At 57.3% G+C, this 57671-nt stretch carries 49 protein-coding genes, 1 tRNA gene and 1 pseudogene; 20 read left to right on the forward strand and 31 right to left on the reverse strand.

The window, feature by feature from the left end; genetic code table 11:
* Positions 1 to 319 precede the first annotated feature (319 nt).
* The 3 genes from KDX30_RS13880 (at position 320) to KDX30_RS13890 (ending at position 2322) form a co-directional block, all read left to right on the forward strand.
* Positions 320 to 1453, forward strand: a complete 1134-nt coding sequence (locus KDX30_RS13880) for a PepSY-associated TM helix domain-containing protein (RefSeq protein WP_099268496.1) — start codon at positions 320 to 322, stop codon at positions 1451 to 1453.
* Positions 1450 to 1626 carry a hypothetical protein gene (locus KDX30_RS13885; RefSeq protein ID WP_049826841.1) on the forward strand — a complete coding sequence of 59 codons (177 nt, stop codon included), beginning with the start codon at positions 1450 to 1452 and terminating at the stop codon, positions 1624 to 1626. Before KDX30_RS13880 ends, KDX30_RS13885 begins: the two co-directional genes overlap by 4 nt.
* A 66-nt stretch (positions 1627 to 1692) precedes the next feature.
* Entirely contained in the window at positions 1693 to 2322 is a 630-nt protein-coding gene (locus KDX30_RS13890) for a glutathione S-transferase (RefSeq protein WP_027899486.1), read from the forward strand.
* Positions 2323 to 2440: 118 nt separating this feature from the next.
* Here KDX30_RS13890 and KDX30_RS13895 read toward each other — a convergent pair whose 3' ends face one another.
* The 10 genes from KDX30_RS13895 to KDX30_RS13940 all read right to left on the reverse strand — a co-directional run bounded on the left by KDX30_RS13895 (position 2441) and on the right by KDX30_RS13940 (position 13576).
* Positions 2441 to 4288 carry an alpha/beta hydrolase family protein gene (locus KDX30_RS13895; protein ID WP_231676353.1) on the reverse strand — a complete coding sequence of 616 codons (1848 nt, stop codon included), beginning with the start codon at positions 4286 to 4288 and terminating at the stop codon, positions 2441 to 2443.
* Entirely contained in the window at positions 4254 to 5441 is a 1188-nt protein-coding gene (gene pqqE, locus KDX30_RS13900) for a pyrroloquinoline quinone biosynthesis protein PqqE (RefSeq protein ID WP_164581574.1), read from the reverse strand. Before pqqE ends, KDX30_RS13895 begins: the two co-directional genes overlap by 35 nt.
* Complete coding sequence (gene pqqD, locus KDX30_RS13905) at positions 5413 to 5688, reverse strand: pyrroloquinoline quinone biosynthesis peptide chaperone PqqD (RefSeq protein WP_027899483.1); 276 nt, start codon at positions 5686 to 5688, stop codon at positions 5413 to 5415. The genes pqqE and pqqD overlap by 29 nt, the downstream gene beginning before the upstream one ends.
* Positions 5685 to 6440, reverse strand: a complete 756-nt coding sequence (pqqC, locus tag KDX30_RS13910) for a pyrroloquinoline-quinone synthase PqqC (protein ID WP_099268493.1) — start codon at positions 6438 to 6440, stop codon at positions 5685 to 5687. The genes pqqD and pqqC overlap by 4 nt, the downstream gene beginning before the upstream one ends.
* A 195-nt stretch (positions 6441 to 6635) precedes the next feature.
* Positions 6636 to 7547 carry a pyrroloquinoline quinone biosynthesis protein PqqB gene (gene pqqB, locus KDX30_RS13915; RefSeq protein WP_231676356.1) on the reverse strand — a complete coding sequence of 304 codons (912 nt, stop codon included), beginning with the start codon at positions 7545 to 7547 and terminating at the stop codon, positions 6636 to 6638.
* Between the two features lie 100 nt (positions 7548 to 7647).
* Positions 7648 to 7719: a pyrroloquinoline quinone precursor peptide PqqA gene (pqqA, locus tag KDX30_RS13920; protein WP_008365141.1), complete on the reverse strand. Its 72-nt coding sequence runs from the start codon at positions 7717 to 7719 to the stop codon at positions 7648 to 7650.
* Between the two features lie 92 nt (positions 7720 to 7811).
* Complete coding sequence (pqqF, locus tag KDX30_RS13925; RefSeq protein WP_231676358.1) at positions 7812 to 10160, reverse strand: pyrroloquinoline quinone biosynthesis protein PqqF; 2349 nt, start codon at positions 10158 to 10160, stop codon at positions 7812 to 7814.
* 204 nt (positions 10161 to 10364) lie between these two features.
* Positions 10365 to 11165 carry a carbon-nitrogen hydrolase family protein gene (locus KDX30_RS13930; protein ID WP_231676360.1) on the reverse strand — a complete coding sequence of 267 codons (801 nt, stop codon included), beginning with the start codon at positions 11163 to 11165 and terminating at the stop codon, positions 10365 to 10367.
* 15 nt (positions 11166 to 11180) lie between these two features.
* Positions 11181 to 12860, reverse strand: coding sequence for a flavin monoamine oxidase family protein (locus tag KDX30_RS13935; RefSeq protein ID WP_027899480.1), 1680 nt, complete (start codon positions 12858 to 12860; stop codon positions 11181 to 11183).
* 254 nt (positions 12861 to 13114) lie between these two features.
* Positions 13115 to 13576 (reverse strand): Lrp/AsnC family transcriptional regulator, encoded by a 462-nt coding sequence (locus KDX30_RS13940; protein ID WP_027899479.1) that lies wholly within the window; start codon positions 13574 to 13576, stop codon positions 13115 to 13117.
* A 411-nt stretch (positions 13577 to 13987) separates the two neighbouring features.
* Between KDX30_RS13940 and oxlT the strand changes: the two genes are divergently transcribed.
* Positions 13988 to 15280, forward strand: a complete 1293-nt coding sequence (gene oxlT / locus KDX30_RS13945; RefSeq protein ID WP_049826839.1) for an oxalate/formate MFS antiporter — start codon at positions 13988 to 13990, stop codon at positions 15278 to 15280.
* Entirely contained in the window at positions 15281 to 16870 is a 1590-nt protein-coding gene (locus KDX30_RS13950) for a gamma-glutamyltransferase family protein (protein WP_231676363.1), read from the forward strand.
* Positions 16871 to 17007: 137 nt separating this feature from the next.
* Here the strand turns inward: KDX30_RS13950 and KDX30_RS29490 are convergent, their stop codons facing one another.
* Both KDX30_RS29490 and KDX30_RS13960 read right to left on the reverse strand, forming a co-directional pair.
* The gene (locus KDX30_RS29490; protein ID WP_263269123.1) at positions 17008 to 18051 is read right to left on the reverse strand and encodes a methyl-accepting chemotaxis protein; all 1044 of its coding nucleotides are present in this window, start codon (positions 18049 to 18051) and stop codon (positions 17008 to 17010) included.
* Between the two features lie 369 nt (positions 18052 to 18420).
* The gene (locus KDX30_RS13960) at positions 18421 to 19494 is read right to left on the reverse strand and encodes an FUSC family protein (RefSeq protein ID WP_099268486.1); all 1074 of its coding nucleotides are present in this window, start codon (positions 19492 to 19494) and stop codon (positions 18421 to 18423) included.
* 167 nt (positions 19495 to 19661) lie between these two features.
* On the opposite strand from KDX30_RS13960, the gene KDX30_RS13965 reads away from it, so the two are divergent.
* From KDX30_RS13965 to KDX30_RS13995, 7 genes are all read left to right on the forward strand, one after another.
* Positions 19662 to 20282, forward strand: coding sequence for a YjfI family protein (locus tag KDX30_RS13965; RefSeq protein WP_027899474.1), 621 nt, complete (start codon positions 19662 to 19664; stop codon positions 20280 to 20282).
* 15 nt (positions 20283 to 20297) lie between these two features.
* Positions 20298 to 21005, forward strand: coding sequence for a PspA/IM30 family protein (locus KDX30_RS13970; RefSeq protein WP_027899473.1), 708 nt, complete (start codon positions 20298 to 20300; stop codon positions 21003 to 21005).
* Positions 21006 to 21097: 92 nt separating this feature from the next.
* Entirely contained in the window at positions 21098 to 21658 is a 561-nt protein-coding gene (locus KDX30_RS13975) for a rhomboid family intramembrane serine protease (protein WP_099268485.1), read from the forward strand.
* Positions 21659 to 21707: 49 nt separating this feature from the next.
* The gene (locus tag KDX30_RS13980; protein ID WP_231676366.1) at positions 21708 to 22376 is read left to right on the forward strand and encodes a DUF2491 family protein; all 669 of its coding nucleotides are present in this window, start codon (positions 21708 to 21710) and stop codon (positions 22374 to 22376) included.
* A gap of 12 nt (positions 22377 to 22388) precedes the next feature.
* Positions 22389 to 22814: a DUF350 domain-containing protein gene (locus KDX30_RS13985; protein WP_027899470.1), complete on the forward strand. Its 426-nt coding sequence runs from the start codon at positions 22389 to 22391 to the stop codon at positions 22812 to 22814.
* 26 nt (positions 22815 to 22840) lie between these two features.
* A complete protein-coding gene (locus tag KDX30_RS13990; protein WP_027899469.1) occupies positions 22841 to 23557 on the forward strand; it encodes a DUF1190 domain-containing protein in 717 nt (238 codons plus the stop codon).
* Between the two features lie 14 nt (positions 23558 to 23571).
* Entirely contained in the window at positions 23572 to 24729 is a 1158-nt protein-coding gene (locus KDX30_RS13995) for a glutathionylspermidine synthase family protein (protein WP_231676369.1), read from the forward strand.
* Between the two features lie 167 nt (positions 24730 to 24896).
* Here the strand turns inward: KDX30_RS13995 and KDX30_RS14000 are convergent, their stop codons facing one another.
* From KDX30_RS14000 to rpsU, 6 genes and pseudogenes are all read right to left on the reverse strand, one after another.
* Positions 24897 to 25220 carry a helix-turn-helix domain-containing protein gene (locus tag KDX30_RS14000; RefSeq protein WP_231676372.1) on the reverse strand — a complete coding sequence of 108 codons (324 nt, stop codon included), beginning with the start codon at positions 25218 to 25220 and terminating at the stop codon, positions 24897 to 24899.
* A 235-nt stretch (positions 25221 to 25455) separates the two neighbouring features.
* Positions 25456 to 25532, reverse strand: a tRNA-Ile gene (locus KDX30_RS14005).
* A gap of 15 nt (positions 25533 to 25547) precedes the next feature.
* Positions 25548 to 28490: pseudogene (locus KDX30_RS14010) on the reverse strand (sensor domain-containing protein); the annotation flags it as partial.
* A gap of 413 nt (positions 28491 to 28903) precedes the next feature.
* Positions 28904 to 30754 (reverse strand): RNA polymerase sigma factor RpoD, encoded by a 1851-nt coding sequence (gene rpoD / locus KDX30_RS14015; RefSeq protein WP_027899464.1) that lies wholly within the window; start codon positions 30752 to 30754, stop codon positions 28904 to 28906.
* 67 nt (positions 30755 to 30821) lie between these two features.
* Positions 30822 to 32780: a DNA primase gene (gene dnaG, locus KDX30_RS14020; RefSeq protein WP_027899463.1), complete on the reverse strand. Its 1959-nt coding sequence runs from the start codon at positions 32778 to 32780 to the stop codon at positions 30822 to 30824.
* Positions 32781 to 33300: 520 nt separating this feature from the next.
* Positions 33301 to 33516 carry a 30S ribosomal protein S21 gene (gene rpsU, locus KDX30_RS14025; protein ID WP_002551877.1) on the reverse strand — a complete coding sequence of 72 codons (216 nt, stop codon included), beginning with the start codon at positions 33514 to 33516 and terminating at the stop codon, positions 33301 to 33303.
* 198 nt (positions 33517 to 33714) lie between these two features.
* Here rpsU and tsaD point away from each other — a divergent pair, with 198 nt between their 5' ends.
* Positions 33715 to 34740 carry a tRNA (adenosine(37)-N6)-threonylcarbamoyltransferase complex transferase subunit TsaD gene (tsaD, locus tag KDX30_RS14030; RefSeq protein ID WP_027899462.1) on the forward strand — a complete coding sequence of 342 codons (1026 nt, stop codon included), beginning with the start codon at positions 33715 to 33717 and terminating at the stop codon, positions 34738 to 34740.
* A gap of 47 nt (positions 34741 to 34787) precedes the next feature.
* Here tsaD and plsY read toward each other — a convergent pair whose 3' ends face one another.
* Positions 34788 to 35357: a glycerol-3-phosphate 1-O-acyltransferase PlsY gene (gene plsY, locus KDX30_RS14035; RefSeq protein WP_122706839.1), complete on the reverse strand. Its 570-nt coding sequence runs from the start codon at positions 35355 to 35357 to the stop codon at positions 34788 to 34790.
* Positions 35358 to 35431: 74 nt separating this feature from the next.
* On the opposite strand from plsY, the gene folB reads away from it, so the two are divergent.
* Together folB and folK are read left to right on the forward strand one after the other, a co-directional pair.
* Positions 35432 to 35785, forward strand: a complete 354-nt coding sequence (gene folB, locus KDX30_RS14040; protein ID WP_027899460.1) for a dihydroneopterin aldolase — start codon at positions 35432 to 35434, stop codon at positions 35783 to 35785.
* Positions 35776 to 36303, forward strand: a complete 528-nt coding sequence (gene folK / locus KDX30_RS14045) for a 2-amino-4-hydroxy-6-hydroxymethyldihydropteridine diphosphokinase (RefSeq protein WP_231676378.1) — start codon at positions 35776 to 35778, stop codon at positions 36301 to 36303. The genes folB and folK overlap by 10 nt, the downstream gene beginning before the upstream one ends.
* A 322-nt stretch (positions 36304 to 36625) precedes the next feature.
* Here folK and KDX30_RS14050 read toward each other — a convergent pair whose 3' ends face one another.
* The 11 genes from KDX30_RS14050 to KDX30_RS14100 form a co-directional block, all read right to left on the reverse strand.
* The gene (locus KDX30_RS14050; RefSeq protein ID WP_122706835.1) at positions 36626 to 37855 is read right to left on the reverse strand and encodes a multifunctional CCA addition/repair protein; all 1230 of its coding nucleotides are present in this window, start codon (positions 37853 to 37855) and stop codon (positions 36626 to 36628) included.
* A gap of 121 nt (positions 37856 to 37976) precedes the next feature.
* Complete coding sequence (locus tag KDX30_RS14055) at positions 37977 to 39539, reverse strand: SpoVR family protein (RefSeq protein WP_099268474.1); 1563 nt, start codon at positions 39537 to 39539, stop codon at positions 37977 to 37979.
* Positions 39536 to 40807: a YeaH/YhbH family protein gene (locus tag KDX30_RS14060; protein ID WP_027899457.1), complete on the reverse strand. Its 1272-nt coding sequence runs from the start codon at positions 40805 to 40807 to the stop codon at positions 39536 to 39538. Before KDX30_RS14060 ends, KDX30_RS14055 begins: the two co-directional genes overlap by 4 nt.
* A 118-nt stretch (positions 40808 to 40925) precedes the next feature.
* Positions 40926 to 42848: a PrkA family serine protein kinase gene (locus KDX30_RS14065; RefSeq protein ID WP_027899456.1), complete on the reverse strand. Its 1923-nt coding sequence runs from the start codon at positions 42846 to 42848 to the stop codon at positions 40926 to 40928.
* Between the two features lie 286 nt (positions 42849 to 43134).
* The gene (gene glpE / locus KDX30_RS14070) at positions 43135 to 43455 is read right to left on the reverse strand and encodes a thiosulfate sulfurtransferase GlpE (protein ID WP_231676380.1); all 321 of its coding nucleotides are present in this window, start codon (positions 43453 to 43455) and stop codon (positions 43135 to 43137) included.
* A gap of 311 nt (positions 43456 to 43766) precedes the next feature.
* Positions 43767 to 44648, reverse strand: coding sequence for a symmetrical bis(5'-nucleosyl)-tetraphosphatase (locus KDX30_RS14075; protein ID WP_027899454.1), 882 nt, complete (start codon positions 44646 to 44648; stop codon positions 43767 to 43769).
* Positions 44648 to 45028, reverse strand: a complete 381-nt coding sequence (apaG, locus tag KDX30_RS14080) for a Co2+/Mg2+ efflux protein ApaG (protein WP_027899453.1) — start codon at positions 45026 to 45028, stop codon at positions 44648 to 44650. The genes KDX30_RS14075 and apaG overlap by 1 nt, the downstream gene beginning before the upstream one ends.
* Positions 45029 to 45142: 114 nt before the next feature.
* Positions 45143 to 45949, reverse strand: a complete 807-nt coding sequence (gene rsmA / locus KDX30_RS14085; RefSeq protein WP_231676383.1) for a 16S rRNA (adenine(1518)-N(6)/adenine(1519)-N(6))-dimethyltransferase RsmA — start codon at positions 45947 to 45949, stop codon at positions 45143 to 45145.
* Positions 45946 to 46935 carry a 4-hydroxythreonine-4-phosphate dehydrogenase PdxA gene (pdxA, locus tag KDX30_RS14090; protein ID WP_231676386.1) on the reverse strand — a complete coding sequence of 330 codons (990 nt, stop codon included), beginning with the start codon at positions 46933 to 46935 and terminating at the stop codon, positions 45946 to 45948. The genes rsmA and pdxA overlap by 4 nt, the downstream gene beginning before the upstream one ends.
* Positions 46932 to 48254 (reverse strand): peptidylprolyl isomerase, encoded by a 1323-nt coding sequence (locus KDX30_RS14095; protein ID WP_231676389.1) that lies wholly within the window; start codon positions 48252 to 48254, stop codon positions 46932 to 46934. Before KDX30_RS14095 ends, pdxA begins: the two co-directional genes overlap by 4 nt.
* On the reverse strand, positions 48235 to 51009 hold the full coding sequence (locus KDX30_RS14100; RefSeq protein ID WP_231676392.1) for an LPS-assembly protein LptD: 2775 nt from the start codon (positions 51007 to 51009) through the stop codon (positions 48235 to 48237). Before KDX30_RS14100 ends, KDX30_RS14095 begins: the two co-directional genes overlap by 20 nt.
* A 129-nt stretch (positions 51010 to 51138) precedes the next feature.
* Between KDX30_RS14100 and KDX30_RS14105 the strand changes: the two genes are divergently transcribed.
* From KDX30_RS14105 to KDX30_RS14115, 3 genes are all read left to right on the forward strand, one after another.
* Positions 51139 to 52164, forward strand: a complete 1026-nt coding sequence (locus KDX30_RS14105; protein ID WP_231676394.1) for an aminoglycoside phosphotransferase family protein — start codon at positions 51139 to 51141, stop codon at positions 52162 to 52164.
* 63 nt (positions 52165 to 52227) lie between these two features.
* Positions 52228 to 52899 (forward strand): N-acetylmuramate alpha-1-phosphate uridylyltransferase MurU, encoded by a 672-nt coding sequence (gene murU, locus KDX30_RS14110; RefSeq protein WP_231676397.1) that lies wholly within the window; start codon positions 52228 to 52230, stop codon positions 52897 to 52899.
* Positions 52899 to 53663, forward strand: coding sequence for a DnaJ domain-containing protein (locus KDX30_RS14115; protein ID WP_231676413.1), 765 nt, complete (start codon positions 52899 to 52901; stop codon positions 53661 to 53663). The genes murU and KDX30_RS14115 overlap by 1 nt, the downstream gene beginning before the upstream one ends.
* Before the next feature lie 61 nt (positions 53664 to 53724).
* Here the strand turns inward: KDX30_RS14115 and KDX30_RS14120 are convergent, their stop codons facing one another.
* On the reverse strand, positions 53725 to 54702 hold the full coding sequence (locus KDX30_RS14120; protein WP_231676416.1) for an alpha/beta hydrolase family protein: 978 nt from the start codon (positions 54700 to 54702) through the stop codon (positions 53725 to 53727).
* Positions 54703 to 54824: 122 nt separating this feature from the next.
* Between KDX30_RS14120 and KDX30_RS14125 the strand changes: the two genes are divergently transcribed.
* The gene (locus tag KDX30_RS14125; RefSeq protein ID WP_231676419.1) at positions 54825 to 56834 is read left to right on the forward strand and encodes a PAS domain-containing sensor histidine kinase; all 2010 of its coding nucleotides are present in this window, start codon (positions 54825 to 54827) and stop codon (positions 56832 to 56834) included.
* Positions 56831 to 57460 carry a response regulator gene (locus KDX30_RS14130; protein WP_027899443.1) on the forward strand — a complete coding sequence of 210 codons (630 nt, stop codon included), beginning with the start codon at positions 56831 to 56833 and terminating at the stop codon, positions 57458 to 57460. Before KDX30_RS14125 ends, KDX30_RS14130 begins: the two co-directional genes overlap by 4 nt.
* The last annotated feature ends 211 nt before the right edge of the window (positions 57461 to 57671 follow it).

Raw genomic sequence — 57671 nt, forward strand, 5'->3', positions numbered from 1 at the left:
CTCTGGGCATGCATGCGCTCGGGAGAGGATTTTGATACGGCCAAGCTATTCAGCGAAAAACACTTCGTGAAAGCTTGACCGGCAACAGAGTATCTACAGGTTTGCAGATTCCCGGACTCAGGCCACGAATTGCATCACCTACACGGCATACCCTCCTGACAAAGTTTCGCCAAAGGATTTCATCCGACAGCCAGCATTTGCCAGTAATCATTGGCTCTGACACAATCGCGAATCGTTCTTGTTATTTCATGTTGTACTGAAGGGCCGCTGCTAATCAGCGGCCTTTTTGTTTTGGATAAAGGTTTTCGAGAAGAACAGCATGAAAAGCCAAACCGTGCGCCGCTGGTCCTTCGTTCATACCTGGACGAGCTTGATCTGTACCCTGTTTTTGTTGATGCTGGCGCTGACCGGGTTGCCACTGGTGTTCAGTCACGAAATTGATCACCTGCTGGGCAATTCACCTGAGTTCAAGGAAATGCCAGCCGACACGCCGCACTTGAACCTGCAACAACTGGTCGAAGCTGCCGAGGCTCATCGTCCCGGCGAGGTCATGCAGTACTTCGGCTGGGAGGACGACGAGCCGAACGGTGTATGGGCGATCATGGCCAAAACAGCGGGCACCGAACCCAACGATTCACACTCTTTCATGCTCGACTCGCGCACGGGGGAAGCCATGGAAACGCCGTCTGCCAATGGCGGTTTCATGATGGTCATGTTGCGCCTGCATGTGGATATGTATGCAGGGCTGCCGGGGAAGTTGCTGCTGGCATTCATGGGCCTGATGTTCGTGCTGGCGATTATTTCCGGGACAGTGCTGTACGCACCGTTCATGCGCAAACTTAAATTCGCCACCGTGCGCGCCGACAAATCAACGCGCATGCGTTGGCTTGATCTGCACAACCTGATTGGCGTCGTCACCCTGACCTGGGCATTGGTGGTGGGCGTGACCGGAGTGATCAGCGCCTGCGCCGACCTGTTGATCGCCTCGTGGCGCAACGACACGCTAGCCGAGATGATCGAACCTTATCGCGGTGCGCCGCCGCTGACTCAACTTGCCCCCGCAACGCGTCTGGTGGAGATCGCCGAATCCGCCGCGCCGGGCATGCAGATCGACTTCGTGGCTTTCCCCGGAACGCGCTTCTCCAGCGAACACCATTACGGGGTGTTCATGAAAGGTAATACGCATTTAACGGCGCACCTCATGACACCGGTGCTGATTGATGCGCAAACCCTGGATGTCACGGCGGTGGTCGAACGGCCCTGGTACATGGATGCGCTGGGCATGTCTCAGCCGCTGCATTTTGGGGATTACGGCGGCATGCCAATGAAAGTGCTGTGGGCGGCGCTTGATGTGCTGACGATTATTGTCCTGAGCAGCGGGCTGTATTTGTGGTGGGTGCGCAGAAAGGTTGCACGTCCAATCCATGTGTCGCCACAAGAGACGCTGCAATGAAGCGTTCCACATTCTGGAAGACCTTTGCCGCGCCGGGAGTGATTGCCTTGCTGACCGGGCTGGGGCTTTTCGCTGCGTTGTTGGGCGATGGCTGGTGGGATGCACTGGCCTGGCTGGGCATGGGCGTCGCAGCAGTGTTCAGCATCAGAGGCTTGCTGGCTCGCAAGTCCTGAAAGCAAATATTGCGGACCACCGTGGCGCTGGCTAGTCTGAGGGACTGTCTTATTCGAGGAACCTCCATGTCTGCGCCGACCATGACGTTGTACTACAACGCGGCTTCACCGTTTGCCCGCAAGGTGATGCTGGTACTGCATGAAACGGGACAGCTGGACCGGGTGACACTTCAACCCACCACGCTTTCGCCTGTCGCCCCGGTTGAAGAACTGAACAACGATAACCCCGCTGGCAAGCTTCCCGCGCTACGGTTGGCGGATGGCAACGTGATTCACGACAGCCGGGTCATCCTCGATTATCTCGATCACCAGCATGTCGGTATTGCGCTGATTCCGCGCGAAGGCTCGGCGCGCTGGAGGCGTTTGACCCTGGCTTCGCTGGCCGACGCTTTGCTGGATGCGGCGTTGCTGATTCGATACGAGCAAGCACTACGCCCGGCGGAAAAGCACTGGGACACCTGGCTCGATAATCAGCAGGAAAAGGTCGAGCGCAGCCTGGCTTACTTCGAGCAGGAAGCGATCACCGAGCTCAGCTCGGCGTTTGATGTGGCCTCGATTAGCGTCGCTGCAGCGTTGGGCTACCTCGACTTCCGCCAGCCGGACCTGGCCTGGCGCAACCGCTATCCGCGTCTGGCGAACTGGTATTTCGAGGTCAGTCAGAGACCGTCAATGCAGGCGACTCAGCCTTCGGTTTGACGCATCGCCAACTCTGTTGGAGCGAGGCTCGCCCGCGAATGAGACACCGCGGTGGAGCAGGCATACCGCATGATCGTTCTTCGCGGGCAAGCCTCGCTCCAACAAGTCCCCCGATTGATCAAACCTGATCAATCACCTTGCGATAAAACGCCCACTCCTTCGTCAACGCATCTGCCTGGTTGACCGCCTTGCGGAAGCCGTGGTGTTCGTCGGTGTAAAAATGCCCTTCAGCCACAACACCTCGGGATTTCAAGGCCATCAGCATTGCGCGAGTCTGTTCGGGGACGACCACTGCGTCGAGCTCGCCCTGAAAGAAAATCACCGGCACCTGGATCTCGGCAGCGTGGAGCAGTGGTGTACGGGCGTGATAGCGGTCGATGTCCTCTTCAGGATCGCCAATCAGCCAGTCCAGATAATCGCTCTCGAATTTATGCGTGGCTTTGGCCAGTGCCAGTGGGTCGCTGACGCCGTACAAGCTTGCACCGGCGCGGAAGACTTTCTTGAAGGCCAGTGCGCACAGGGTTGTATAGCCCCCGGCACTGCCGCCACGAATAAACGCCTGATCCGGATTGATCAGCCCGCGTCCCGCCAGGTGCGCAACGACTGCACAGGCGTCCTCCACATCGGCCACGCCCCAGTTCAGGTGCAGGCTCTGGCGATACTCCCGGCCGTAACCGGTGCTGCCGCGATAGTTAAGGTCGGCCACGGCAAAACCGCGTTGGGTCCAGTACTGGATTTTCGGGTCTAGCACCGGGTAGCAGGCCGAGGTTGGCCCCCCGTGGACGAATACCACCAGCGGTGGCGTGCCGACGGCGTTCATGGCCGGATAGAAATAACCGTGCGCTTCGCCATCGCCGCTTTTGTAGCGCAGGGTTTCTGGACGGCTGATTTGCTCAGGCGGCAGGGGCGCGACGCCTCCGGCCAGGACCTGAACGCTGTGATCTTCGCGACTGATCGCGAGCACCGCCGAAGGGCAGGTGGCTGAAGCCGCGACGCAATAAACGTATTGATCGTCGAGCGCCAGGCTGCGGAAGCGGCTGTACTCGCCACTGAAGTCTTGCAGCGTGCCGTGGGAATCACGCATCCCCAACACGCCTGTCCCGTTTTCCGACCAGGTGCCGAGGTAAGCGCCGTGAGGTAACGGCAACCAACTGCGCCCGCCCAATTGCCAAGGCGCTGGCGCATGATCGGCATCGGATGCCTTGAGATGGGTCAGGCCGAATGAGCCTTCTACGCAAGGCTGCCAGAAACCGCCCTGATCGCTCAGGCAATACAAACGCCCCGTGGCGTCGAAACGCGCTTGCTGAATGGACTCTTCATCACGGTCGCCCGCCAGGCAGCGCGGCTCGGACCAACCGCCTGCAGCCTGACGTTTGCTGCTCATCAACAATGTGCTGGTCCAGGGCTGGTGCGGCTTTTGCCATTCAATCCAGGCCAGGCGCTGACCGTCAGGACTGAGGGTAGGAGACGCATAGAAATCCGCCCCGCGCGCCAGCACCAGACGCTTGCCACTGGCGACGTCAATGCTGACCAGTTGATGGAATTCTTTATCTTCTTCAACGGCCAGAATCTGCCCGTTGGCAAATACCAGATCGCCGTAGCGTTTTTTGCCGGTGGTGATGGCTTCGGGCAGACCTTCACCCTCGAACTCATCAAACACCAGTGGCTGGCGATAGAGCTGCTGATCGCTTTCGTTGACGAACACCAGGCCATCGTCGGTCAGGCAGAAAGAACCGCCGCCGTACTCATAGACCCGGCTGCGCACGCTGAAGCCATCGGGGGTCAGGCAGGTCGTGTTGCCTTCAAACCAGCGCCAGATACGGCACGCGCCATCCTCAGGCCGGTATTCATTCCAGAACAGCCCCAACGGGCTGACAGCCAACTCGGCGAAATCAACGCCGGCGGCGACCGCCTGGGCTGCAGTAAACGTTTCAGGATTTGGCGATGAGGCGCGAGTTTCTGTCATTGCGAAAGGCCAACTGCTCAATGGTTTGAGTCGCATATTCGGCTTCTTTTCGAGCCTGCACAATCATCCCGTGATGAGGTGATTTACTGCACACCGGATCGGCATTGGCAGCATCACCGGTGAGCATGAATGCCTGGCAACGACAGCCGCCGAAATCTTTCTCTTTTTCGTCGCATGAGCGGCACGGTTCGGGCATCCAGTCGTAACCACGGAAGCGGTTGAAACCGAATGAGTCGTACCAGATGTGTTGCATCGTATGGTCGCGAACGTTGGGGAACTGCACCGGCATTTGCCGTGCCCCGTGACAGGGTAGGGCGGTGCCATCCGGAGTCACGGTGAGGAAGATATTGCCCCATCCGTTCATGCAGGCTTTCGGGCGTTCTTCGTAGTAATCCGGGGTGACGAAGATCAACTTGCACGGATGATTTTCGGCAGCCAGCTTGTCGCGGTATTCATTAGTGACCCGCTCGGCGCGAACCAGCTGATCCTTGGTGGGCAGCAAGCCTTGGCGGTTCAGGTGCGCCCAGCCGTAGAACTGACACGTCGCCAGCTCGACGAAATCTGCTTCGAGGGCGATACACAACTCGATGATTTTATCGATCTTGTCGATGTTGTGCCGGTGAGTCACGAAGTTAAGCACCATCGGATAGCCGTGCTTCTTGACCGCACGGGCCATCTCCAGCTTCTGCGCGAAGGCTTTTTTCGAGCCTGCGAGCATGTTGTTCACTTGCTCGTCACTGGCCTGGAAACTGATCTGAATGTGATCGAGCCCAGCTTCCTTGAAATCGATGATTTTTTGCTCGGTGAGACCGATGCCCGATGTAATCAGATTGGTGTAATAACCCAGACGACGGGCTTCGCGGATCAGCTCCGCCAGATCCTGACGCACCAGCGGTTCGCCGCCGGAGAATCCAATCTGCGCCGCGCCCATCTCCCGCGCTTCGGCCATGACCTTGAACCACTGCTCGGTGGTCAACTCCTGGCCTTGTTTGGCAAAGTCCAACGGGTTCGAGCAATACGGACATTGCAGCGGGCAGCGATACGTCAGCTCGGCCAGCAGCCAAAGCGGCAAACCGACTGCGGGCTTGGGCGGAATCTTGATGGCTGACTCGACCGGGGTCGACTCAGGCAAGTTCGATCCAGTGTTCGCCACGGGCGACCTCCATGAATTGCTCGACATCGCTGCCGAGCTCGGGAAAGCCCGGGAACTGCTCGTTCAGGGCTTCAATGATCGCCGCCACGCTGCGCTGGCCATCGATCAGGCCACCAATCGCGCTGGCGCTTTCATTGAGTTTGATCATGCCTTCCGGGTAGAGCAGCACGTGGCCGTTCTGCGCCGGTTCAAACTGGTAGCGGTAGCCCCGGCGCCAGCTCGGGACTTGTTGTCGATCAAAGCTCATAGGGCAATCCCCTTATGCCAGACCCGTTGGTCGGTCACGCTGTGATAAGGCGGGCGGTTCAGCTCGTAAGCCATGCTCATGGCGTCCAGCATGCTCCACAAAATGTCGAGTTTGAACTGCAGGATTTCCAGCATGCGCTGCTGGCCTTCATAAGTCGTGTAGTGCTGCAGGGTGATCGTCAGGCCGTGCTCTACATCTCGACGTGCCTGACCCAGTCGGGTCCGGAAATACTCGTAGCCTGCTGGATCGATCCACGGGTAATGCTGTGGCCAGCTGTCCAGACGCGACTGGTGGATCTGCGGGGCGAACAGCTCTGTCAGCGAGCTGCTGGCCGCTTCCTGCCAGTTGGCGCGGCGGGCAAAGTTGACGTAGGCGTCCACGGCGAAGCGCACGCCTGGCAGAACCAGTTCCTGTGAGCGCAGTTGATCCGGATCCAGACCAACGGCTTGGCCCAAACGCAGCCAGGCTTCAATACCGCCGTCTTCGCCGGGTGCACCGTCGTGATCCAGCAGGCGCTGAATCCACTCACGACGAATTTCACGATCCGGGCAGTTGGCCAGAATGGCAGCATCCTTGAGCGGGATGTTCACTTGATAGTAGAACCGGTTGGCGACCCAGCCCTGAATCTGTTCGCGGGTCGCACGGCCTTCGTACATCGCCACGTGGTACGGGTGATGAATGTGGTAATACGCGCCTTTGGCACGCAAAGCCTGTTCGAATTCAGCGGGGGACAGCGGCGTTGCTTCGCTCATGTCAGTCATTTCCTTGTTGTCCGGAGCGGTCTTCGCGGGCAAGCACCTGTGGGACCGAATTCATTCGGGAAGACTGATTGCCAGACGCTGAATATGTATGGTCTGTACCGGCCCCTTCGCGAATGAATTCGCTCCCACGGTAGTCGTGTTTGCAGGCCAACATAGAATCTCCCACAGGTCGGCCGTCATCACTGCTTACAACTCAATACTCATCCCATCAAACGCCACTTCGACATTACGGCGAGCAAGCTCAGCGCGTTCGGGCGAGTCTTCGTCGAGGATCGGGTTGGTGTTGTTGATGTGGATAAGCACCTTGCGCTGTTTCGGCAGGCGTTCCAGCACTTCGAGCATGCCGCCAGGGCCGTTTTGTGCCAAGTGACCCATTTCCGTTCCGGTCCGTGTGCCTACCCCACGACGCTGCATCTCATCGTCGTCCCACATCGTGCCGTCCACCAGCAGGCAATCGGCGGCGACCATTTTTTCCATCAGCGCATCATCGACCTTGCCCAGCCCCGGCGCGTAGAACAGCTTGCCGCCGGTCTTCACGTCTTCAACCATCAGGCCAATGTTGTCGCCCGGGTGCGGATCGAAGCGATGCGGCGAATAAGGCGGGGCCGCGCTGCGCAGCGGGAATGGCGTGAAGCGCAGGTTCGGGCAGGCAGGAATCACAAAGCTACCTTCAAGCTCGATCCGGTTCCAGACCAGGCCGCCGTTCCAGTGCTTGAGCATGTTGAACAACGGGAAGCCGGTGCTCAGGTCTTCATGAACCATGTCGGTACACCAGACCTGATGCGGACAGCCTTCGCGCAAGCTGAGCAAGCCGGTGGTGTGGTCGATCTGGCTGTCCATCAGGATGATCGCGCTGATCCCGGTGTCGCGCAGGGAGCGGCCTGGTTGCATAGGGCCGAAACCGGCCAGCTGTGCGCGAATGTCCGGAGAGGCGTTGCACAGCACCCAGTTGATGCCATCGTCGGAGAGCGCGATGGACGATTGGGTCCGGGCATGGGCCCGCAGGCTGCCCTCGCGGAAACCGGCGCAGTTCGCGCAATTACAGTTCCACTGTGGAAAGCCGCCGCCAGCAGCGGAGCCTAGAATCTGGATGTGCATGTCAGCTCCCTGGGGCGAGGCATGAAAAGAGGATCTAAAAGAAAAAAGAACTTACCAATAAAAAAGCCCCGGCGAACCGAGGCTTTGCACCGCGTTGTCATCAACGGCTTGCGAAGTACATCGTGACTTCGAAACCGATACGCAGATCAGTGTAAGCAGGTTTAGTCCACATAAAAGACTCCTTCTGGGTGATTGCAGCGGTGGGTGGTAAATCGTTAGTACACCTGCAAAGGCATACGTTCGATGATTAGGAAGCTATGTTACTTAATTTAACAAATTCTGGCTGTCGGATTCGTGAACAAAGCTTTTGCAGCTTTGGTAACGATCAGATCCGCGCCATGGGGTTTGCTGACTATTGGTCAGGCAAAGCCAACCGCCCGTGGCTTTTTGAAGGCTAGCAGCGGCTTGCAACACAGTCTGCCGGTCGAGGTTTCGTAATGTTTCATGTAGCGCGGACACGAACCGTTCGTCGCGGCCCGCCAGATACGCCTGCCAGCGCAGGTCGGCTGCTTGCGCGGTTTCCATGGCATCTATATCCAGTTGCGCGACCAAGGCTTCAGTCTGGACTGTCAGGTCAGCGTCGTTGATCCAGTCAGGCAGATCGTTCAGAAACTGTTCTATGTGCTCTACCAGTTGTGGCACCGAGGCGTTAGGCGACTGGACACCGAAGAGTATTCCCGTTCGTCCGGCAATCTGCCGCAAACCGCTGAACACTGCGTAACCCAGTTGCAGCTCGACTCTCAGCCGTTGGTAGAACGGGCTTTGTGCCAGATGAGCCAGTAATCGCCATGCAGCTTCGTCGGCGATGGAGGAGGAGGGTGTGGGGCAGAACAGCAGCACGGCGCTCTCCGAGGATTGTGGTGCGGCGGACTGCCAGTGCTTACCGGCTGCCAGCGCTGGCGCTTGGAGTGTTTGCTTGTCCCGCTGGCCCGGCGTACTGCGTAAGACGCTGTTCAGCGTAGGGATCGTTTCCTTTGCAAAACCTGACGTGAAGCTGATCCACTGCGTGGCTGGCCAGAAGGCTTGAACTTCGGCGGTTTCACTGGCGGGTGCTGCGTTCAGATAGCAATCGGGCAGTGCTTTGAGCAACTGCCGGATTGGAATCAGGGCAGGTTCATCGCCGGGTTGGCCCAGGCTTGCATCGTCGGGGGCGCTCAGTTGTTGTAACGCATGCTTGAGGATTTCAGGCATCGGGGCGTCGAGGCCGCTGAGTTTGAGTTGCCAGTAATGGCCGTACGCACTGAACTCAAGGTTGACGCCTGCTTGCTTCGCATCCCGCGCCAAGGGCTTCAAGCTCTGCTCAAACATCCGCCACAGCGTGGGTTGCGGGGATGGCAGGCGCCAGCGCAGATAGAGTGCGCCTTCGTGGCCGTTACTCGGGACGTTCAGGAAAGGGTTTGGTTTCGGGAGTTGCCAGTGGATTTCTGAAGGTTGTGTGTTCGGTTGAATCTGTTCCAGCAAAGCGATCAGCGCTGTGCCGCCTTGCTCAGATAAGCCTTGGGGCAGGTTGCGGGCGTGGTGGTGGGCCAGTTCCAGAGCGGAGCTGACATCCAGTTGTCGTTGCTGAAGGCGGTTGTAGTCGTCGCGCAGGGATGGCCAATGGGTTTTGAGGTTTTGTGTCAGTGCCGACGCCATCGCGGGCAAGCGCGCTCCTACAGGAAAACGCGTTCCATCCGTAGGAGCGCGCTTGCCCGCGATAGCGATTTCTTTGACGCCGCTAACATCGACCTTGATCAAAATCTGACCAGCAAACTGATAAACCACTTCCGCCTTCAATGCTTCAACCACGCCCTGCGCTCGACTGCCATTCAGGCAATGACACAGAAACGCGGCAGCCTCATCCGCTCCGTCAGGCAAATCCTCACAGGCCAGAAGCAGTTGTTGATCGGCCCTCACAAGTATCCGATCCCCATCATCAACCAGCTTCGGAGGGGCGGCTTGCGCGACCTTTACGCCACTGGCCAGCCCTGCGCCATAATTCGTCGCCAGCTGTTTTAGCTCCTCCAGCGACTGAGGCCCCGCCAGGCACAAGGTCATTTGCCCGGCCTGATAAAACCGCTGATAAAAATCCTGCAACGCCTGCTGAAACGCCGGACGCTGCACCGGCAAGCTATAGCGATTGCCTGCATGAAAAGCGCGCAGTGGATGGCGAGCTGAAATACCTTCCAGCATCTGCATGTGCTGACGCGCCTTGGCGTCGCGAGACCAGGCGATGAACTCGGCATGCAGGACTTCCCGCTCGCGCAGTTGATCGGCCATGGTCATGCGCGGACGAGCGAGCATGTCGCAGAGACGCTCCAGCCCTTGCGCGAACGCCGTCAACGGCAGCTCGAAAAAGAAATCAGTGGTTCGCTCACGGGTACTCGCGTTGATCTGCCCGCCATTACGCTGGACGAAGGCCATCAGCTTTTCATCCCCGGCAAACCGTTCGGTGCCGAGGAAAAACAGGTGCTCCAGAAAATGCGCAAGCCCCGGCCATGCAGCGGACACATCATGGCTTCCCGCTGCCACCCGTAACGAAGCGGCGCAGCGCTTGAGCCGTGGCGCATGGCACAGCACGACGTTCAGGCCGTTGGCGAGGAGCAGGTGTTCGGTGGTGGGCGAGGCAGGCATGGGCGTTCCGGGAGACGTGATCGGGTCATGCTAGCGGAATTGGTTATTCATGGCACCGCGCGGTCTTGCAGAAAACACCAGATCTGTAGGAGCTGCCGAAGGCTGCGATGGAGGCGCTTCAGGATGAATCCTTCGCAGCCTTCGGCAGCTCCTACAGAGAGTGCGTTTCAATTCGGTAGTTTGTATGTTCGATAAGGCCTGCCGTTAATCCTTGCTCAGCCCTACATACAACCCCGGCCGTCGATCATTGAAGTAGGTATTGATCGACCGCGACTGCTCCATCAACTGTCGATCCAGGGTGCCCGAGATCAGTACCTCGCCCTGTTGAGCCACGGCCAGGCGGCTGCCGTCCGGGGCGCAGAGGCTACTCAGACCGCAGTAATGAATGTCGCCCTCGCTGCCGCAATAATTGGCGTAAACCACGTAGCACTGATTCTCGTAGGCCCGGGCACGAACGGTCACCTCGGCGACAAAATCATAAGGGGCCATATTAGCCGTTGGCACCAGAATCAACTCGGCACCTTCCAGCGCCAGACGTCGGGTGTTCTCCGGGAACTCAACGTCGTAGCAGATCAGAAAGCCCAGCCGCCAACCGTTCAACTCCACAATCGGAAAACGGTCCTCGCCGGGGCTGAACATCGCTTTGTCCAGGTCGCCGTACAGGTGTGTCTTGCGATAGTTGCAAAGGGTCTTGCCGTGGCCGTCGATCAACTGCACAGAGTTGTAAATCAGGTCGTCAGCGCCCAGCTCCGGATATCCATAAAGGATCGCAATATCGTAACCCTTGGCAATCGCCGCGATATCACCCGCAGCGAAGCCATCACTGGGTTGCGCCAAGGTACGCGCCGCCTCGGCACCGATGTTGTAGCCGGTGAGAAACATCTCAGGGCAAACCAGCAGCTTTGCACCGAGTGCTGCCGCCTCTCGCGCCTGATCATCCAGACGTTGCAGATTGCCGCCGATATCCAGCGGCAGCGGCGGGCATTGGTACAGGGCGATGTGCATGGTTCAGCCTTTTGTTCAATCGGTCAGGGCGATGGGACCAATCTCGTGGAACACATCACCGGGGCCTGGGTTGTCGGCGTGGGTCTTGCCGCCGAAATGGGTCATGATGCCCCACACCGCATTCAGTGAGGTCTGCACTGCGCCTTCCACCCACGCGGGAGTCCAGGATACGTCGTCTCCCGCGATAAACATGCCGCGCTGTTCGACAGGCATGTCCTGCTGCATGAAGTGCGCGTACATACGCTGGTTGTAACGGTAATGCCCCGGCAATGCACCTTTGAAAGCGCCAAGGAAGTGCGGGTCCGATTCCCAGGAAACGGTAATCGGGTCTCCGATGATCCGCGCGGCGATGTCGACTTTAGGGTAGATCTTCTTCAGCGCATCGAGCGCCAGTTTGACCCGTTTTTCGATGGGCTGCGGTAGCATCTTCAGCGCATCACTCATCCACGAGTAAGACAGGCAGATCACGCCTGGCTTGTCGTCACCGTTATCGAACAGGTAAGTGCCGCGGGTCAGACGGTCGGTGAGGGTCATGCTCATCAGGTCGCGGCCGGTTTCCGGATCTTTGTCCTTCCAGAAGGGACGATCGACCATCACGAATGTTTTTGACGATTGCATGTAACGGGTACGGTCCAGCGCCATCCACATTTTTTGCGAGAACAGTGATTCTTCGCATTCGATCTGGGTGGTCAGCAACCAACTCTGGCAGGTGGTCAGTACCGCCGCGTAGTGGCGGGTGTCACCCCAGTTATCAGTGACGGCCAGCAGACCGTCTTCGGCGCGGGCAATCCGCTTTACACCGGTACGTGGCGCGCCGTGATGCAGCGAAGCAAGGCTGGTGCCTTCCGGCCAGTGGGCGCAGCGCTCCGGTACATGGCGCCAGATGCCCAGCGGCACTTGCTCTACGCCACCCACGATCAGGTGCTGGTGATCGTCGCAGTTGGTCATGACCACGCGGAAGATTTCCAGCATCGAGTTGGGGAAGTCCGAGTCCCAGCCGCCGGTGCCGAAGCCGACCTGCCCGAAGACTTCACGGTGGTAGAACGACAGTTTGGCGAACGCTTTGGAGGTGGCGACGAAGTCATAGAACGTACGGTCATCCCACAATGGCACCAAGGTGTTCCACAGTTCTTTGAGGCGCGGCACATCACGGTCGCGGATGGCTTGCTGGATATCCTTGAAACCCGAACCTTCTTCCAGCGCATCAGCCCAGGCGTCGGCGACTTCCTGGAACATCGCGGGGAGATCCGAGAGTTTCTGCGCGTAATAGGTGACGCCTTCCAGATCGATAACGGTACTGCCCGAGGCGGCCGTCAGCGGGTTTGGGAAAGGCTTCGATTCCAGGCCAAGCTTGTCGACGTAGTGATAGAACGCCGTGGAAGACACCGGAAAACGCATACCGCCCAACTCCGCGATGATGCCTTCAGTGCCTTCGAAAGCCTGGGATCGCAGACGGCCGCCCATCTTCGATGCCTCGTAGACGACAGGCTTCAGACCCAGCTTCATCAGTTCATAGGCCGCCACCAGACCCGCGATGCCCGCGCCAACGATCGCCACTTCCTGACCGTGATTCTCGGCAGGAATACTGCCCAGCCCGGCGGGGTGCTCGATCCAGTCATCGAAGGCGAAAGGGAAGTCCGGGCCGAAAATAGTGATCGGCTTCTTACCGTCTGCGGGGTGGCGATTGTTTTTCATGACTGACCTGGCTGACACGCGAAAGCGACAGTTTAGACAAGCGCAGGGACGTAAATAAGACGCAAAATGTCGTCGTTATGGAGTGATTTTGTGCGATATGACGATGCTAGTGGTCAGTTAGACAATTTCCCTTTATCTACCCAAACCGTTTTGGATTGAAATGCATTTCTGTAGGAGCTGCCGAAGGCTGCGATGGCGGTGTGTCAGGATAAATGCATCGCAGCCTTCGGCAGCTCCTACAGGAGGGCGTTGCTCTAAACAGGCTGCCCGCGATCAATCTTGCTGCTGAGAATGATCGAGGTCGTGGTTTTTTCGACGCCATCAACGCTGCCGATCAAATCCAGCAACTGGTCCAGTTGCTCCGGCGAATCAGTGCGCAGCCAGGCTACGTAATCAAACTCACCACTCACAGCACACAGCTGCTGGACCTGAGCCAGGCTGCTCAAGCGGCGTAGCACTTCCTTGCCCGAGCGCGGTTGCACGGTGATCCCGACGTAGGCCTGCAACCCACCATCAACTACTCGTTGACTGAGGCGCACGCCATAGCCGGTGATCACCTTGGCGCTTTCAAGCCGTGCCAGCCGGGACGTCACGGTGGTCCGGGCGATACCCAGTTGCCGGGCAAGCATGGCAACACTTTCGCGAGCATTAATCTGCAGGGCTGCGATCAATTGGCGGTCGACTTCATCAAGGACGGGTTGGCGAGTGGTGGACAAAGAGTCTCTCCTTCAAGGCTGCGGGCATATTACCTGTGGCGGCCGCGGATGGGGGGCGTGCGGGCTAAAACGAAGCAGGCAGAATCATTCTGGTGCGCACAATGTGAGCTACCAAGTGAACAAAAAAGGCGATGTGTCCGTTAAGCGATGCCTTGTGTCTTGCCAGCGTTAGATGAGCCTGAAAGTTAGGCGTAAGGTAAAGGCCGTTAATAAGTAGTGTGTAAATGTAATCCGTAAACCATTAATGCGTGTATTTCGACTTTTGCTTCGGAAGTTATAAGTGCGGGCAATGGTTTTGTATTAGCTCTGACTGGACTTGTGAAGTTCTAGATTTTTACTGTTACTGCTTAAATATTATTGGCATGCCGCTTGCTGAACAGACGTATACCCACTTGGACAGTGAGATTCGTTATGGTCAGCAAGACGCTTACGCTAGAGCAGCCAGTCGTCGGGGCTTTCAGTTCGCGCTGGTATCAATTGGTTATCGGCATGGTTTGTATGATGGCCATTTCCAGTCCGCAATATGTGTGGACTTTATTTACCGGTCCGTTAACGCAGAAGCTGGGTGTTTCTCTGGCCCAGGTGCAGATAACCTTCTCGCTATTAATTATTCTGCAGACCTTCTTTTCACCGGCCCAAGGCTGGTTGATTGATCGTTTTGGCCTGCGCAAGTTGATCGCTACCGGGTGTGTACTGTCCGGGTTGAGTTGGATTCTCGCCAGCCAGGCAACCTCACTGACTTCGCTGTACCTGAGTTATGGCCTGCTGGGTGGTCTGGGGACCGGCATCGTGTATGTCGGGATCGTCGGCTTGATGGTTCGCTGGTTCCCGGATCGCCGTGGTCTGGCGGCGGGCGCGGTCGCTGCAGGTTATGGCATGGGCGCGATGCTCACGACCTTCCCGATCAGCAACAGCCTCAAGGATGTCGGCATGGAGTCGACGCTGATGACCTTCGGCCTGATCCTCGGCATCGTCGGGTTTGTCGCTTCGCAGTTCTTGCGGCAACCGCCCGCGCACCTCGCCGAACAGCCGGTGCCGATCGTGGGCCGAGTGGTTGCGGATGTGGCACCGCGACAGATGCTTAAAACACCGGTCTTCTGGCTGATGTTTGCGATGTTCACCATGATGTCCACGTCGGGCCTGATGGTCACCTCGCAGATGGCCAGTTTCGCCAAGGACTTCGGCATGACCAACGTGATGGTCATGGGCATGGCGGCCCTGCCACTGGCGTTGACCATCGACCGTATTTGCAACGGGCTGACGCGGCCTCTGTTTGGCTGGATCTCAGATCGCTGGGGGCGGGAAAATACCATGGCCTTCGCTTTCTTCTTTGAAGGCGTCGCGATGACGTTGTGGTTTCTGACCATCGATAACCCGGTCCTTTTCGTGTTGCTGTCAGGCGTGGTATTTCTCGGCTGGGGTGAGATTTTCTCGCTGTTCCCGTCGACGCTGACGGATACCTTCGGCAGCAAAAACGCGACGACCAACTACGGCTTTCTGTACATGGCACAAGGTATCGGCTCAATCTTCGGTGGTCCGGTGGCGGCCTTGCTGCACCAATACACCGACAGCTGGGTACCGGTGTTTGCCGTTGCGATCAGCTTCGACATCATTACCGCTGCGCTGGCTTTTTTCGTGCTCAAACGCATGCGCATCAACTGGCTGGCGAAGAACGCCCCGCAGCCCGTCAACCAAGGAGTCTGAATGCTTAATACAACGCTCGCAGCCCGGGGCATCGCCGTCGCGCCTCATAGCCTGGCTGCGCAATCGGCACTGGCTGTTTTGCGCGAGGGTGGCAACGCGATTGAGGCGATGGTCGCTGCTGCCGCGACGATTGCGGTGGTTTATCCACACATGAACAGCCTGGGGGGCGATGGTTTCTGGTTGATTGTGCCGCCCGAAGGAGATCCGGTAGCCATTGATGCCAGCGGCCCTGCCGGGAGCCTCGCGACCATGGAGCATTACGCGGGCATGACGCGTATTCCGGTTCGAGGCCCTGATGCTGCGCTGACGGTTGCCGGTACTGTCGGCGGTTGGCAAGAAGCGTTGCAGGTCAGCACCGAAAGGGGCGGTCGTCTGCCGCTGCCTCGACTGCTGGCCGATGCGATCTTTTATGCGGAATCCGGCATCCCGGTGACGCCGTCCCAGCACATAGCAACGGCAAGCAAGAAGGCTGAATTACAGGATATTCCAGGCTTCGCCGAAACCTTTTTGCACGACGGCCAAGCGCCTTTGGCAGGCAGTCTGTTCAAGCAAACGCGTCTCGCGACTACTTTGCGAACCCTGGCAGAAGAGGGGCTGGACAGTTTCTACCGCGGCTCGCTGGCGGACTCCATCGCCATGGATCTGGAGCGGGTAGGCGCGCCGGTCACTCGTAGCGACCTGGCCGGTTATCGCGCCAAACGTGTCCGGGCCTTGGCGCTCCAGCACAGCGCTGGCACCGTGTTCAACATGCCGCCGCCGAGTCAGGGGCTGGTGTCGCAATTGATCCTTGGCATCGCAGACCACGCTGGCCTGAGCCAGTGCACGGCTGAAAGCGCCGAGCATATCCACACCCTTGTGGAGGCCACCAAACTGGCCTTTGCAGTGCGCGATGAGCACATCACCGATCCCGAGCACATGACCATCGAGCCACAGGCCTGTCTTGAAGCTGACTACTTGCATGCTTTGGCTGAACGCATCGATCCACATCACGCGGCACTCTGGGGGGAAGGTAAGGGACCGGGCGATACGATCTGGATGGGCATCATCGACAGCAGTGGTTTGGCGGTGTCGTTTATCCAGAGTATCTATCACGAGTTTGGCAGTGGCGTGGTGCTGCCGGAAAGCGGCCTGAACTGGCAGAATCGGGGCGCTTCATTCAGCCTCGACCCTGATCACCTGCTGGCGCTGAAACCCGGCAAGAAGCCGTTCCACACATTGAACCCTGCGGCGGCGCGGTTGAGTGACGGCCGTACGCTGGTCTATGGAACCATGGGCGGAGATGGTCAGCCACAGACACAGGCTGCGGTGTTCAGCCGATACGCGGTGTTCGGCCAGCCACTGCAACAGGCTGTCACCGCGCCACGCTGGTTGCTGGGCAGAACCTGGGGCGACAGCAGCGATACGTTGAAGCTGGAGTCACGCGCCGCACCCGAGGTGATTGAGCAGTTGAAAGCGCTCGGTCATGAGGTCGAGATACTTGCGCCCTTTACCGAAACCATGGGGCATGCGGCAGCGGCGGTTCGTTTGCCGAATGGCTCTTTCGAGGGAGCGTTTGATCCGCGCAGTAATGGGGCTGCTGCGGGGTATTGAGTGTAATCACACATCAACACGGTCCCTGTAGGAGCTGCCGAAGGCTGCGAATGCGGTGTTTCAGGATAAATCCATCGCAGCCTTCGGCAGCTCCTACAGGAATGCATTTCAAACTATTTAGCTTGATCTACGCCGAGCTACCCCTCTATCGCGGGCAGCTGCTGCTCGATCACACCCAGCCAGCCCATGCCTGGATAGGTTTCGAATCCAGGTGTCATCGAGTAACCCTGAATGACGTTGTTAGCCTGAGCGCTGTAACCGCTGGCTTGTCCGGCTTTTAACTTCAGGTCAACGTTTTGGCCCAAGTGGCTTTGGGCGTCGGAGCTGGCAATGACCTTGTGATTGGCATCCACAAGCATCACCCGGCTGCGAGCGCGCTCTTCGTCGCTCAAGCGCACGCCGTTGATGATCGAATCCGCCTGATTTTTCCAGTCAAAGAAGATCCCGATCACGCCAATCACCGGTGTTTGCTTGCCGGCTTTGCTGCGTACAGCAGCACTGAACGCACAGGTTTGCGAGCCGTTAAGCAACGGCTCCACAGCCACTTCTCCGGCGAAATACTGATCGCCGGATGAATGCCGCACGGCTTGCTTGAACCACGGCGCCTCGGCCACGTTGGCACCGATAACCTTGCCAAAAGTATCCGGTCGACCCGAAGCGATGACGCGCCCTTTGGTGTCGGCGACCCAGATGTCCAGGTACACGGTGTAGCTGTCGAGAATGATCCCCAGCCGCCCGCTGGCGTGAGCACTGGTTTGCGGCGTGGTTGTGGTTAACGCATCGACCAGCGAGGCGTCGGTTGCCCACCAGCGCACATCGCACGTGCGCTCATAAAGGTTGCGGTCGATGATCTCGATCATGTTCAGCGACAGATCTGCCAGCCGCTGACCGCGCACGTCGAAGCACATGCCACGGCCCAGGTCAGTCAGTTCGTTGACTGATGCCTGCAAATCCTGGGTCAGCCCACTGGCGATTTTCGAAATCCGTTCGGAAATGTCTTTGACCTCCTCTGCCACCACCGAGAAACCCAGGCCGGCTTTACCCGCATGCGCCGCTTCAATCAGCGCGTTGATCGCCAATAATCGGGTTTGCCGCGTGATCATCTGTATGTCGCTGACACCTCGATTCGCTAACGCTTCCACTTCCCGGGAGAGAGTGACGATCCGTTCGGGTTCGATCATTTTCGTGTACTTCAAAGAGTGATTAGGCGGCAGCCTTCACATAAACATGTGCAAAGAAGGTATAGAAAAAGGGGCCGGTAATTTGCCCCTTTGAAATTCGGGAAGTGTGGACTTCCTCTTTGTTTTGTCGCTGATAGCAATGTGCGTTTGGGCAAGCTATAGCAGTTTTAAAGATATGTCATCTGTGAGGCTGATGAAGCCAGAATCTTGTCCGTTGTGTCGCTTTTAAAAGCGTTTTCGGTCGCGATCAGGATGTTTTTGCAGATGAAGCTATCTTCCCTTTGTGACAGCGCTATGACGAAGATTTGACTGGGGGGCCAAAAGGGCAGGTCGAAAAACGAAGCAGCCATTCAAGCAACTGCTTCATGCTCAAATTTTCCAGCGTCTGGATGTCTTTGCCAGCCTTTGCTGCAGGCCGTCGATGTTGCTCGCCAGTTGCAGCATCAACAGGTGATATCCGGTCAGTTGCACCGGTATCGGGTAACCCATGTCTGGCAGACTGGTTTCGGAGGTACGCTGCAGGCGCTCGGTAGCGCCTGTCTGCAGAGCGCGCGCCATGGCGATCAACTGGCGGCGGGTTTGACGAAACTCCGTGTCCAGACGTGCGCGCCACTCAGGGCCGGCCGCTTGATCAAGATCATCAGGCCGTATATTGGCGAGGATTTCCAGCGTGCTCAGGCACATACGGAAGTGCCCTTGAATGGCATCCAGTTCGACCATGGAAATTCGCACTTCCTTGGACACCGACGGCAACAGCGAGCGCAATTGCAGCATAGTGCTGTTCAGGCGAGCCACTAACTTCAAATGCTCATCAGCCGCTACCGGCTGGCCGTGGATGATTCGGCCATAGACCTTGGCGCAGTCACGCAAGCCGCTGGCCAGGTTGTAGCGCCAGGAGAAGACCGCATAAAGCGGCAGGGCGAAAGAGAACGCCAGCGCCAGTGCGATACCGATCAGGATGTCGACCGTGCGCCACAAGCCATCGCTAATCGGGTTGTAGCCATGGCCTGCGACGATGAACAGGGTAATAGCCGATAGCAGAGCGGTATAACCGCCTTTACCGATCGCGTGATACGCAAAGAATCCGCACATCACCGACATCATGGCGTAGGTCAGCAGCGGTATCTCCAGATAGCCTTGCTGCACAACGACCAGCAATCCAAGCCCCGCGCCAATCAACGTTCCGTAGGCTCGCTCGACTGATTTTTTGCGGATATTGCCATGATGCTGCAAGCCGCCAATCACGATCAGCATTGTCACCGATGCCCACTCGCCGTGAGGCAGGTTGAGCCCTGTGGTCAAGAGAATCGTCACCAGCAACCCGACCGCGATTCGCGCCGCGTGGATCAGGCGTGCGTGGCGGAAGCGGCGATAAGGATCCAGCAAAGGTCGCAAAACGCGACGCAGCCAGAAAGGCAAACGGAGAGAGCGGGAATTCGTCATGCGTAAAAGACCGCGCGGTTTGAGAATCGATCCCGGAGGAGACGCGGGATGGCACCAGTAAGCCACAGTCGCGATGAAATGTTTCATCACATGTGAGCTATTGCGTATCAGTTTTTTTGAGCGTAGCTTGCTGACCTATCACATGTGATGTCCTGGAAGGCGCTTGGATGGCTCGAAAAACTTCAACCGACTACATGCGTGAAATGCGTGCACGGCTGACGGCGGCCGGGTACGTTAAAAGAGAGCTGTATGTGCTTCCTGAAAACGCTGAAGTCTTGAGAAACGTCGAAAAAGTGTTACGCCAGCCCTATTTGGGTAACCGCATCAAACTGGAGGAATTCATGAGCGAAAATACCAACTGGACCATCGACACGCTGCACTCGGCGCTCGCTGAACTGGACGTGGTAAAGAGTAATGAAGTCGAGTTGACGCTGGTTCAGGGGGCCGAGCCAAGCTTGAGCGTGACGATGAACAACTTCGGCGGCCTGCCGATCATCATTGCAATTGCTGGCGATCAGATTCTTGTGGATTGCGTACTGGTTTACGCCTCCCAGGTAAAAGACGTCGCGGCTTTCAACGACACCGTTTTGCGCAGCCGGGACATCTTCCCGCTGTCGTCCATCGGTATCGAAACCATGCCGAACGGCGAGACCGTTTACAGCATGTTTGGCGCGCTGAGCGCGGCTTCTTCACTGACCGTCATTGTCCAGGAAGTGTTTACCCTGGCAGACAACGTGATCCGCGCCGCTGATGCCTACGAAGATTTTTTAACAGTTGACTCACAGTAATCGGGAGACAAATCAATGAGCCTTTGGAAGAAAATGGTTACCGCTATGCGTGGCGGCGCCTCCGAGGTCGGTGAGGCAATCGTCGACGCTCAGGCACTCCGAATTCTGGACCAGGAAATCCGTGACGCCGATGCCTCTATGCTCGCCGCTCGCAATCAACTGATCCAGATCAAAGCCAAACACAAGCTGTCCGTACAGCGTGTGGATGAACACGACAAGAACATCGCCAACTGGGAACAGAAAGCCATCGCCGCCATGAACAAGGGCGAAGAAGGCCTGGCTCTGGAATGTGCGGAAAAGGTTTCCGAACTGACTGCACTGCGCGATCAGGAAAAAGCCGCAGCTGACCAGTTCGGCATTCAGGTCACCAAGTTGACGGCTCAGGTCACCAAGGCCGAAAGCCAGATCAAAGGCCTGCGTCAGCAAGCCGACATGGCCAAGGCGCGTGACAGCGTGCAGAAAGCGCAGATCAACGCCGCGGCAGCCACGGGCGGTGCCAATGGTCGTCTGGAAACTGCAGTGGGTTCGCTGGCGCGCATCAAGCAGCGTCAGGACGAGCAGGATGCCAAGCTGGAAGCCGCAGAAGAGCTCGCGGACGCCGCCAATGGCGGTGATCTTGAGCGTCGTCTGCAGGACGCCGGTATCGGTGCGAAAACCGGTGGCGCTGCTGACGTGCTGGCTCGCCTCAAGGCGCAGAACCAAGGCGGCAACGCGGGTCAGTAACATCGTTGAAAGAGGGGCAGGCGGATACCCGTTTGCCCCTTTTTTCTGTTTGCTTTTCTCGATAGCCTTCGTCTGATTCGAACGGTGCCTACATGAATGTCGGAAACGGGCTACGGGTTATTCTTGGCCTTGCCGCTGTGATGATTGCAGTTCAGGTGATTAACTCGCTGACCGCAAACAGCCTCCTGAATCATGGTCTGGTTCCCAGGACCTGGTCGGGGCTGCAAGGCATTATTTTTTCTCCTTTTCTGCACGGCTCTGTTCGTCATTTGCTGAGTAATCTGCTGCCCTTTATCGTGCTGAGCTGGTTGGTGGCAACTGAAGGCTTGCAGCGTTATGTTCGTGTGGTTTTGCTGGTAACGCTGTTAGGCGGCCTGTTGGTCTGGATGGTGGGTCGGCCGACGATTCATGTCGGGGCCAGCGGATTGATCTTTGGGTTGTGGGCTTATCTGTTGGCGCGCGCGTGGTTTCAGCGCAGTCTGGTCAGCTTCGCCGTCGCATTGATCACGTTAGTGGGTTACAGCGGACTGATCCTGGGCTTCATACCGGTGCCGGGCGTCTCGTTTGAATCACACATTGCGGGCGCGCTTGCAGGTATTGTCGTGGCCTGGCTGATGCACGCAAAAGGGCTGGTGGAAAAACCATCAGTTTGAGCAATTTCGCGCTGAGCATCGCTCTGGCGTCAATGAAAGGAAACGCATTATGAGTTGGATCAAACGAGCTTTGGGCCTGGCACCGCCAAAGCCATCCGCCGCGACCGCGCCGTTGAATGGCGCTGCGTTGCTCGCGCCGTTTGGCCTGGCAACCGGGCGCATGCTGGATCTTGATGACTCCCTCAAGCTGCTGCTTGATGGGCATTCGGAACTGGTCGTACCCAACGAAGAGGTGGTCTGGTCTGTGGGCCATGTTGACCTCGGACAGTCCATCCGGCTGTTGCGCTTCTATTTCGAAGATGAAGACTACTGGATGCAGGTCATGATGAATGGCCCTGCGGCTGAAGACGTTCAGGACGTTATCCTGTTCGGCTACAGCAGTGTCGTGACCATCAACAGCGAGTCTGAATTGAAGCGTCTGGTGGGCCCTGAATCGAAAATCGGTTTGCCAGTGTATGAGCATGACGGCTGGGAGTACGAGCGCCAGTGGGGTACTGAACAAGGACAGACTGAGCTGACGCCGATGACTGAACATGTTGCCAACCCGGATGGCAGCTACCGTATCGAGCATTTGAGTATGCTGTACGCCCGCGACACGGGCTTGATTGATCGACGCGAGTTTTTGCTGCTGTCTGTCGAAGAGGATGAAGAGGGCGTGGTCTCGCTCACAACCTCGGTTGGCGTCACGCTGCAATCCACTGATTTCACCGTCCTCTAAAAGGAAGTAAAAATGCTTGATGCGCTTAGTTTGTCCCTCAGTTTTCAATCCGTGCTGAGCTTCATTATCTACATCATTGTGGCGGGTGGCTTGTTCGCTCTGTTCCAGATGGCCTACACACGTCTGACGCCGCACAAAGAGTTCGTGCAGATTCGTGAAGGCAATGTCGCTGCAGCTATTGCGCTGGGCGGTGCATTGATTGGTTTCGCCCTGCCTGCCAGTAACGTGATTACTTACAGCATCAGTGTGCTGGACGTGGTGATCTGGGCGCTTATCGCAGCCGTCGTGCAATTGTTGGCGTTCACCGCGACCAATTTTGTTCTCAAAGACCTCTCGGCTCGCATCACCCGTGGCGAACTGGCCGCTGCCATTTACGCAGCCAGCGTTTCGATCAGTGTTGGCTTCCTCAATTCGGCCTGCATGACGCCGTCGACCTGATTGCCTGTGATCGAAAGGAGTATTCGATGAGACGTAGTTCTTTGAAGCTGGTCCTGGCCAGCACCTTGCCGCTGGCCATCAGTGCGTGCAGCAAGTCCGATACTGTGGAAGTGACGGCCCAGCAGACGTATCCGACTGTGCAAGCCTGCGTGGACCAGAAGGTTCCCGTCGATGTGTGCTCGGATGCCTACATGACGGCCTTGGCGGATCACCGCCGTATTGCGCCAACTTACGACAATGCGGCCGCATGTGAAGCAGATTTTGTCCCTGATTACTGCCAGCAGAATTCCGACGGCAAATTCACGCCCAAGCTGGGCGGCTTTCAGCTGGAGATTTCCGGTGAGCTGCCCAAGGATCAGGTCGAGGCTGCCAAGGCTCAGGCGAACCAGTCGGGGGGCTCAGGCTTCGCCAGCTCCGGCGTCAACGGGTTTCTGATGGGCATGTTGGTCAGCAACATGATCAACGGGTTCAGTGGTGGCGGCGGTCGTTACTATTCCCAACCGGTTTATCAGGAGCGCGACTCGCGCGGCGGCTATCAGTCCTCGACGCTGTCGCGTCAGATCGAGCGCGGCAAGACCTTCGGCAATTCCACTCAGGCGCGCACCAGCTCAACCGGTACCTACTCCAAGAGCACACTGGGCCGTAACTCGTCAGTCTCGTCGTCGGTTTCCCGTGGCGGGTTTGGTAGCCAGGCAACGGCTCGCAGCGGCTGGGGCGGCAAAAGCAGCGGTTTCGGCGGCTAACGGGAGCGCCAGCCATGGAAAAGATCAGTATCGAAGAGCGGCCTGACTGGCGCGAGACCGCCGAGCGTGAGGGATTCGATTTCCACACCATCGACGGCGAGCGCTATTGGGATGAGCGCGCTTACTACCAGTTCTCCGAAGCCCAGATCACCCGCGACATTGAGGCTCCGACTCAGGAGCTTCATGCCATGTGTATGGATGCCGTCGAGCGGGTGGTGGAAAGCGAGGAGTTGCTGACTGAACTGGCCATCCCGCCAGCGTTCTTCGATCTGGTCCGGACGTCCTGGAAGGAAGGGCACCCACATTTGTACGGGCGCTTCGACTTCAGTTATGACGGCGTGAATCCGGCTAAGCTGCTGGAAGGCAATATGGACACGCCAACTTCTGCCTATGAAGCTGGCGCATTTCAGCTTATCTGGCTGGAAGAGCAAATCGCCCGAGGCGTCTTGCCTGCACATGCCTCGCAGTTCAATTCGCTGGCAGAAGATCTGGTCCGGGCTTTCGCAGCCATCAGAGAGGGCGGGCCGTTCTACTTCTCCGCCATGTCAGGTTCAGCAGAAGACCGAGGCACCACTGAGTTCCTGCGCAAGATGGCGGAACACGTCGGCATCGAAACCCGGCACATCGACATCGAAGACATCGGCCTCAACTCCCAAGGCCGCTTCGTCGACCTTGAAGGCCGCTGGATCGAGCGTATTTTCAAACTGCATGCCTGGGAACACGTGTTCCACGAGCCTCATGGGCAGGCAGTCCCGCAATGCGACACGCAATTCATCGAGCCTGCGTGGAAGTCCATCATCTCCAACAAAGGCATTCTGCCGCTGCTCTGGAAATTCAACGAAGGCCATCCGAATCTGCTGCCGACCTTCGTCGACAAAGACCCGCGAGCGCCTGTCCCGAAAGGCTGGGTCCGCAAACCCTACTTCTCCCGCGAAGGTGCAAACATCGAAATCCGCACCCCCGGTGACGAAGTCATTTTCGAAGACGGCCCCTACAACGACGCGCCCTACATCCTGCAAAAATTCGCCCCGCTGCCACGCTTCGGCGACAGCTACACACTCATTGGTTCATGGGTCGTGGGCGATGTGGCTTCAGGGATTGGCATTCGGGAAGACGACAGCCTGATCACCAAGGACAGCAGCCGGTTCTTGCCACATGTGGTGGTGGATTGAGGCTACGAAACTGCAAGCGCGGTATACCTGTGGGAGCGAATTCATTCGCGAATGCGGCATCACGGGCGATAGTTCTTTATCGGATGCACCGACCCCTTCGCGAATGAATTCGCTCCCACAGGGCTGCCTTCATTTGCTTGGCAGTGTCGTCGTAACTTAACGCCCGATCAAGCAAACACAACTTCAACACGTCCCACACCATGACGCGAACGAGGCGCTGTCTTGACGACTATCTGAACGTCACGCCCAAGTCGAGACAGGCAGTCGATCATCTTGGTCTCTCTGATTCCTCTGAATTTCCCGCGCAGCATTTCGGACACTTTGGGCTGAGGCATGCCCAGGATTTCAGCTGCTTCGAGCTGAGTCAGATGGCGAGCTTTGATGATGCCGCCGATCTTCGACGCTAGCTGAGCCTTGACCAGCATCTCCTTGGCGTCATCCTGGCCGAGGTCAGCGTAGACGTTGCCGCTACCTTCTTCGATCTCAATCATTTTTTCAAATCCTTTGAGTGATCTTCAGCTGCTTTTTAGCCTCGGATTGAGCAGCCGGTACTTCCGGTGATTTTTTCGCGAAGAGCGCATCGTTTAGGGGAAGGGCTGGCATGTCAAATGTATCGGCCCTTAAAAGGGACCTATGTCCCTATTCAGGACCTTTCCAGCGTTTCGAACGCATGAAAGTATTCAACCCAAAACAAAAAAAGCCGCGCATTAGCGCGGCTTTTTAATTTGGTGGGCCCACACGGACTCGAACCGTGGACCAAGGGATTATGAGTCCCCTGCTCTAACCAACTGAGCTATAGGCCCTCAGTAGGCCGCGGATTATAACGGCGGTTTCGATGCTGTGCTATCCGAAAAGTCCGAAAGAGTCGTACGAAGAAATTTCGAGCTGAATTCATCGGGTGGGAGAGGGAGGCTGACGATGTAGCCCTGGATCTGTTCGCAGCCTTCGTTGGCGAGGAATTGCTGTTGTTCGTTGTTCTCTACGCCTTCGGCGATGACGGTCAATTGCATGCTGCGGCCCAGGGCGATGATGGCGCGGACGATGGCGACGTCGTGTGGATCATCGGGCAGGCTGCGAACGAACGACTGGTCGATTTTCAGGATGTCCAGTGGCAAGCGTTTCAGGTAGCTCAGGGATGAGTAGCCTGTGCCGAAGTCATCAATGGCCAGTTGTACGCCGAGGGTTTTGAGTTTGTGCAGGACGGCGAGGGCTTCTTCGGCCTGGCTCATGATGAAGTTTTCGGTGATCTCCAGTTGCAGGCAGTCGGGGGCCAGGTTGTGGTCAGAGAGCAGTTGCTCGATCCGGGCCAGCAGATTGGGCTGGCGTAACTGTGCGCCAGCGAGGTTCACTGAGAGCGCGCCGAAAGGGGCGTAAAGCTTGTTCCACTCGTACAGTTGCAGGCAGGCGCGTTCCAGTACCCAATCGCCGATCTGCAGAATCATGCCATTCTCTTCAGCCAACGGAATGAAATGCTCAGGTGGTACTTCGCCAAAAGTGGGATGTGTCCAGCGAAGCAGGGCTTCTGCGCCAACCAGCTGTTGGCTGAGCAGGCTGATTTTCGGCTGATAGCAAAGGCTGAACTCATTACGCTCGATGGCTCGGCGCAGTTCATGTTCGAGAGCGATGCGGGCGCTGGCCTGTGAGGTCAGGTCCTGCGTATAGCTTTCAACGCGGTTGCGACCTTTGGCTTTTGAGCGGTACATGGCGGCGTCAGCATTCTTCACCACGGTAGCCACGTCGTGACCGTCGGTAGGGAACAGGCAACTGCCAATGCTGGCGCTCATGAAGAACTCATGTTCCCCGGCCTGAAACGGTGCGGTGAAGCAGGCCAGTAGCTTGGCGGCGATGGTTTCGGCGTCGCTCGGGTGCAGCAGGCCCGGCAGCAGGATGATGAACTCGTCTCCGCCCAGGCGCGCCACGGTGTCGATGTCGCGCAGGGTTTCTTTGAGGCGTTGTGCGATGCCCTTGAGCAGCAGGTCGCCCACGGGGTGTCCGAGGCTGTCATTGATGTGCTTGAAGCGATCAAGGTCAAGGAACAGCACCGCGCCAAGGCTGTTGGATTCCATGCTGTGCAGCAAGGCGGCTTGCAGGCGGTTTTCGAACAGCGTGCGATTGGGCAGACCGGTCAGCGGATCATGATGAGCTTGATAGTCCAGGCGTGCTTGAGCATGTTTGAGGCTTGAAATGTCGGCGAAGACTGCGACGAAGTGGGTGATGAACTGTTCCCTGTTTCGGACCGCGCTGATCGTCAGCCAGCTTGGGTAGACCTCCCCGTTTTTTCGGCGGTTTGTTATTTCTCCCTGCCAATGTCCTTCAGCGGTCAACTGGTACCACATGGCTGCATAGAACGCGCTGTCATGCAGACCTGAAGCCATCAGGCTTGGTGTTTGACCAAGCGCTTCCTGCTCGCTATAGCCGGTAATTTCGCTGAAGGCCCGATTGACCGCGTTTATTCGCTGTCGGGTATCGGTGATTAACACCCCCTCCGCAGTGCTCTCGAAGACAGTGGCAGCCAGTTGCAGCTTTTCCTGCATCTGATGACGCTCGGTGATGTCCCGGGCGATGGTCAGCATGCACGCTTCGCCGCCGATTAGCAGTGGCCGTGACGAGATTTCACACAGCCGAATCTGACCATCCTTGTGCCTGATGTGGCTACGAAAATCACGGACGAAACCTTCGCGGTTCAACTGCTCCAGCAGCTTGCTACGCTCGTCCAGATTCGCCCAGATTCCAAGATCGATGACGGACTGATCCAGTGAGGTCGAGCTTTCGTGACCGGTGATGCGGCTGAACCCTTCGTTGACCTCGACCAGCATCCCATCGCGCTGACGAGTAATCAGCAGGCCGTCCGGTGAGGAATGGAATGATTTGGCGAACTTCTCTTCAGACATCTGAAGTTCTTGCTGGGCCTGTTTGAGCTGGGTGATATCCCGCACGACAACGACTACCGCTGGCGTGGAGTCCAGGTCAAAAGGTTCGGCGGAAACCAGCCCGGAAAACATGCGGCCGTCTTTGCGCCGAAAGGGCATCTCAAGGTTGCGGATGCTGCCTTTCTGTAGTCGTTCCAGTATCCCGGGGCCTATGCCTGGAATGCCCCAGATGTCGAGTTCGGTGGGTGTGCGCCCAATGATGTCCTCCACGGGGAAGCCTATCTGGTCGACAAATGCGGTATTGGCTTCCAGAACGGCGCCGTCCACCAGGCTGGCAATCACCAGAATGTCCGGGCACTGAGCGAATACCGAGGCGAATTTACCTTCGGAAAGTCGCAGGGCTTCTTCGGTTTGCTTGGTTTCGCTGATGTCGATCATCAGCCCGCGCATGACGGACTTACGACCCTGCTTTATCAAACTGACGATGTCGCGTATCCAGAGTGTTCGGCCGTCAGCACTGATGACGCGGTAGTCGACACTGTGATCGTTGCCGCTGCTGGCGGCTTCTCTGCACAGCGCTTCAGTCTTCTGCAAGTCCTGAGGGTGCACGATGCTCTGCCAGAACCCAGGTTCCTTCCATTGATGAAGCGGGTAGCCCAGCAGGCTCTCAGCCTGAGGTGAGACGTAGTTGTAGCAATAATCTTCCGGGTTGGCCTCCCAGGCAATTGCCGACAGGCTCTCGACCATTCCGCGATAGTGATACTCGCTACTTCGGAGTTGTTGCTCCAGCTCCATCCTTCGGGTGATTTCCGAGCTCAGTTGACGGTTCACACGAATCACGATGATCAAGACAGTTGAAAGCAGCAAAAGCCCCGGCAGGCCGTATAGCAGGAAGCTTTCCTTGAGTGATGTGCCGCTGGTGCGTGGCATCAGCTCTGATCCGGATTCAGATGCTGTAGAGGGGGTGTTGATGCTCGTTGGGTTTGCACTGGCCGACGGCATGGATGACGTCGCATAAAGGGCCGTAGGTCCAGGGAGCGAGCTAACGCTCATGAATTGCGAAACCGAGATTACCCCGGAGTAAAGGGTAGAAAGGTCTTCCGTGTTCGCGGCAGCCGCTGTAGAACCTAGAGCGTACGTCAGAATAATGGCCGACAGTTGTAACATGGCAGCCTCATGATGGCGTGATGGCACTCCGAAGAGTGTAGCCGTAGTGAGAAAACCGTCACTCCAAGTTGAAAATTTGCGACCCATAATGCAAAACCCCCGGCAGGGCCGGGGGTTTTGTGTGCAGCTTTGCTCGCTTACTCGTCAAGGAACGAGCGCAAGTGCTCGCTTCTTGTCGGGTGGCGCAACTTACGCAGAGCCTTCGCCTCAATCTGACGAATACGCTCACGAGTCACGTCGAACTGTTTGCCCACTTCTTCCAGCGTGTGGTCGGTATTCATATCAATACCGAAGCGCATACGCAGAACCTTGGCTTCACGGGCGGTAAGGCCCGACAGAACTTCGCGAGTTGCTTCTTTCAAGCTTTCGACGGTAGCGACATCGATTGGCGACTGCATGGTCGAGTCTTCGATGAAGTCACCCAGGTGCGAATCTTCGTCATCACCGATCGGGGTTTCCATGGAGATCGGCTCTTTAGCGATCTTCAATACCTTGCGGATTTTATCCTCAGGCATTTCCATGCGTTCGCCCAACTCTTCCGGGGTCGGCTCGCGACCCATTTCCTGCAACATCTGCCGGGAAATACGGTTGAGTTTGTTGATCGTCTCGATCATGTGCACCGGAATACGGATGGTGCGTGCCTGGTCGGCGATCGAGCGAGTGATGGCCTGACGGATCCACCATGTGGCGTACGTCGAGAACTTGTAACCACGACGGTATTCGAACTTGTCCACCGCCTTCATCAAGCCGATGTTGCCTTCCTGGATCAGGTCGAGGAATTGCAGGCCACGGTTGGTGTACTTCTTGGCGATCGAGATCACCAGACGCAGGTTCGCTTCAACCATCTCTTTCTTCGCGCGACGGGCCTTGGCCTCGCCGATCGACATGCGACGGTTGATGTCCTTGATTTCAGCAATGGTCAGACCGGTTTCGGTCTGCAACGCGGTCAGCTTCTGCTGGCAACGCTGGATATCAGGCTGCAGGCGGCCAATGGCTTCAGCGTATTTGCTTTTGCCTTTAGCCAGCGCATCCGTCCAGCTTTCGTCGACTTCGTTGCCTGGGAACTGGCGAAGGAAATCGGCGCGCGGCATACGTGCATCACGTACGCACAGCTGCATGATGGCGCGTTCCTGAGCACGCAGGCGCTCAAGTGCGCTACGAACGCGTTCAACCAGACCTTCAAACTGTTTAGGAACCAGTTTGATCGGCATGAACAGCTCAGCCAGTGCAACCAGTTCGGCAATCGCTTGCTTGCTGTCACGGCCGTGCTTTTTCAGGGCTTTGCGGGTGATTTCCATTTGATCGGAAACCGCACCGAAACGCTGCTGGGCAATGATCGGATCGGGACCGCTTTCGACTTCTTCTTCGTCGTCAGAGGACTCGTCCTTCTCTTCCTCGTCGTCATCGCCTTCGGCAGCCTTGGCTGTTTTCGGGTCGACAGGCGGCGGGACTTCAGCTGGCGGCGCAATGCCGTCATCCGGGTCGATGTAGCCGCTCAGCACGTCGGACAGGCGACCGCCTTCCGTCGTGACACGGGTGTACTCGGAGAGAATGTGGTCAACCGTGCCAGGGAAGTGCGCAATTGCGCCCATCACTTCACGAATGCCTTCTTCGATACGTTTGGCGATTTCGATTTCGCCTTCACGTGTCAGAAGCTCGACCGTACCCATTTCACGCATATACATGCGCACAGGGTCAGTGGTGCGACCAATGTCGGTCTCAACCGCTGCCAACGCTGCGGCCGCTTCTTCTGCGGCTGCCTCATCGGTATCGGCGTCGGCCAGCATCAGGGCGTCCGCATCCGGGGCACTCTCGTGTACCGGGATCCCCATGTCATTAATCATGCGGATGATGTCTTCCACCTGCTCGGGATCTGAAATATCCTCAGGCAGGTGGTCGTTGACCTCTGCGTAAGTCAGATACTTCTGCTCACGACCCAGGGTGATCAACTCTTTGATACGAGACTGCTGTTGCGCTTTTCCGGACATAACACCCTATCCACTGAAGGTCTTGGCGGGCAAAAAACAAGCCGGGGATTATACCCGAGCTATGACCTCACGCGCCAGTTGAGGTCGGGGTTTGTGCAGGAACATTCCGATTTAACAGCTTGAGCAGCAGAAGTTTTTCCTCCGCGTCCAGGCCTGACTGGCGTTCCTTCCTGATTAATTGCTCCAGGCTTCGCTCGCGTTGGCGGGCGGATAACCTAGTTATAGTGTCGAAAAACTGTTGTTCAAGGTTATCGGCCGAGATCAACCATTCCTTTTCCGCTAATGCTCGCAGCAATCGGCCTTGTTCTGTGCCGTGCCAGCGGGCGATCAGTTGCAGCGAGCGCAGCTTCGGATTTTTTTGCAAGGCTTCGAGCAAAGCGACCAGTAGCTGCGCATAAATATGATCTTCTGCCGCCAGGTGGCTCGCATCTTCGACTTTCTCGGCCAGCTCCGGGTGATGCAGAAGTGTTCTCAATGCCGTCAACGTTGGTGGTTCGACGGTCGTCGGCGTCCGCGGGGCACGTGGTTCGTCATCTCCACGCTTACCTTTTTTGTCCCACGGCTTCTTTTCCCACTTTTTCTGGCCCTGGCCGCCGGATTTTTTCGGCGTCCATTCTTGCTGAGGGGCTTCGTATCCGACCTGTGGCTGGTAATCAGCATAGTCGGGCATCGCGTCGTAATCGAAGCCCGGGTCGTAACTCGGGGGCGCCTCCGCCGGTGCGTTCTGCACCAACTGGCTGACGTTTTCGTTGCTCAGGCCGGTTATCTGCGTCAGTCGCTGACGCATGAGCGTGCGCAAGTTGGCGCCGGGCACTTTGTCGATCAGCGGTGCTGCGAGGGTGGCCATGTGGGCCTTGCCCTCAAGGGAGCGTGGGTCTGCTTCCTTGGTTAGCTGTTCGAAGAAATAGTCGGCCAGCGGCTGCGCATGCTGATGAATGCGGGCCTTGAACGCGTCGGTACCTTCAGCGCGAACCAGAGTGTCCGGGTCTTCGCCTTCGGGCAGAAACAGAAATCGTGCGCGGCGTCCGTCCTGCAGGCTGGAAAGCGTTGCTTCCAGTGCGCGCCATGCGGCATTGCGACCCGCCTGGTCGCCGTCAAAGCAGAACAGGACGTTAGGTACAACCCGGAACAGCCGCTTCAAGTGTTCTTCGCTGGTCGCGGTGCCCAGTGTTGCAACGGCATTGCGCAAGCCTTGTTGGGCGAGAGCGATGACGTCCATGTAGCCTTCGACCACGATGATTTCATCGAGGTTGCGATTGAATTTGCGTGCTTCGAACAGGCCGTAAAGCTCTTGGCCCTTATGGAATACAGGTGTTTCCGGCGAGTTCAGGTATTTGGGCTTGTCGTCACCCAATACCCGTCCGCCAAAAGCGATGACCCGGCCGCGACTGTCGCGGATCGGAAACATCACCCGGTCGCGGAAGCGGTCATAGCGCTTGCCGGTTTCGGCATTCTCGATCAACAGGCCGGCATCAATCATGGCTTTCTGTTGAAGCGTATCGCTGCTCAAGTGCTTGTGCAGGTTGTCCCAGCCCGGCGGGGCAAAGCCAAGACCGAAGTCACGGGCGATCTCGCCGGAAAGGCCGCGACCTTTCAGGTATTCCACAGCGGCTCTGCGCGATGGATGGTTCTTCAGCGCAAGGCGGTAATACTCGGCGGCGGCTGTCAGCAGCGGGTAAAGCGGCGAGTCCACAGGCTGGCGGGGCTTTTGCCCTTTAGTACCTTGTTCTCTGGGAACTTCCATGCCCGCTGATTTCGCCAGGTCTTCGACGGCCTGGACGAAGTCCAGATTGTCGTGGTCCATGATGAAACCAAGGGCGTTACCCCCTGCGCCGCAACCAAAGCAGTAGTAGAACTGCTTGTCGGGGCTGACGCTGAAAGACGGCGTCTTTTCCTTGTGGAACGGGCAGCAGGCGCTGAAGTTTTTCCCGGTTTTCTTCAATTGCAGACGTGAGCTGACAACATCGACAATGTCGGTGCGGTTCAGGAGGTCGTCAATGAAGCCTTGGGGAATCAGCCCGGCCATATCGTTCTCATATCAAGCGTTCCGCCATGAGGCTCGTGGCGAATCCAGGATGTAACGGCTGCTGCAGGTCTTTCTGTAATGCCGCAAGGGCATGCACAGCCTGACTGGAGCGCGGCTGCTCATCATTATCTGGAATGGTAGCTGCCAGCAATCTACCCGTGACCCGCTGTTAACATCAGGCAGCAGAAATCAGGCAGTGGCGGCTTTTAAGCATGTTGCTGTTTGTAGCAAACCGAATACCGGTTACGGATTCGTTGTGCTCAGCGTGTCGAGGGCGACGCTGCCTTGGCTGAGCTTCTTGCGAAGATCATCAAGGCATACTCGTCATTCACCTTGATGCATTCGTCATAACGACGTGATCAACGTGGCCTGAATCTCAGGCGGGACGTGCTTTGAGGAAGTGTGAGGTGCGCGTGTGCGACCTGTGTGCTTCTTCGATGTAGCTTATGCGGTGCCTTAACTGCCGCTAGCCCGGCTTTGGGGCCGGGCATTGCAGAAGCTTGCGACAGACGTCTGTAAATTAATACAGACGAACGGCGCGGCGCTGTTCGCGCTGTACTTTCTTGGCGTGACGCTTAACAGCGGCTGCTGCTTTACGCTTACGCTCAGAAGTAGGCTTCTCGTAAAATTCGCGGCTACGAACTTCAGCCAGAACACCGGCTTTTTCGCAGGAGCGCTTGAAACGACGCAGAGCTACGTCGAAGGGTTCGTTCTCTTTAACTTTGACGGCTGGCATCCAGAGCTACCTTCATTCATTACCGGGGTCAACGTCTCGTGCAAAGACTGCACATAAGTACGTCGGTTTTTAAGGGTTGCGGATGTTAACCCCTCATTGAGAGGAATGCAAAGCCTCTGATCGAAAACCGCTGGTCGGGGCATCGGACGGCGACTATTATGCGCGCCTTCGAATTCAGCCTAAACAAGGCGCAAACCCATGCTAGTACTGGGATTAGAAACCTCTTGCGACGAAACCGGCGTCGCGCTCTACGACAGTGAGCGCGGGCTGCTGGCCGACGCATTGTTCAGTCAAATCGACCTGCATCGTGCTTATGGCGGTGTGGTGCCGGAGCTTGCTTCGCGTGATCACGTCAAGCGCATGTTGCCTTTGATTCGTCAGGTCATAGCCGATGCGGGTGTTGTCGCTACAGACATCGATGCTATCGCATACACAGCAGGGCCGGGCCTTGTAGGCGCTTTGCTGGTCGGCGCCTCGTGCGCTCAGGCGCTGGCGTTCGCGTGGGATATTCCTGCGCTGGGCGTTCACCACATGGAAGGTCACTTGCTGGCCCCGATGCTGGAAGCGCAGCCGCCGGAGTTTCCGTTCGTCGCTTTGTTGGTGTCCGGTGGTCACACGCAACTGGTTCGGGTTGATGGCATTGGCCTGTATGAGTTGCTGGGCGAGACGCTGGATGACGCTGCGGGCGAAGCCTTCGACAAAACGGCAAAGATGATGGGCCTGCAGTATCCAGGCGGACCTGAAATTGCGGCACTGGCGACCAAAGGTGTGGCCGGGCGTTTTGTCTTTCCGCGTCCAATGACGGATCGCCCGGGGCTGGACTTCAGCTTCAGTGGCCTGAAAACCTCCACGTTGACGACCTGGCAGCAGTGCCAAAGTGTCGGAGACGACAGCGAGCAGACTCGTTGCGACATCTCGCTGGCCTTCCAGCAGGCAGTGGTGGAGACTTTGACCATCAAATGCAAGCGGGCACTGAAGCAGACCGGCATGAAGCGTCTGGTGATTGCGGGCGGCGTAAGCGCCAACAAGTCCCTGCGCGCGTCTCTGGAAAAAATGCTGGGCGAGCTCAAGGGCAATGTTTTCTATGCGCGCCCTGAGTTTTGCACTGACAACGGCGCGATGATCGCTTTTGCCGGATGCCAGCGTTTATTGGCGGGGCAGAAGGAAGATCTGAGCATCAGCGTTCAGGCTCGCTGGCCGATGGAGCAGTTGCAAGGTTTGTAGGTTCAAGGATTTAAACCGGCGACGTGAGGCGGATTCATTCAGGCGATTCAAAAATGCCGTTCGCGCCCGGCAAACAGGTCGCGTAGATTGCCCCGGTGCCGCCAGACAATCAGCAGCGTGAGCAGAGTCATCGGCAGCAACGCTCGTGGTTCTTGCCAGGCGAGCAATGGCAGCGTCAGCGGGGTAGCGACCAGGGCCGCGATCGAGCTGGTGCGGGTCATATAGAACATCAGCCCCCACGCACACATTGCCAGGATGGCGGCGGGCGGATAAAGCCCCAGCAGTACACCGGCGGCAGTGGCGACGCCTTTGCCACCGCGGAAGCGAAAGTAGAGCGGGAACAGATGACCCAGCACCGCGCAGAGCCCAATCCAGGCCTGCGCTCTTGGGTCCATCCCGGCGAGATTGGCGATCAGTACCGGCAGCAGGCCTTTGCACAGGTCGCCGAGCAGCGTCAGGATCGCGAGTTTTTTGCCGGCCAGACGCAACATGTTGGTCGCGCCCGCATTGCCAGAGCCGCTGGCGCGCGGGTCCGGGCTGCCAGTGAGGCGGCTCAGGAGAATGGCGAAGGACAGTGAGCCAAGCAGGTAGGCGAAAATCGCCAGTAACCAAAACATGCTAACTATTCCGGGCTGGGAAGCCCTGATTCTAACGGCGCATCGCGCCCTTGTCGTGCAGTGGAGAGTGGTGTTTGGACAGAGTTTTCATTGAAGGTCTGGAAGTCGATACCGTTATCGGTGCTTACGACTGGGAGCGGGGCATTCGCCAGTGTCTGCGCCTGGACCTGAGTTTTGCCTGGGATAATCGACCAGCCGCTGCTGGTGATGACCTGAGCAAGGCACTCGACTACGCCAGCGTCTCCACTCGCATTCTGGATTTTGCCGACAAGGCGCAGTTCCAGTTGGTGGAGACCTTTGCCGAACGATTGGCGGAAGTGCTTATGAGTGAGTTCCAGATTCCCTGGCTGCACTTGAAACTGACCAAGCCCGGCGCGGTTGCAGCTGCTGCTGGTGTGGGCGTGGAGATCGAGCGCGGATGTCGCTGACACGGGTTTACCTTGGTTTGGGCAGTAACATTGAGCGCGAGAAGCACCTGATTGCGGGGCTGGAGGCGCTGGATGGCTTCGTCAGCGATATCGTTTGTTCTCCGGTGTTTGAAAGTCAGCCAGTCGGAATCAAGAGTGGTCTGTTCTTCAACCTTGTAGTAACGGGTTTGACCGCGCTGCCGTTGATGGAGCTTGACCGCCGCTTGAAGTTTATCGAAGCCGATAACGGGCGTTACGCTCCGGATCGAAAGGGGCTGCCGCTGGATATCGACGTGCTCCTGTACGGCGATCAGGTCGGTGACTTCGACGGTTTGATCCTGCCTCGTGCCGAGATCCTCAAAAACGCCTTCGTGCTATGGCCGTTGTCACTAATTGCGCCTGAGCGTCTGCATCCTGAGGCTGGCGCCACTTTTGAGCAGCTCTGGGAGCGCGCGAAAATTGAGCAACAGCTGTGGCCGGTTTCGTTTGAATGGCGGGGCAGGCAATTGACGCCGCAGAGCTTGCTAGGCAAGGGTTGAGAAAATTGTAGGAACGACCGGCGGGGCGCTCCACCTTGTTCGCGAAAAAGCAATGACGCGGCTTGCCTGAAAGACTACATCGACCGCATTCGCGGGCAAGCCTCGCTCCAACGGATTCGCCAAACCTGTGGGAGATTCTATGTTTGCCCGCAAGCGTTTTCTGATTTTTATCCTGTAGGACCGGCTTCAGCCGGGAGGGCGTTGTAGCTTTGTCAGATATCTTTCGGCAGAAATACCGCCCTCCCGGCTGAAGCCGGTCCTACGGATTGAAAGCAGACATAGAACCTCCCACAGGGAATCAATCCGGTTTAAGCACTGCCGCTCAGCTGTTGTACTGCGCCTTGTAAACCTTCAACGCATCCAGTCGTTCGGCTTTGAGTGCTTCGCCCAGTTCTTGACCCTTGAAGCCCTTTTCGATCAGTGGCTGCACCGAAACCGCGCGTGCCGCTTCAGCTGCGCCGCGCAGGTATTCGGCTTGCGGGTAATCGCGCTGTTCAAAACCGTGTCGGCCTCGGGCATCCATTTCGCAGGCAATGATGAAGTCTTCGAAGCGCTGAGGCCGACGATAGACGTCAAAACTGTGCAGCAAATCCAGCACCGTTGAAGGCTTAAGCTCCAATGCCCGGTGGCCATGGGTGTGGTATTGGCCTACAAGCAATGCCAATTCCTGACACTCCCGTGGCACCTTGAAGCGAGCATTAACCGCCTTGATCAACCGCAAGCCCGTATGTTCGTGGGCAATATGCCTCGGCCATTCGTCTTCGGGCGTCAGACCTTTCCCCAAGTCGTGAAGCAAGCAGGCCCAACGCACGCTCAGCGGTTGCTGGTGGATGGCAGCCTGTTGCAGAACGCTCAGCACATGCTCGCCGGTGTCTATTTCAGGATGGTGGGCGGGCGGCTGAGGGACGCCGAACAGCGCGTCAACTTCTGGCAAAAGCTCCTTCAGAGCGCCGCAGTCACGCAACACCCGAATAAATACTTGTGGCTGTTTTTCCATGAGCGCGCGGGAAATTTCCTTCCAGCTGCGTTCCGGGGTCAGCGCATCAAGTTCGCCTGATTCGCTGAGCTGACGCATCAGTTCCAGCGTTTCAGGCGCGATGCTGAAACCTTCCGGCGCGTAGCGTGCGGCAAAGCGGGCTACACGCAAGACTCGCAGTGGATCTTCGGCGAACGCGGGGGAAACGTGGCGTAAAACGCGGGCCTCTAAGTCACGCTGGCCGCCGTAAGGGTCGGTCAGATTGCCCTCTTTATCTTCGGCGATGGCGTTGATGGTCAGGTCGCGACGGATCAAGTCATCTTCGAGGGTAACGTCAGGGCTGGCGTGAAACACGAAGCCGCCGTATCCGCGTCCACTTTTGCGTTCGGTACGGGCCAAGGCATATTCCTCGCCCGTCAGTGGGTGAAGAAAAACCGGAAAGTCGATACCCACCGGACGATAGCCCTTGATCAGCATTTCATCGGTAGTCGCGCCGACCACTACCCAATCCACATCGGTAACCGGTTTGCCCAGCAGACGGTCGCGCACCGCGCCACCGACTTTATAGATCTGCATAAAAAACCTCCGTAAGCGCGACAGGATAAACCCTGTGTCGCTCTTGCGGAGGTAAAACCTAATCAATAGTCATAGGGTGCCAAACAAATACCTCGCTGAGCAATCCCATCAAGCAGGCGTTCTAGAGGTGTACTACCGCCATATCAAGCCGGGGATATTCACTGTCGGCATGCTCGCTCTTTGGAGGGACGTGATGAGTTTTCATGACTTGGTCGCCTTGCAGCGTTTCCAGGTGGATATCAAACCCCCAGAGCCGATGCAGGTGCTTAAGCACCTCGTCGGTGGATTCAGACAGTGGTTTACGGTCGTGCTGCTGATGGCGAAGCGTCAATGAGCGGTCGCCGCGGCGATCGATGCTGTAGATCTGCACGTTGGGCTCACGATTGCCCAGGTTGTACTGCGCCGCCAGCGTTTCGCGGATGATCCGGTAACCAGGCTCATCGTGAATGGCTGGCACCACCAGATCGTCTTTCTGATCGTCGTCCATGATGCTGAACAGTTTCAGATCCCGGATCACTTTGGGTGACAGGTACTGAAGGATGAAGCTCTCGTCCTTGAAGCTGCTCATGGCAAACTTCACGGCAGTCAGCCAATCCGTGCCAGCAAGTTCGGGGAACCAGCGGTAATCTTCCTCGGTAGGCTCTTCACACATGCGGCGTATATCGCGATACATGGCGAAACCCAGCGTGTAGGGGTTGATGCCGCTGTAATAAGGGCTGTCGAAACCAGGTTGATAGATGACGCTGGTGTGCGAGGTCAGGAACTCCATCATGAAGCCGTCGGTGACCAGGCCCTCGTCATACAGGTCGTTCATCAGCGTGTAGTGCCAGAACGTCGCCCAGCCTTCGTTCATCACCTGAGTCTGGCGCTGCGGATAGAAGTACTGCGCAATCTTGCGCACGATACGTACGATTTCACGCTGCCATGGTTCCAGCAGAGGTGCATGTTTTTCGATGAAGTAGAGGATGTTTTCCTGCGGTTCTGCGGGGAAACGAGCGTTGTCCTCTTTGCTGTTTTTGTCGGCGTTTTTAGGGATAGTGCGCCACAGATCATTGATCTGTTTCTGAAGATGCTCTTCCCGGTCTTTCTGTCGGCGGCGTTCTTCTTCGGCCGAGATTGGGTAAGGGCGTTTATAGCGGTCCACGCCATAGTTCATGAGTGCATGGCAGGAGTCGAGCAAGTCCTCGACGGCATCGATCCCATGGCGCTCTTCGCATTGCATGATGTACTGCTTGGCAAACACCAGGTAATCAATGATCGAGCTGGCGTCGGTCCAGGTTCGGAACAGGTAGTTCCCCTTGAAAAAGCTGTTGTGCCCGTAGCAGGCGTGGGCCACTACCAGTGCCTGCATGCAGATGGTGTTCTCTTCCATCAGGTAAGCGATACAAGGATCAGAGTTGATGACGATTTCATAGGCCAGACCCATCTGGCCACGTGTGTAGGATTTCTCCGTGCTCAGGAAGTGTTTGCCGTAGGACCAGTGGTGATAGCCCAAGGGCATACCCACTGAGGCATAAGCATCCATCATCTGCTCGGCCGTGATCACTTCAATCTGGTTGGGATAGGTATCCAGCGCATAGCGTTCCGCGATACGGCTGATCTCGCGGTCGTAGGCCTGAATGAGTTCAAACGTCCACTCGGAACCGGTGGACAGGGGTTGGCGCTTCTGCTCTCTAGCGGTCATGTCACTAACCTGCGCTGGAAGAGTTCACGGAATACCGGATAGATATCACCGGCAGAGACCAGCTGCTGCTGGGCAAACGTGTCGGCGAATGCTTCACCGATACGTTCGTATTCGAACCACAAGGCCTGATGTTCACGTGGAGTAATCTCCACGTACGTGTAGTACTGAACAAACGGCATGATCTGCTTGATCAGAATGTCGCGACAAATAGGCGAGTCGTCATTCCAGTTGTCGCCGTCCGACGCTTGGGCTGCGTAGATATTCCATTCGTTGGTGGGATAACGCTCAGCCATGATTTCCTGCATCAGCTTGAGTGCGCTGGAAACTATGGTGCCGCCGGTTTCCCGCGAATAGAAAAATTCTTCCTCGTCGACTTCCCGGGCGCTGGTGTGGTGGCGGATGAAGACCACTTCAATCTTGTCGTAATTACGCTTGAGGAACAGGTACAACAGGATGAAGAAGCGCTTGGCGATATCTTTGGTGGCCTGGGTCATGGAGCCGGAAACGTCCATCAGGCAGAACATGACCGCTTTGGAGCTTGGGTTTGGTTGTTTGACCAGCAGGTTGTATTTGAGGTCGAAGGTATCGAGATACGGTACCCGGCGAATGCGGGCCTTCAGGCGATCAACTTCAGACTCCAGCTCCTGAATATCGCCGAAGTTGTCGGGTTCTTCGCGCTTCAGACGATCCAGCTCAGTGATGGTTTCTCTGAGTTTGGCGCGGCTGCTGCCGGACAGTGCAATGCGACGCGCGTGAGCGGAACGAAGGGTGCGGATGATATTGATGCGCGAAGGGTTGCCCTCGTTGCTGATCCCGGCGCGGACGGTTTTGAAGGTGTCTGTGCCGGTCAGGTTGCGTTTGACCAGGTTGGGCAGTTCGAGGTCTTCGAACATGAACTCCAGAAACTCTTCCTGAGTAATCTGAAAGACAAACTCATCCATGCCTTCGCCGGAATTACTGGCTTTGCCTGGCCCTTTGCCTCCGCCACCGCCTTGTGGGCGGGCGATGTGCTCACCCGAGGTGAATTCCTTGTTGCCCGGATGAACCACGGTCTGCTTGCCGCCACGACCGTGATGGAGCACCGGTTCGTCGATGTCGCGACCGGGAATGCTGATTTGCTCGCCATGTTCCATATCAGTGATGGAGCGGCGGCTGACGGCTTCTTCGACTGCTTTCTTGATGTGATCACGGTAACGCCGCAAAAACCGCTGGCGGTTTACCGTGCTCTTGTTCTTGCCATTGAGACGTCGGTCGATCACATAGCTCATAGGCCCCTCCGGGGAGCTTCAAGTTGTGAGCTGCAAGCTGCAAGTAGAAGCAATTACCCGGCTATCAGATTTCACGTGCTTCGTTCTTGCAGCTTGTAGCTGGACGCTTGCAGCTGCCTTACTGCGACTTCCGGACCCGTAGGTACCATTCGGAAAGAAGCCGTACCTGTTTGTCGGTATAGCCCCGCTCGACCATCCTGGTAACAAAGTCGTTGTGTTTCTGTTGATCCTCTTTGCTGGCTTTTGCGTTGAAGCTGATGACGGGAAGGAGGTCCTCGGTGTTGGAGAACATTTTCTTCTCGATCACCACGCGCAGTTTCTCGTAGCTGAGCCAGGTCGGGTTTTTGCCGTTGTTGTTAGCGCGGGCCCGCAATACGAAGTTGACGATTTCGTTACGGAAATCCTTCGGATTACTGATGCCGGCCGGTTTCTCGATCTTTTCCAGTTCTTCGTTCAGGGCCACGCGGTTGAGGATTTCTCCGGTTTCCGGGTCGCGGTATTCCTGATCCTGAATCCAGAAGTCCGCGTACAGCACGTAGCGGTCAAAGATGTTTTGTCCATATTCGCTGTAGGACTCCAGATACGCGGTCTGTATTTCCTTGCCGATGAACTCGATGTAGCGCGGTGCCAGGTATTCCTTGATGAACCGTAGATAGCGCTCGCGGGTTTCAGCCTGGAATTGCTCCTGCTCGATCTGCTGCTCCAGCACGTACAACAAATGCACCGGGTTGGCTGCGATTTCGTGTGGATCGAAGTTGAACACCTTGGAAAGAATCTTGAACGCAAAACGTGTGGACAGGCCATTCATGCCTTCATCGACGCCTGCGCCGTCGCGGTACTCCTGAATCGACTTGGCCTTTGGATCGGTATCCTTGAGGTTTTCGCCGTCATACACGCGCATCTTGGAGTAGATGTTGGAGTTATCCGGCTCTTTCAAGCGCGACAGGGTGGTGAACTGTGCGAGCATTTTCAGGGTGTCTGGCGCGCAATGGGCCTTGGACAATGAGCTATTGAACAGAAGCTTGTCGTAAATCTTGATCTCATCGCTCACGCGCAGGCAGTACGGCACTTTGACGATGTAGATCCGGTCGATAAACGCTTCGTTGTTCTTGTTATTGCGGAAGCTGTGCCATTCCGATTCGTTGGAGTGGGCCAGCAGAATACCGGTGAACGGAATCGCGCCCAGGCCTTCGGTACTGTTGTAGTTACCTTCCTGGGTAGCGGTAAGCAGTGGGTGCAGCACCTTGATCGGTGCCTTGAACATTTCGACGAATTCCATCAGGCCCTGGTTGGCCCGGCACAGCGCGCCAGAATAGCTGTAGGCGTCGGCGTCGTTCTGTGGGTATTCCTCGAGTTTGCGGATATCGACCTTACCCACCAGTGCAGAAATGTCCTGGTTGTTCTCGTCGCCCGGCTCGGTTTTGGCCACCGCGATCTGGTTGAGAATCGATGGATAGAGTTTGACCACTTTGAACTGGCTGATGTCGCCCCCGAACTCAGCCAGACGTTTGGTCGCCCAGGGCGACATGATGGTGCTCAGATAGCGACGCGGGATACCGAAGTCTTCTTCGAGAATCGCACCGTCTTCGGTTGCGTTGAACAAACCGAGCGGAGATTCGAAAACCGGCGAGCCCTTGATCGCGTAGAACGGGACTTTTTCGATCAGTTGTTTGAGTTTTTCAGCCAGCGATGACTTACCGCCACCCACCGGGCCGAGCAGGTAAAGGATCTGTTTCTTCTCTTCCAGGCCCTGAGCGGCATGGCGGAAGTACGAGACGATCTGGTCAATGCATTCTTCCATCCCATGGAAGTCAGCAAAGGCCGGGTAGCGGCGGATGACCTTATTGGAAAAGATCCTCGAGAGCCGAGAGTTGGTTGAAGTATCAACCAGCTCTGGCTCGCCGATAGCAAGCAACAGTCTTTCTGCCGCAGACGCGTAGGCGCTGCGATCCTGCTTACAGAGCTCTAGATACTCCTGTAAGGAGAGCTCCTCCTGCCGTGTCGATTCAAAGCGTTGTTGGAAGTGGCTAAAAATACTCATGACGTCACCTCGCTCGATACGTAGAGCCGGCGGCGGATCGTCAGTCGATGTTGGCAGCAGCCGAGAATCCGGATGCCGTTTACCCCCCAAACACCATAAAAGTAGCTACCGATGACCCACGCGCCGGTGTACCGGCTCTCCCCTGATTACGGATGGCCTGAGGCTAAGGATAGTTCGGAATCGGAAAGATAAAGAAGGGATGAGCAGAAAGACTGACAGACCGTCCGTCAGTTAGGTCGCGAGCCCGCGCAGGACGCGGGATCAACTGCAATAAAAATATTTTCTGTCAGCTCTGGGCTGTGTCGGCTGGAAAGGTGTTGCGCCATAGCTCGAAGCCACCATCCAGGCTGTATACATCGGAGAAACCCTGATTCACCAGATAAGCCGCGGCGCTCTGGCTGGAGTTACCGTGATAGCAGACTACGACCACCGGTTTATCCAGGTCGGCATTGCGGATGAAGTCGGTAATGGATTGGTTGTCCAGATGTTGGGAATCAGGGATGTGATTGCCGGCGAAGGCCTGTGGATCGCGAACGTCCACCAGCACGGCACCTTGTTCGCGAAGGGCTTGAGCCTGTTCTGGCGGGATACGTTTGAATTCGGTCATGGTTGGCTCCTTGAAGATTGTGGCTCAGTGGTTATTCCTGTGCAGACTGTGTGAAAACTACTGCGCTCGGCAATACTGCGTTAAAAACAGGCGAAAAATGCTCATTTAGAACACTAGAGTCGGACGCGACCCCGGCCGTTTTTCGTCTGTTTTTGCCTTGTCTTGCCGTCGCTCGCTACGTTTTCACACAGTCTGTGTGGGAGCGAATTCATTCGCGAAAGCGGTGTGTCAGCCGTTGATGTATTGCACGCGGCCCCCTTTTCGCGAATGAATTCGCTCCCACAGGATCGCAATTAATTCGAGTCTGGAGTTTAACGCCTGATCACGCCTGCCGGGTCATGCAGAATGGTTCGGGTCGCACCTGATTCAGCATTACCGTGCTCATCGCAATCGCAGAGATACCGCTCGAAGGTATCGACATTAAGCATTGTCATCGCAGAGCCCCAGACGCAGCCGGTGTCCAGCGCGTAGACATCGGGCTCATCGCAACGGCCCTCCAGCGCAGCCCAGTGACCGAAGATGATTTTCACATCGCGGGTCCTGCGCTCCGGATGCTTGAACCAGGGCGCATAGCCGGGCAGGGCGGTTTCGATTCCTTCCTTGCCCTTGAGGTCCAGTTTGCCGTCGCTGGTGCAGAAGCGCATGCGGGTGAAGTAATTGGTGATAACCCGTAGCCGTGCAACGCCATGCAGTTCGGGGTCCCACTTGTTTGGCTCGTTGCCATACATTCCGTCAAGGAACGGGTGGTAGAGCGAGTCATCAAGCAGGGTGGCTTCCACCTCAGCAGCCAGCTTGAGGGCTTTCTTCAAGGTCCACTGTGGTGGAATACCCGCGTGAGCCATGGCAACGTTGCGCTCGGCATCGTAGTGCAGCAGCTTTTGCCGACGTACCCATTGCAGCAGATCGTCGCGATCGGGTGCCTCAAGAATGGGACGCAGCGTATCGCCTTTCTTCAGGCGCTCAATGTTGCGCGACGCGGCAAGCATATGCAGATCGTGGTTGCCGAGTACGCAGGTGACCGAGTCTCGGATGCTGTAAAGAAAGCGCAGGGTTTCCAGCGATTGAGGTCCACGATTGACCAGATCGCCTACCAGCCAGAGGTGATCCCTGGCCGGGTCGAAATTCACATGTTCCAGCAGGCACTGCAGTGGCTCGAGGCAACCTTGCAGGTCACCAACGGCGTACACCGCCATCAGTGAAGAGACCCCGGTACCGCCAGGCGAAACGGAGCGATGACCGCATCGAAGCGCTTGCCGTCGTCTGCGAGCATTTGATATGAGCCCTGCATGTTGCCAACTTTGGTCGTCATCACGGTGCCGCTGCTGTACGTATGACTCTTCCCGGCAGCAATCAAAGGTTGTTGCCCCACCACGCCCTCACCGCGTACCTCTTCGACATGGCCATCACCATCAGTGATTACCCAATGCCGGGACATCAACTTGGCAGGCAATTCGCCGCTATTGTGGACGGTGACGGTGTAGGCAAAGGCAAAGCGATTCTGCTCGGGTTGTGACTGCTCTGCCAGGAAGCGTGTGACGACGCTGACGTCGACCTGGTATCGGGAATCGGGCATTCGGAAGGCCTTGGAAGCGGATGCGGATAAAACCGGAAAGCCGGTGGAATCAGTCTAGGACATGTAAACGATAAATGACCAATCAGACTTCGATCATCTACATGTCCTTTGGGCTCAGGCCGGTGCTGGCATTTCGCTCAGTTTGTCAGCGAGGCGAACGAATGCGGCCAGGTCCAGTTGCTCGGGGCGCAGACTGCCATCGACCCCCGCAGCAGTAATATCGTCACTGCTAAGCAGTAACTTGAGTGTGTTGCGCAATGTCTTGCGGCGCTGGTTAAACGCTTCACGTACCACGCGCTCCAGCAGGCGATGATCCTTGGCCGGATGCGGCAGTGTTTCGTGGGGCACAAGGCGGACAATTGCCGAGTCCACCTTTGGCGGCGGGTTGAAAGCGCCCGGTCCGACGTTGAACAGGTGCTCAACCCGGCAATGATACTGAACCATGATCGACAGGCGACCGTAATCACCGCCGCCGGGAACCGCTGCCATGCGCTCAACCACTTCCTTCTGCAGCATGAAGTGCATGTCGCGAATCAGGTTGGCGTTGTGCAGCAGATGGAAAATCAGCGGCGTGGAGATGTTGTAAGGCAGGTTGCCGACGACGCGCAGGCTATTGGCCGGTGCGTCGAGCGAAGTGAAGTCGAATTTCAGTGCATCGCCTTGATGCAGGTTGAAATTGGGCTTGTTGCCAAACTGGTGGATCAGGATCGGGATCAGGTCTTTGTCCAGTTCCACGACGTCCAGCTGTGCGCCGCTGCCGAGCAAGCCTTGGGTCAGGGCGCCCTGGCCGGGCCCGATCTCAAGCAGGCGATCTTCCGGACGGGCACGTATGGCTCGCAGGATCTTGTCGATCACGCCCGCGTCATGCAGGAAGTTTTGTCCGAAGCGCTTGCGCGCCTTGTGTTGAAATTGCTCGGTCATGAATGGGTCTCGGCCATCTGATAGGCGGTTTCCAGAGCGACCTGCAGGCTGCCGGTGTCGATTTTGCCAGTGCCTGCCAGATCCAGCGCAGTGCCGTGGTCGACAGAGGTGCGAACAATCGGCAAGCCGAGGGTCACGTTGACAGCAGCACCGAAGCCTTTGTACTTGAGTACAGGCAGGCCCTGGTCGTGGTACATCGCCAGCACTGCGTCGCAGTGCTCCAGATATTTGGGGGTAAACAGAGTGTCGGCTGGCAGTGGCCCGCGTAGATCCAGGCCCTCGCTGCGCAGACGCTCCAAAGCAGGTTCTATGATGTCGATCTCTTCGCGCCCCAGGTGCCCGCTTTCACCGGCGTGGGGGTTAAGCCCGCACACCAGGATACGCGGCCGGGCGATGCCGAACTTGTTCACCAGATCCGCGTGAAGAATGCGTGTCACACGTTTCAGACGCTCAGGGGTAATAGCGTCGGCGACCTCGCGTAGCGGCAGGTGAGTGGTGACCAGCGCGACGCGCAGATCGCCGGTGGCCAGCATCATCACCACCTGTTCAGTCCCGGTCAGCTCGGCAAGAAATTCGGTGTGACCAGAAAAGGCGATGCCGCTTTCGTTGATGACGCCCTTGTGGACCGGGGCCGTTATCATCCCGGCGAAGTGGCCGTCCATGCAGCCTTGTCCGGCGCGGGACAGGGTTTGCAGAACGAACGCGCCATTGGCCTTGTTCAGTCGGCCCGTAATCACCGGCTCTTGCAGTGGCGTATCCCAGACGTAAAGGCTGCCGGCAGGAGCGGCAGTGTCCGGGAAGGCATCAGGTGTGACGCAGATCAGATCGACAACCACGCCCAACTGCGCGGCCCGCTCGGTGAGCAGGTCGCGGCTGGTAATGGCAATAAGGGGGTGTGGCTGAAGTTGCGTGGCGAGCAGCAGGCAAAGGTCAGGACCAATGCCGGCCGGCTCGCCGGGTGTCAGTGCGAAACGCCGGGGTTTCACTGTGCAGCCTGGGCTGCGCCAGGGAGCTTGATCTCAACGTAGGCTTCGTCACGGATCTGACGCAACCAGGTTTGCAGCTCTTCGTCATACTTGCGGTTGCGCAATACCATCAAGGCTTGCTGGTCGCGCGCCTGGTTGGTAGCGTCCGTAGCGCGACGGCCAAGAACTTCCAGCACGTGCCAGCCATAAGCAGTCTTGAACGGCTTGGACAAAGTGCCTTGCGGCGTGTCGTTCATGACCTGACGGAACTCCGGAACCAGCGAGTTCGGGTCAACCCAGTTCAGGTCACCACCGTTGAGTGCCGAGCCCGGATCTTCCGAGAAGCTCTTCGCCAGTTCAGCGAAGTCATCGCCGTTCTGGATGCGATCATAGATCTTCTGCGCCAGACGCCGTGTTTCTTCTTCGCTACGAATTTCGCTTGGCTTGATCAGGATATGACGCACGTGTACTTCGTCGCGCATCTGTGCCTGACCCTGACCGCCGCGCTTCTCCAGCAGCTTGAGGATGATGAAGCCGCCCGGAGTACGGGCTGGAGGCGTAACGTCGCCAACCGGCATCGAACCCAGCATGTCACCAAATGGAGGAGGCAGTTGAGCGGCTTTACGCCAGCCCATGTCGCCACCTTCAAGGGCGCTTTCGCTGGCCGAGTTGGCAATGGCTGCCTGACCGAAGTCAGCGCCTTGCTTGAGCTTGCTGTACAGATCCTGAGCCTTGCGAGCCGCAGCCTGAATCTGGTCTGACGATGCACTGTCAGGGGTAGCAATCAGGATGTTCGCCAGGTGGAACTCTTCGGACAGTTGAGCCTGACCCTGGCCGGAAGCCAGGAAGTTTTTCACTTCCTGCTCCGAAACCTGAATGCGCTCGGCCACACGGCGTTGACGCACCCGGCTGATGATCATTTCCCGACGAACCTGCTCGCGCGCGTCGTTATAGGAAAGACCGTCATGGGCCAGCGCGGCGCGGAATTGTTCCACGCTCATGTTGTTGCGTTCAGCGATGGTACCGATTGCCTGGTTCAGCTCTTCGTCAGTGATGCGAATGCCGGAGCGGTCGCCTATCTGCAGTTGCAGGTTTTCCAGAATCAGACGTTCCAGAACCTGTGGCTGCAAGGCCTCTGCAGGAGGAACACCTGAGCCGCGTTTGGCAATGGTCTGTTGAACTTCGCGGACACGCTGGTCCACCTGGCTCTTCATGATCACATCGTTATCGACGATGGCTGCAACACTGTCCAGTTGCTGAACTGCAGCGTTGGCTGCAGTTCCCAGGAGTAACGCGCCCAGCATTAGCGGGCGCAGACAATCAGAAAGCTTGGTCTTCACGTTCACGATAACCTTGGATGCCTTTGTCGAGGAAGCTATCTACTTTGGCGCCGGTCACGCCGCCTAGCCCCTTCAACACGATTTGTAGGAATACGCCGCGGTCGCCTTTTTCGTTCTCAGGCTCGTTCTGGCTGAACTCGTCGTAATCGACCCAGTAGCGACTGATCAGGCGCAGTTTCCAGCAGCAATTGTCATATTCGAAACCACCGAAAGCTTCGATCGTGCGGTTGCGGTTGTAGTCGAACTGCCAGCGGCTGATTGCGTTCCACTGCGGAACGATCGGCCAGATGACCGAGAAGTCGTGTTGCTGGATCTTGTAGTAGTCCTTCACGTACCCCGGTTGACCTGGAGTACCGTAATCCCCACCCATGACCCATCTGCCAGTGTTCTGGTCATAACGGATCTGATCATTACGATAGCGGTAGCCAGCGTTGATGACCTTGTTCGGGTTGTCTTCAGGCTGGTAGTGGAACATCGCACTGCCGGAGCGTGTGCTGCGGCTGTCCGGGTCCCAGTTGAAGTCCGAGTTGAAGCGCAGGTCGCGGTTGAAGCGGTATTCGTACTCGAGCGCGTAAGGCGATACGTTGGCTTGCGCGTCATCACGGTCTCTGAAAGCTACGCCTGGCAGTTGTACTTCACGATCCTTGAAGTAGATCGCCTGGCCAATGCTGAAGCGTTGACGTTCGAATCCGTTGTCTTCGATCCAGCGGTTGGTAACACCCAGCGACAGCTTGTTTTCGTCGCCAATGCGGTCGGAGCCGACAAAGCGATTATCGCGGAACAGCGAGCTGTAGTTGAACGTGGTTTCAGAGGTATCGAATACCGGGATGTCAGACTGGTCTTTCTCTGGAACATAAAGATAGAACAGGCGTGGCTCCAGGGTTTGACGATAATCCTTGCCGAACCAGTTTGTATTGCGGTCGAAGTACAGGCCGCTGTCGACACTGAATATCGGTACGCTGCGGCTTTGGCTGCTGCTGTACTCTTCGCCCTGAAGCAGGCTTGCCTTGCCTTGGCTGTCCAGATCCAGTTCGTACTGGGTATAGACATATTTCAGCTTCGGCGTCAGGTAGCCGTAACTCCAGTTCAGCGGCAGGCTGACCGACGGGGCCAGATTCAGGCGATCACCATTGGCACGGGCCAGACCCGACACGCGAGTGTCCAGACGCGCCTCTGCGTTGCCGTCTTGGTCAATGTAGTTGCCGTCGCGCAGGTCGCGGTCAAATCGTACGGCTTCGGTTTGGTAGTCGAACTGCAATCCACCCGGGTTGTAAGGCAGAGACCCGTTGAATGTGATTTGCGGCAACCTGTCGTACGGTGTGATTTGGGACACCGTCGCCAGCTTGTAAGCCTGCGCGTTGATCGCAGCGGTATAGGTGTCTCCCCGATACGTCAAAGAGCCCTGCTGATTGATATAGGTGCGGGTTTCCACGCCAATCTGGCTGGTTTCCAGATCCTGGAAGTAATACGGGTCACTTATATCGGTGTAGTCGACCTGAGTCAGCCAGCGCGAATCGAGGCCGCCTTTGTGCTGCCAGTTCATCATCCAGCGAGTGTCTTTGTAATCCGTCTGCTCTTTGCGCTCGTCATCGTCGTCGTTGAGGTATGCGCCGCCAAATTGACCTTCGCTGCTTTTGGTCAGGTAGCGGAACTCGCCTTCCATCAACATGCCGCGTTTGGACATGTAGCGAGGATAGAGCGTGGCATCGTAGTTCGGTGCCAGGTTGAAATAGTACGGCGTTACCAGCATGAAGCCGGTATCACTGCTGGTGCTGATGGACGGCGGCAGGAAGCCTGACTGGCGGCGGTCATCGATCGGGAAGTAGATATACGGTGTGTAGAACACCGGTATGTCTTTGACCCGAAGCGTTGCGTTGGTCGCCGTACCGAAACCGGTGGCCGGGTTCAGCGTGATGTTGTTGCCTTTGAGCGTCCACGCGTTGCTGTTCGGTTCGCACGTGGTGTACGTACCGTCCTTGAGGCGAATGATCGCGTTCTCGGCACGCTTGGCGTAAAGGGCGTTACCGCGCACGTTCGACTTGTGCAGCACGTACTCTGCGTTGTCGATCTGGGCCTCACCGGTGTCCAGTTGCAGCTCGGCACGGTCACCGACGATGAGAGCGCCGTTGTCGCGCATACGGACATCGCCGTTCAACTCGCCGCGGTTTTCGGCTTGATACAGGTTGGCCTCCTGGGCCTGGACCTGCATGCTGCCCTGACGCAGAACGACGTCACCGGCCAGCGAAGCAATCTGCTCTTCTTGCTGATAACGCGAAGCCTTGGCACCGATGAACATCGGCGCGTCTTTCTTCGGCGTCTTGTCATCCATGCCAGGACGAATCGGCTCGACGTAGGCCCCGGAACAGTAAGGTCCGGTTTCTGCGAGCTGGGCAGGCGTCAGGCTTTCGCGAGGAACCCAGTCAAGGTGGCTGTAGTCAGCACTGCGCGACTTGAGACCGCGCCCTTTGGCTTCGGTCACCAACTGCGGCTTGGCCACGGCAGGTTCGCTGGTGGAGCTACTGTCCGAAGTGACAGTGCCGTTGGAGCTGACCGACGTCGTGCTGTGCACTGGACGCGGAGGCAGCTCGACTGCATTGCTTTTCGGCGCGCAATTCCAGGCACCCGAAGCAGAGACTGAGCAGTCATACTGTTCGGCGGCTACCGCGAACTGAGTGGCTAAAGGTTGCATCGCCAGCAAACTGCCGGTTATGAGCAACGGAAACTTTCTACGAAACGCGGGGGATTTCAATGCCATCTTATTAATCCGGGCTTCCTGCGCGCCATCTGCCCGCGGGGGGGCCGCACGCCTCTCGATGGGCTGAAAAAGATGTCGGATAATAAAGCATGACCCGCTTGACGGCTAGCGCCGTCGGAGACCCTTGCAATGCCAGATCAAGATGTACGCCTGCAACGCCTGAAAACCTGGCTCGATGAGCAGCTTCCCGCGCTGTTTTCAGCGCAGGGCTGGGGCGCGATTCCCCCGGCCACGTTGACCGCGGCCAGTAGCGATGCCAGTTTTCGCCGTTATTTTCGCTGGGAGGGTGGTGAGCAAACTTTTATTGTGATGGATGCTCCGCCGCCTCAGGAAAACTGCAAACCATTCGTGGATATTGCCCGTTTGTTAAATAAATCAGGGATTAATGTTCCTGAAATTTATGCCGAAGATCTTGTTCAGGGCTTTTTGCTGCTAAGCGATCTTGGGCGAAAAACCTACCTTGATGTCATCAACGAGCAAAACGCAGACGCTTTGTTCGCCGATGCTTTCGATGCGCTGCTGGCTTATCAGCAACTGCCGATGGATGCACCGCTGCCCAGCTATGACGTCGCCTTGTTGCGCCGTGAACTGGAACTGTTTCCTGAATGGTATGTGCGCAAACACCTCGGCATCGAGATGGATCAGCAGCAATTGGCGAGTTGGCAGCGCGTCAGTGATCTCTTGATCGAGAGCGCGCTGGCGCAGCCCAGAGTGCTGGTGCACCGTGACTTCATGCCGCGTAACCTGATGCTTAGCGAACCTAATCCGGGAGTGCTGGATTTCCAGGATGCGGTCTATGGACCCGTCACTTACGACGTGACCTGCCTGTTCAAGGACGCCTTTCTCAGTTGGCCGCAAGATCGAGTGCATGGCTGGTTGGAAATTTACTGGGAAAAGGCTCGCGCGGCGGGGATTCCTGTTCAGGAGGACTTTGCAGAGTTTCTGCGTGCCAGTGACCTGATGGGCGTACAGCGTCATTTGAAGGTCATCGGTATCTTCGCCCGTATCTGCCATCGTGACGGCAAACCGCGTTATCTGGCCGATGTTCCGCGCTTCTTTGCTTATATAGACGCGGTGCTGGAGCGGCGACCAGAGTTGGCTGAACTGGCTAACTTGCTGACCAGCTTGAAACGACCGGCGAGCGGATCGCTCTGAATCGCGCCACGGTATGAAGGTCATCATTGAAATAAGGCTATCGATTGTGTTGATGAGGCAGGCATGAAAGCGATGATTCTGGCAGCAGGGAAGGGCGAGCGAATGCGTCCATTGACCCTGCACACTCCAAAGCCGCTGGTTCGAGCAGGCGGTGTGCCGCTGATTGAATATCATCTGCGCGCGCTGCATGAGGCAGGGTTTCACGATGTAGTGATCAATCACGCCTGGCTTGGGCAACAGATTGAAGATTACCTGGGGGGCGGCGAACGTTTGGGGCTGCGTATTGCGTATTCACCTGAAGGTGAGCCGCTTGAAACGGGCGGCGGTATTTTTCGTGCGCTGCCGCTGCTGGGTGATCAGCCTTTTATGGTCGTAAACGGCGATGTCTGGACCGATTACGACTTCAGCGCACTGCGAGTGCCAATGGCCGGTCTGGCTCACCTTGTGTTGATCGATAATCCGGAGCACCACCCGCAGGGTGACTTTTCGTTGATCGACGGGCAGGTTCGTGATTCCAGCGATGCCGGTGCAAGGCTCACCTACAGTGGCATTGCCATCCTTCACCCGAAACTGTTTGCAGATTGCCAGGCCGGTGCTTTCAAACTCGCGCCGCTGTTGCGAGCAGCCATGGAGCAAGGGCAAGTGACCGGTGAGCATTTTACCGGGCAGTGGGTCGATGTCGGCACCCATGAGCGCCTTGCTCAGGTCGAGCAGTTGCTCGCGGCGAGACACTAATGCTCTGGCCATCTACCCTTTTGGGCGCCGGAGCCGGGTTTGCCATTGCCAGCATCCCGGGCGCCTTGCTGGGCGCGTTGTTGGGGCAAGCACTGGATCGGCGTCTGGCACTGCAGAGCTGGGCACATTTGCGGGAGCGCATGCGCGGTCGTGCGGCGCTGCGCGATGATGAGTTGCTGTTCGTCCTGCTGGGTCGGTTGGCAAAGAATGACGGGCGGGTGGTCGAGCAGCACATCCAGCAGGCGCGGGCTGAAATGCATCGTATGGGCATGAGTGAGCCTGCTCAACGCCGGGCTATCGCGGCCTTCAATCGAGGCAAGGACGGGGGTGATAATCTGCGCGGCCATCTGCGTCGGCTCGCCCCCCAGCCGCATACGGCTGAAGCGCTGCTGCGCGCGTGTTGGCGCATGGCATGGGCCAACGGCAAACCTTCACGCGGTGAGCGAGAGTTGATCGTCTGGTGGGGTAAATGGCTCGGCTGGTCGCCGGCCAGAGTTGACTCACTGGCTTCCGGGCACGAAGCCCCCCGTAAACCGCTGGCTAACAACAGCAACGATTACCAGGCGGCACTGAAACTGCTGGGCGTGCAAGCCGATGCGGATCCTGCGCAGGTGAAACGTGCCTATCGCCGCCTGCTCAGTCGACACCACCCGGATAAAGTAGCCGGTTCTGGCGCTAGCCAGTTGCAGGTGCGCGATGCAACGGACCGGACTCAGGATTTGCATAACGCCTACAAAGTGATCAAGGCGCGGCGCGGGTTTTGATCATGGTGTTGTGCTTTATTCTGTGGGAGCGGTGCAGCATTTCCGCTCCGATCAATCATCTTTACTGCGCCTCAACCCACCCGCGAATCCTGCGAAACATCTGTTCCTGCTCTGCAGCAGCGTTACCCGGAATCGCGGTCAGAGGAATCTGGCTGTAGCCTGGTCCTTTTGCACGCTTGCTGATTTGCAGACGTTCCATTGGAGACCTGTTGTTCACGTCCTTGTAAATGAAGTCCGAGGTTTTCACTTTAAGGCCGGGTATCAACTCGGTCAGCAGTGGCTTGGTATCTGCGGGCTCTCGCGCCGTGACCATGGCGAATTTCTGTACCAGCGGCGCCGGGCGTTCGCTCAAGTAACGAGCTGCCCAGTAGGCACCGCTGCCATGTCCGAGCAGCACGATACTGCGGGCCTTGTTCTGCTGTGCGAAGCTGATGCCGCTTTCAATTCGGGCGAAGATACGCTCAGCCTGAGCCTTGGCCTGCTCCTCTGCGGCAGCAGCTCTTGCTGTTTCAGCAGCAGCCTCTTTTTCTGCGGCAGCGGCTTTGTCGGCATCAGTTGGCGCGGTAGCTTTGGCCGCGTCTTTGGATTTTTCTGCTGCACCCGCTTCTGCAGGCGCGTCGGCGGCTCTGGCCTGATTGTAATCAGCCAGTTGGTCGGGCAAGGTCAGGCTCAGGCTTGACCAGCCGATGTCCGGAAACTTGCGTCGCAACGGGCCTACGGCATCCGGAGAGTCAGCCGACTCGTCAGCACCGGGAATAATGATCACTGCACCTTTGGGATCGTCAGTGTTGGCTGGCTTCCACAAGGCGAGGAAACTGTCTTCGCCAGCCTGCAATTGCTGTTGATCGGCAACCGGCAAGCGCCCTTCAAGGGCCAGCGCATCTTCTTGGGTGCGCGGTAACAGTGGTGCCCTTTCCACAGCGGGTTCGGTTGCAGCATCTTTTGCAGGAGCAGGATCTGCCGCCATGACAGGCAACGCGCAAGGTAGTATCAGCGCCAGACAAAGCGAAGGAAGCGTTGCGCGAAATGTGTAGGACATCGGATATTCCAGGCCAGAAACTATATTGGCAGCCTAATGGGTTGGTAAGGATTTGTCAGGCCCATGCTTGAGTGGCGCATCGGTTCAAACGACTAAATAGAACACACGGGAACGACACCTTGATGATGGTTCTGCTGCGCACTGGAGTTATCGGCTGTCTGGCCCTGCTCTTGATGATTTTCAACGTCGTGGCTCAGGCGGATTCAGAGCCAGCCGTGTCCACGCCGCTGTCGGCAGAGCAGCGCGCATGGCTTGCAAAGCGTGGGCCCTTGCGGGTTGGGCTGGTTATGCAGGCACCTTATGCGCAGCTTGATCGTCGCCAGCAGCAGCTTTCCGGCGCCAACGTCGACTTGATGAATCTGCTCGGCAGGAGCCTGCAAACAGAACTGCTCTGGCGTAACTTCCCTGATCAGGCCGCTTTGGAGGAGGCCTTGGCGCAAGGCATGGTGGATATTGCCCCCGGTCTGACTCAAACCCCGGCCGGCCTTCGTGTCTGGCTGTTTTCCGATCCCTATCTGCGGATTTCGCAACTGGTGGTGGGCGAGCGCGACGGCTCTGGTGTCGTGGACCTTGAGAAGCTCGACAGCCGCACGCGCGTAGCGATTCGCATGCCCAGCGTCACCGCCGACTACCTGCGTAACACCTATCCCCATATCAACCTGCAAGGCGTACCGCTGGATCGGCAAGCGCTGCAATTATTGTTGAGTCAGCAGGCGCGTTATGCCGTGCTCGATGAAGCGCAGCTCAGTCGCTTGTCTCGGGAGCCGGAGTTCGCCGGGCTGAGTATTGTCGGCGATATCGGCTATCCCCAATTACTGCGAGTCGCTTCCCGTCGGGATGTGCCTGAGTTGGCGGACATTATCAGCGCTGCCCTGCATGCGATTCCGGCCAAAGAGCTTGATCAGTTGCATGCGCGCTGGTTGCCGCTCAATGCTGTGAAAGCCAGCGAGTCGCCTGGTTTCTGGCAAAACATCTGCCTGTTGCTGCTGGTATTGCTGCTGGCCAGTTCCGCCATCGTTATATGGCAGCGACGTCAGCAGCAGTCGCTGGAACGCGATGTGTTGCTTGCTCGCGAAGAACTGGCGCGGCGCGAGGCGGGTGAAGAGGCGTTAAAGCTGGCACAGTTTTCCATTGATCAAAGCACTGTGGGCATTCTCTGGGTCAACTGGGACAGTCGCGTGCGCTATGCCAACCATGCGGCAGAAGCCATGCTGGGTTATTCGTCCGGCGGCGTAGTGGATCGGCCGCTGATTGATTTTGAGCCTACGCTGCACATGGATCGCTGGCTGGGCCTTTGGAAAAGTGCGCGCTCCAGTGAAGGGATTGCTCAGACATTCGAAACCAATTGCGTGTGTGCCGACGGCAGCATTCTGCCTGCCGATGTCTCCTTGAGTTTCCTGCGTTTCGAGGAGTCCGAATATCTGGTGGTGTTCCTCACTGACGTAACTGAGCGCCGTCGTTACCACGAACAACTGCGCGAGCTGTCGGCGCATCTGGAAAGCGTGCGCGAGGAGGAAAAGGCGCGTATCGCCCGGGAAGTTCACGACGAATTGGGTCAGATGTTGACCGTGCTCAAGCTGGAAACGTCCATGTGTGAGCTGGCTTACGCCGATCTTGATCCGGGCTTGCGCGATCGGCTCAACAGCATGAAGCGCCTGATATCGCAATTGTTCCAGTTAGTACGCGATGTGGCGACCGCGCTACGTCCGCCGATTCTCGATGCGGGTATCGCGTCGGCCATCGAATGGCAGGCGCAACGGTTCGAGGCGCGCACGCAAATTCCGTGTCTGGTGGACGTGCCTGATAATTTGCCGACGCTCAGCGATGCTTTGGCCATCGGCATGTTTCGGATTCTGCAGGAGGCGCTGACCAACGTTATACGTCATGCTCAGGCGCACACCGTGGACGTGAGCCTTACGCTGGACGATGGCGTCATGTGCCTGACCATTGCCGACGACGGTATTGGTTTTGTCCAGCCGCAGGGTAAGGTCGTGTCGTTCGGTCTGGTGGGCATGCGCGAGCGAGTGTTAATGCTTGGCGGTCGACTGGAGCTGGACAGTCAGTCAGGTGAGGGCACAACCTTGCGCGCCTATATTCCGCTGCATCAAGCCGGTCAGGAGCAACACAAGTGATTCGTGTACTGGTAGCTGAAGACCACACTATTGTTCGTGAAGGCATCAAGCAGTTGATCGGCCTTGCCAAGGATTTGCTCGTGGTGGGCGAGGCCAGTAACGGTGAGCAGTTGCTTGAGGCTCTTCGTCAGACTGAATGCGAGGTGGTGCTGCTGGATATCTCCATGCCGGGAGTGAACGGCCTTGAGGCAATCCCGCGTATTCGCGCACTGACCAATCCGCCAGCCATACTGGTGCTGTCAATGCACGACGAAGCGCAGATGGCAGCGCGTGCCTTGAAAGTCGGGGCTGCCGGTTATGCGACCAAGGACAGCGATCCGGCGTTACTGCTGACGGCAATTCGACGGGTAGCGGCGGGTGGTCGTTACATCGACCCGGATCTGGCGGATCGCATGGTCTTCGAAGTGGGCTTGACGGATAACAGGCCATTGCATTCGCTATTGTCCGAGCGCGAGTTCTCTGTGTTTGAACGCTTGGCTCAGGGGGCCAACGTCAACGACATCGCCCAGCAACTGAACCTGAGCAGCAAGACCATCAGCACCCACAAAGCACGGCTGATGCAGAAGATGAACCTGCATTCTCTGGCTGATCTGGTGAAATATGCGATGGAGCATAAGTTGTTGTGATCTGAAAACGACATGCCCGAGACATCATTGACCTTATCGCGGGCAAGCCACGCTCCCACAGGAGCTTGATTCCCCTGTGGGAGCGTGGCTTGCCCGCGATAAGGTCATGAGATTCGTCGTCGAGCACATACCTATCCCCGCCATCCCTGTAGGGCAATCCCTACCCCAATCTCTCCTACCCCCCGATTTGCGCGGTTCGCAGCCTAAACTA

Source organism: Pseudomonas quasicaspiana (genome assembly GCF_021147825.1).
Lineage (GTDB): Bacteria > Pseudomonadota > Gammaproteobacteria > Pseudomonadales > Pseudomonadaceae > Aquipseudomonas > Aquipseudomonas quasicaspiana.

Bases quoted from the DNA above. Each gene is read 5' to 3' on its own strand.
- KDX30_RS13880 (WP_099268496.1), top strand. From the start codon at position 320: ATGAAAAGCCAAACCGTGCGCCGCTGGTCCTTCGTTCATACCTGGACG.
- KDX30_RS13885 (WP_049826841.1), top strand. From the start codon at position 1,450: ATGAAGCGTTCCACATTCTGGAAGACCTTTGCCGCGCCGGGAGTGATT.
- KDX30_RS13890 (WP_027899486.1), top strand. From the start codon at position 1,693: ATGTCTGCGCCGACCATGACGTTGTACTACAACGCGGCTTCACCGTTT.
- KDX30_RS13895 (WP_231676353.1), bottom strand. From the start codon at position 4,288: ATGACAGAAACTCGCGCCTCATCGCCAAATCCTGAAACGTTTACTGCA.
- pqqD (WP_027899483.1), bottom strand. From the start codon at position 5,688: ATGAGCTTTGATCGACAACAAGTCCCGAGCTGGCGCCGGGGCTACCGC.
- pqqC (WP_099268493.1), bottom strand. From the start codon at position 6,440: ATGAGCGAAGCAACGCCGCTGTCCCCCGCTGAATTCGAACAGGCTTTG.
- pqqB (WP_231676356.1), bottom strand. From the start codon at position 7,547: ATGCACATCCAGATTCTAGGCTCCGCTGCTGGCGGCGGCTTTCCACAG.
- pqqF (WP_231676358.1), bottom strand. From the start codon at position 10,160: ATGCCTGCCTCGCCCACCACCGAACACCTGCTCCTCGCCAACGGCCTG.
- KDX30_RS13930 (WP_231676360.1), bottom strand. From the start codon at position 11,165: ATGCACATCGCCCTGTACCAATGCCCGCCGCTGCCGCTGGATATCGGC.
- KDX30_RS13935 (WP_027899480.1), bottom strand. From the start codon at position 12,860: ATGAAAAACAATCGCCACCCCGCAGACGGTAAGAAGCCGATCACTATT.
- oxlT (WP_049826839.1), top strand. From the start codon at position 13,988: ATGGTCAGCAAGACGCTTACGCTAGAGCAGCCAGTCGTCGGGGCTTTC.
- KDX30_RS13950 (WP_231676363.1), top strand. From the start codon at position 15,281: ATGCTTAATACAACGCTCGCAGCCCGGGGCATCGCCGTCGCGCCTCAT.
- KDX30_RS29490 (WP_263269123.1), bottom strand. From the start codon at position 18,051: ATGATCGAACCCGAACGGATCGTCACTCTCTCCCGGGAAGTGGAAGCG.
- KDX30_RS13960 (WP_099268486.1), bottom strand. From the start codon at position 19,494: ATGACGAATTCCCGCTCTCTCCGTTTGCCTTTCTGGCTGCGTCGCGTT.
- KDX30_RS13965 (WP_027899474.1), top strand. From the start codon at position 19,662: ATGGCTCGAAAAACTTCAACCGACTACATGCGTGAAATGCGTGCACGG.
- KDX30_RS13970 (WP_027899473.1), top strand. From the start codon at position 20,298: ATGAGCCTTTGGAAGAAAATGGTTACCGCTATGCGTGGCGGCGCCTCC.
- KDX30_RS13975 (WP_099268485.1), top strand. From the start codon at position 21,098: ATGAATGTCGGAAACGGGCTACGGGTTATTCTTGGCCTTGCCGCTGTG.
- KDX30_RS13980 (WP_231676366.1), top strand. From the start codon at position 21,708: ATGAGTTGGATCAAACGAGCTTTGGGCCTGGCACCGCCAAAGCCATCC.
- KDX30_RS13985 (WP_027899470.1), top strand. From the start codon at position 22,389: ATGCTTGATGCGCTTAGTTTGTCCCTCAGTTTTCAATCCGTGCTGAGC.
- KDX30_RS13990 (WP_027899469.1), top strand. From the start codon at position 22,841: ATGAGACGTAGTTCTTTGAAGCTGGTCCTGGCCAGCACCTTGCCGCTG.
- KDX30_RS13995 (WP_231676369.1), top strand. From the start codon at position 23,572: ATGGAAAAGATCAGTATCGAAGAGCGGCCTGACTGGCGCGAGACCGCC.
- KDX30_RS14000 (WP_231676372.1), bottom strand. From the start codon at position 25,220: ATGATTGAGATCGAAGAAGGTAGCGGCAACGTCTACGCTGACCTCGGC.
- rpoD (WP_027899464.1), bottom strand. From the start codon at position 30,754: ATGTCCGGAAAAGCGCAACAGCAGTCTCGTATCAAAGAGTTGATCACC.
- dnaG (WP_027899463.1), bottom strand. From the start codon at position 32,780: ATGGCCGGGCTGATTCCCCAAGGCTTCATTGACGACCTCCTGAACCGC.
- rpsU (WP_002551877.1), bottom strand. From the start codon at position 33,516: ATGCCAGCCGTCAAAGTTAAAGAGAACGAACCCTTCGACGTAGCTCTG.
- tsaD (WP_027899462.1), top strand. From the start codon at position 33,715: ATGCTAGTACTGGGATTAGAAACCTCTTGCGACGAAACCGGCGTCGCG.
- plsY (WP_122706839.1), bottom strand. From the start codon at position 35,357: ATGTTTTGGTTACTGGCGATTTTCGCCTACCTGCTTGGCTCACTGTCC.
- folK (WP_231676378.1), top strand. From the start codon at position 35,776: ATGTCGCTGACACGGGTTTACCTTGGTTTGGGCAGTAACATTGAGCGC.
- KDX30_RS14050 (WP_122706835.1), bottom strand. From the start codon at position 37,855: ATGCAGATCTATAAAGTCGGTGGCGCGGTGCGCGACCGTCTGCTGGGC.
- KDX30_RS14055 (WP_099268474.1), bottom strand. From the start codon at position 39,539: ATGACCGCTAGAGAGCAGAAGCGCCAACCCCTGTCCACCGGTTCCGAG.
- KDX30_RS14060 (WP_027899457.1), bottom strand. From the start codon at position 40,807: ATGAGCTATGTGATCGACCGACGTCTCAATGGCAAGAACAAGAGCACG.
- KDX30_RS14065 (WP_027899456.1), bottom strand. From the start codon at position 42,848: ATGAGTATTTTTAGCCACTTCCAACAACGCTTTGAATCGACACGGCAG.
- glpE (WP_231676380.1), bottom strand. From the start codon at position 43,455: ATGACCGAATTCAAACGTATCCCGCCAGAACAGGCTCAAGCCCTTCGC.
- KDX30_RS14075 (WP_027899454.1), bottom strand. From the start codon at position 44,648: ATGGCGGTGTACGCCGTTGGTGACCTGCAAGGTTGCCTCGAGCCACTG.
- apaG (WP_027899453.1), bottom strand. From the start codon at position 45,028: ATGCCCGATTCCCGATACCAGGTCGACGTCAGCGTCGTCACACGCTTC.
- rsmA (WP_231676383.1), bottom strand. From the start codon at position 45,949: ATGACCGAGCAATTTCAACACAAGGCGCGCAAGCGCTTCGGACAAAAC.
- KDX30_RS14100 (WP_231676392.1), bottom strand. From the start codon at position 51,009: ATGGCATTGAAATCCCCCGCGTTTCGTAGAAAGTTTCCGTTGCTCATA.
- KDX30_RS14105 (WP_231676394.1), top strand. From the start codon at position 51,139: ATGCCAGATCAAGATGTACGCCTGCAACGCCTGAAAACCTGGCTCGAT.
- murU (WP_231676397.1), top strand. From the start codon at position 52,228: ATGAAAGCGATGATTCTGGCAGCAGGGAAGGGCGAGCGAATGCGTCCA.
- KDX30_RS14115 (WP_231676413.1), top strand. From the start codon at position 52,899: ATGCTCTGGCCATCTACCCTTTTGGGCGCCGGAGCCGGGTTTGCCATT.
- KDX30_RS14120 (WP_231676416.1), bottom strand. From the start codon at position 54,702: ATGTCCTACACATTTCGCGCAACGCTTCCTTCGCTTTGTCTGGCGCTG.
- KDX30_RS14125 (WP_231676419.1), top strand. From the start codon at position 54,825: ATGATGGTTCTGCTGCGCACTGGAGTTATCGGCTGTCTGGCCCTGCTC.